Here is a 57,671-nt window from a genome sequence, read left to right as displayed (position 1 = left end):
GGAACAGCCAAGCAAGGACGAAACAGAAAATACCAAGCCATCCTTCCTCTTAGAGGTAAGATTTTAAACGTGGAGAAAGCAATGCCTCATAAGATTTTTGAAAATGAGGAAATCAAAACTATGTTTACGGCGCTTGGAGTTTCAATTGGAACCGAGGAAGATAGCAAAGCCTTAAACATAAATAAACTTAGATACCACAAAATCATCATCATGACGGATGCCGATGTGGACGGTAGTCATATCGCCACATTAATCCTAACATTCTTTTTCCGTTACATGAAAGAATTAATCGAAAAAGGCTATGTTTATATTGCTACTCCCCCTTTATACTTAGTTAGAAAAGGCAAGGAAGAACATTATGCTTGGGATGATGACCAACGCGATTTATTCGTTTCCAAAATGGCCACCGACGGGAAAGACAAAGGGGTTCATATCCAACGCTATAAAGGTCTTGGAGAAATGAACGCAGAGCAATTATGGTATACCACCATGGATCCGGAAGGAAGGACACTCAGAAGAGTTGAAATTGAAAATGAACCTGAAGCAGATCACGTATTCTCTATGTTAATGGGAGATGAAGTTCCTCCTCGTAGAGAATTCATTGAACAGAATGCGAAATATGCAAATATCGATGTATAAGGTATTTGTATCTTAATTAAACTCAATATATATTCCAAAAAACACCCGGCAAACGTCGGGTGTTTTTTTTATTTAGCTTAACAAATATTAACGGCATAACAGGCATTTGCTGAAGTAAATTTCCTATTTTTGAAAATTGATGAGATTATTTTTTTGTACCACCACTTTTACAATAATTAAAAAACCCAAAATGATCAGAAACACGAATCTACTAATCGCAATCATACTATTATTCAACATTCCCATATTTGCGCAGACCGACATTGAAGACGAAGTTCAGCAAAAAATATTCGACAATAAAAAGAATAAGATTTTAAGCAATGTGATTATCTCTTCTTTAGAAAGAGCACATTATTCTCCTAAAGAACTTAACGACAGCTTGTCTTTTGAGTTTTTCGAAGAATACGTGAAGAATATCGATAGAAGCAAAAACTTCTTATTACAGGAAGACATAGACATGTTGTCAGAGTATAAATACGAATTAGACAATCAACTTACAGCGGACAAGTTAGACTTTTTCAACATTTCTATTTCTACCCTAAACAAAAGAACACTCCAAATACAAGAGCTTTATAAAGAAATACTTGCAGAACCCTTCAATTATGAAATTGATGAATCTATTGAAATGGATCCTGACAAAGTTTCTTATTGTAAAAATATGAATGAGTTAAAAGAACGTTGGAGAAAAGCATTAAAATACCAAACCATTACGAACATCAGCACCAAACTAAAGGAACAAACCGATGCTTCAGAAAAAAGTGATACTGTAACTATTAAAACTTTTCCAGAACTAGAAGCAGACGCTAGAAAAAAAATTCTCAAACGACAGGACGACTGGTTCCATAGAATGATAGATCAGGTAAATAATACCGATAGAATATCTGTTTATGAAAATTCATTAGCTGCCGTCTTCGATCCCCACACTAATTACTTCCCTCCAAAATTGAAAGAAGATTTCGATATCCGATTCTCAGGACAACTAGAAGGAATCGGAGCCACACTATCACCAAAAGATGGTTATATCAGAGTAGTAGAAGTATTGCCGGGCAGTCCATCATGGAAAACTGGCCTTGTAAAAGAAGAAGACCTTATTATGAAGGTTGGACAAGCTGATGAGGAGCCTGTAGACGTTTATGACATGAGACTTGACGAGGCCGTAAAGTTGATTAGAGGAGCCAAAGGAACAGAGGTTAGACTAACTATTAAAAAACCCGATGGTACAATTATGGTAGTTCCGATTATTCGTGACATAGTTATTCGAGAAGAAACCTATGCGAAATCTGCGGTTATTAGCCCAAAAAATGAGAAAGGACTTGAAGTAGGATATATTTATCTTCCAAGTTTCTATACCAACTTCAACGATCCTAAAGGCAGAAGTTGTGGTGCTGATATGAAAAAAGAATTAGAAAAAATCACTAGCGAAGGTATTGACAATGTCATTATTGACCTTCGAGGTAACGGTGGTGGTTCTTTACGTGACGCAGTAGAAATAGCAGGTCTATTTATCGATCAAGGTCCAGTAGTACAAAGAAGAAGCAGTATTGGCCAACAAAGCGTATTAAGAGACCATGATAACATACTAAACTACGATGGCAACCTTGTTGTTTTAGTCAGTGAGACCAGCGCTTCTGCTTCAGAAATTCTTGCGGCAGCCCTACAAGATTACCAAAGAGCAGTTATTGTTGGCTCTAATTCCACATTCGGCAAAGGAACCGTTCAGCAGTTTGTTGATTTAGACAGACTACTTCCATCAAAGTTCAATGACTATAAAAGTTTTGGTTCATTAAAAATCACGATGGAAAAATTCTATAGAATCAATGGTGGAGCCACCCAATTAAAAGGAGTTGTTCCCGATGTTATTTTACCCACGAACTATTCCTATATAGATTTCGGCGAAAAAGAAATGGATTTTGCTCTTCCCTGGGACGAAATCGCAGCTGTTGAATACCAAAAACTTGACAACTACATCCCAAACTATCAATACATTAAAGAAAATAGCAGCAAAAGAACAAAAGCAAACTCAAGCTTTAATGAAATTGAAAAATATGCCAAATGGGTGAAGAAAAGAAGAGAAGAAACTGTTGAACCCCTAAAATTTGATAAGTACGAAATTGATAAAAAAGCCCGAAAAGATTTTATTAAACAATTCGAGCACATTGGGGAGGACACTTTAGCGATTTCTGTTAGAGATTTAAAATTTGATACCCCAAAAATAAACGCAGATAGTACAAAACGAGTAACAACAGATGAGTGGCACGACGAGATTACTAAAGACAATTATATCTTAGAATCTATTTACATCCTTGAAGATTTAAAAGCCATTAGAAAGAAATAAAAGATTTAATACCCTAAAAAAGCGGCATTGTTATTAACGATGCCGCTTTTATTTTGGCCACTCTTATTACAAACGAAAAAGAATAACTCAACATTCATTTACAAAACCAATGCCATGAATTGATTATCATTCCAGACAAATATAGGATCAACGTGTTTTTCTGGGGGATGGACAATCTAGTCATTTTTTCTCTTGTTAATTTAGGAAGCTATTATTAATAAATATATTACCCAAATGGTTCATTTAATCTGAAAAAGCATGATAATATATTTCTCTTCAACACTTTTTGAAAAAGTGTTACAAAATCTACCTGGCTTTCGCAGTTAGACAGGCCTCCGCTGTATATCAAAGACTACTCCACAAATGCCTTTCCGGAAAAACAATAAATGTTGACGATTACATGTCAGCATAAACTCCTCCCTATAGTGACATTCTACGAATGATCACTAACGAGGGTCAAACAGTATTGTTTTTTATTCCTTCACGCCATTTGCTCCGACTTCCTGAAGTAAGTCAGGCTTAACGACTTTGATATAAGGCGGCTTAGACATTCCTGCGGAAGTCTTTATAAACTTTGCATAGCATCAGGTAATTAGCTCAAATGAGACAGCATTCAATATACACATCTGAAATTCTAATTATACAGTAGGTTCATACTAATCTCTGTGGAATATTTGTATTAACCATGAGGAAAGTATTAGCTCGAACAAATAAGCAAAAAAAAAGCCGGCTCTAATTAAGAAACGGCTCTAAAATTTTATTTTACACCAATACTTTATTCATAATACATGCCACCTATTTTTGATAGGTCACGCATTGACTTGGTCAGATTAACCATATTCACCATTAATGACTTAGTCTCAGCCAATACATCTAAGAATAACTTTGTATTCTTAGCGCCTGTTTTATTCTTCTTCAAACGCTTAATCTGGGCCATAGTATAGCCATCCATATTACTCAATATACCCTCACTCTGTTTTAATAGGTCAGGAAGTCTTTGATATGAACTTTCAGTGATGATCTGAACAGCAGCATTCACAAACGATTCAATATCTTTGTTTAAGACAGATAAATCTTCTGTCTGCTTTGGACCTATAGGTTTATGATTATTATCAACATGCTCCAATGAAGGCTCTGTAATAAACATCAAATTGCGACCAATCTCTCTCATATAATCGAGAACCAGCGTGTAATACTGGGCAGAGTTTAAAGCATCATCATCAAGGCGCAAAATGACATTCTTAATATCACCTTTTGCTCGTTTTACTTTCTTATTATAAGATTTTGCTTTCTTGAAAGTATGACTTAATTCCTTTCTATTCTCACTTGCCAAGCCATCTACCATACCCCCAAACACGTCAGCTACTAAATGGAAAGAATCTGAGGCAGAAGATTTACATTCTAGATGAATATCTGAAACACTCACCGATTCTGCTAATTCGCTTACTTGTTTTTCTTCTTCTTGTGCATCCTCTGATTTTTTACCTTTAATATGAGATCTAATCACACTATAAGCAGCAATTAAAATAAACAACCCAATTACAATAAAACCACCTAGTTGTGATAAAAATGCCACCACAAAAGCAACAGTAAAAGCCGCCATAGCTGTAAAGAACCAACCCATTATTACAGAAATAACACCTGTAATTCTATAAACAGCACTTTCTCTGCCCCATGCATTATCAGCTAACGAAGTCCCCATAGCCACCATAAAAGTAACATAAGTTGTGGATAGAGGAAGTTTTAAAGAAGTTGCAAAGGATATCAATATACTAGCCACTACTAAGTTTACAGAAGCTCTAATCATATCAAATGCAGGTCTTTCCTCTCCTTCCAAAACCTCTTCAGCTCTAGAAGCATCAAACTGCTGCCTGATAAAGTCATTGGTTCTCTGAGGCAGAATACTGGAAACACGTTTATTAACACGAATTGCCGAACGAACTAATACTTTTGAAAACATTGTAGACCCAAATCGTTCAGTACCTTCATCTTGACGGCTTAAATCAACAGAAGTTTTAATAACTCTTTTAGCCTTTTTATTAAAATAAAGTGTAACTACCATCACTGCACCGGCCAAAATCAGAAATATAAATGGTGTTTCAACTTTGCCACCCAATCCAGTCATTAAGAAAGCATTTGGATCTGCTCCAGGGTTAGCGGCAAACTGCATATATGATTCGTAACCCGCCAAAGGAACTCCAATAAAATTTACTAAATCGTTTCCTGCAAAAGCCATTGCCAAAGCAAATGTACCTACCAGCACAATCACCTTAGAAATATTTATCTTAAACAGCCAAGTTATCATCTGTAGCAAGACCGTCCAAGCAGCAAAGCTAAAACCTATAATTAAAACAGCATTTACCTGAACCCACTCCTTAAGCAGCACTCCATCTGCCATTTCATAACTAGCATAAGGAGATCCCTTGAGCCCTTTTATTAAAATGAAGTATGTAATAGCTGCAATAGAGAGCCCTCCCCAAATAGAGCCATATAATTTCATTTTCTTTTTAAATCGGAAGGAGAAAATCAATCTGCTAATATATTGTATAATCGCTCCACTTAAAAAAGCGACCACAACAGATAACAATATCCCTGAAATAATAGCCAAAGCTTTACTACTATTAATGTAGTCAGAGACTGACAATCCACTATCGCCCATTACCTTCAATAAGGCAATAGCTACAGCCGCCCCTAATAACTCGAAAACAATTGAAACAGTTGTAGAAGTTGGCATACCAAAAGTATTGAAAGTATCCAAGAGAATGACATCAGTAATCATCACGGCAAAGAATATCACCATAATCTCTGAAAAATAAAACATTTGAGGATGGAAAATTCCTTTTCTGGCCACCTCCATCATACCCGTTGAAAATGTAGCCCCAACTACCACTCCCAGGGCCGCGACGAACATAATCACTTTAAAACTTGCCGCTTTAGAACCAACCGCAGAATTTAGGAAGTTTACAGCATCATTACTGACCCCCACTACCAAGTCGGATATTGCTAAGATAAATAGCACTCCAACAATTACAATATAAATACTCTCCATTTAAATATGTTTTTTTTGCAAAATAAACCATATTTAACTCAAGGAGAGAAGAACAAATATTATGATTGTATTAATTCAATATTAACTTAATGTTAACAGATTAAAGAAAAACTAAACTACTGCCCATTAGTGAGAGACTTCAAGGTAGAAATACTTATTCGCTTCCCATCTTTAAAAGCGACTACAAAAGCATCAATAAATCCTTTAGATCTGGCATAGTCTTGATAATCAAGAGCATTTTCATAATCATCGAAGCCAACGGCTATTAATTTATGCCATGGTGATTTTATATTAACCAAGATATTTTTCTCTATTCCATAGATCCCACTAAATACACCTAAAGGATAATGATCGTTTCGAACAGAAAGTATCTGCACTCCAATAAGTATACCTTCCGATGGAATACTTTGATCTAATCTTATTAAAGGGTAAACTTTCTCTAAATCTTCTTCACTAACTTGCTGCTCTTCCTTAACAAGTACTACAGACTGAGTTCTTGCAGCATAATTTAATGCCTCTTCTAAACTTATCCTTTCATTATCGCGATAAACGACAATAAAAGCATCTTCAATCCCATTAGTACTTCTTATGGTATTCCTTAACTCTTTAGCTCTCCACATTTTATCGTAATGACCAACTGAATATCTATACCACTCACCATCAAACCTCTCAAACACCCTGGACTTAATACCAAACTGTTCTTTCAACTCTTCAGGGCTTCTAGGATTTTTCGTTGCAGCTACTTGTACAGAGAAATTAATACCTGGCCAAACATCATCACCTTTCGAAGCCCAAGTCTCCTTCTCCATTGCCTCTTTCTCAAGCTCATGATTAATCTGGTATTCATGAGTTTTTTCAACTGCTTCATATTCTTCTACCAACTGCTTCTCACCATTACCACCTTCACCTGCTTGCCCATTCTCAACAGCAAGGTCTTGATTCTTACTAACAGACTCAGCTGATTCATTCTGACCTTCAGGAACAGCAACAACAGCACCTCCCACAATTGGAAGTTCCTTTTCTGTAGGCTCATAAATACTAGCATCGAGTCGATATTTGATGTTTTTTCGAGAAGCTTTTCTTTTAGAATCAAATCGATATACCAAACCTATGCTATTATAATTAATCATATCCATTTTTATTCCACCTGGCTTAGCATCAATCTCATCTGAAGACACCACATACAACATTCCAGATATACCAACCGAAATATTTTTTGTGATGAGATACTCTATACTTAAAGCACCCGGAAAACTCAAGGCACCATTAGAGTTTTCATCAACCAAATAAGTACCGTCGGGAAAAGGATTATCTGAATACAATTTTGAGTCCCAATTTATATAACCAACACCAAGGCTTGCTAAAATATTAATACGACTATCACCATACCGATGCTTAGTCAAAAGGTATATAAGATTAAAATCTACTAATGCATGCGCACCAAAAACAGTCCCTTCAAAATTACACTTGGCCGACTTCTTGTGACCACTAAGCTTGCCATATAAAAACTGACCTCTAACACCAAAAACAGGCGAAAACTCCTTACCCACATTAAGACTAAACATGGGCTGAATCTCACTGGGGGATTCAAAGTCCGGCACATAATCATACCTTTTGATATCACCAAAAAACACAGAAACACCACCTTCTCCAGAAACAAACCACCTATTTGGTTTTATTCTTTGACCATAGGTATCAACTGCAATCAGCATCGAAAAGACAACAAGTGATAGGCAACTCAGAAATAATTTATAATTCATAACTTTTTTCAAATACACGAGCATTATACGATTATCAATAATAAATTATTGATGCGAATATACTAAATTGGGTGATAAGCATAACATAAACAACTTACATTTTGACGAAAACAAAGATATACATTCTGAGTATATTATCTCTCGAGAACATCATTTTTTTTAACAACTTATTATAAATTGAAATTACAAATTATTAATTGTGGCGCAAAGCGATTTCTAAGCAAATATTAACAAACAAAACTTAATAAATATTATAGAGTATGTTCTCACAAAATTCACTGAAGAATATCTTTGTAAAAAAAAGATGAGATTTTTTAGCGTCATTCTATATATACTAATTCTATCTAGTATTGCTACTGCACAGATCGAGAATAAAAAGGTCAAAGCACAGCCTGGAGATGGAATACACACCCTACTCGAACGAAACGGAATTGACAGCCCAGAAATGCAAAAAGCCTTCATAAAGCTCAACGAAAAAAAGCTTAAGGACAACAACTATCTAATTATAGGTAAGGAATACCTGCTCCCCAATGCGAAACAATTAAGTTCTTCTAGAAGCTTTGATATTTTCGGGAGCAAATATGCACAAGTTAAATCCAAAAGTCAAGATTTAAAAGGAGCCGTTTTTTATGTAGTCGCAGGCCACGGCGGGCCGGACCCTGGAGCACAGGGAAAAAGAGATGGTCATACTTTAAGTGAGGATGAATACGCATATGATATCAGTCTTAGACTAGTCAGAGAATTAATTAGCCATGGAGCAACGGCATATATGATTACACGTGATAAAGACGATGGGATACGCGATCTGGCCTATCTACCTAATGATAAAGAAGAAACCATTTGGAAAAATCAGAAAATCCCATACGGCTCCAATAAGAAGCTTAGACAGAGAGCAAGAGCAGTTAACAAACTATATAAAACCAATAAAGGTAAATACCAACGAATGATGGTCATCCATATTGATTCGAGATATAAAAATCAAAGGGTTGATATTTTTGGTTACTATAGTTCAAAAAGTAAATCGGGAAAGAAATTCACCTCCAATTTAATTAATACTGTTGAAAAAAAATACAAACAACACCAACCCACAAGAGGATTTAGTGGAGTAGCCAAATCAAGAGACAATCTATACATGATCAAATACACAGACCCAGTAACCAGCTTTTTAGAACTAGGGAATATTCAAAACAGCCAAGACCAAATACGTTTTATTAAATACCAAAACAGACAAGCTATAGCCGACTGGCTAACAGCGGGATGCATTCTTGATTATAAAAATAGCAAACAAAACTAGCACATAAAATCAAGCTCAAAATAATCAAATTATAATTCCTAAATATCAATAGTAAAAAACTAAAAAAAGTGATTAATTTCGTAGGCGCTTAATGTTTTGATAATCACCTAAACAAAGCTTAAAAGTTTTTGCAAAAATATTTTGTCAATCAAAAACTTAATTGTATTTTTGCAGCCCGAATTTAGAAAATAAAGAATCAATAATATGTATTTAACAGCAGACATTAAAAAAGAGTTTTTCTCTGAGCATGGTAATAATGACATCGATACTGGAAGCCCAGAAGGTCAAGTAGCTTTATTCACTTTCAGAATCAAACATCTAACCGAGCATTTGAAATCTAACAAAAAAGACAAAGTAACTCAAAGATCTTTGGTTATTTTAGTAGGTAAGAGAAGAAAAATGTTAGATTATCTTAAGTCTAAGGACATTGAGCGTTATCGTAGTATTATTAAGACTTTAGGATTAAGAAAGTAATCTTTTATTCTAGATATCGCTACAATAATAACATAAAACGAAACCTTAAAGGCAATTCTTCAGATTGCCTTTTTTGGTATTTATCCTTATAAAGGAATTAATAATCATAAGAAAAGAAATTATGTCACAAATTGGGATCACGAAAAACATGACAATGGCAGATGGTACTACCATTTCCATTGAGACTGGCAAACTAGCCAAACAGGCTGACGGGTCGGTTGTTGTGAGACAAGGAAACACTATGCTTTTAGCAACTGTGGTTTCCAGCAAAGAGGCAAAAGATAACGTGGACTTTATGCCCCTATCAGTAGATTATAGAGAAATGTACGCCTCAACAGGTAAGTTTCCTGGTGGATTCTTCAAAAGAGAAGCTCGCCCTTCGGAACATGAAATACTAATTTCTCGTTTAATTGACAGAGCTCTTCGTCCACTATTCCCAGATGATTATCATGCCGAGACTCAGGTTCAGGTATTTCTAATCTCTTCGGATAAAACAGTGATGCCCGATAGTTTAGCTGCTTTAGCTGCATCTGCTGCTTTAGCTGTTTCTGATATTCCATTCCATGGCCCAATATCAGAAGTTAGAGTAGCTAAAATTGATGGCGAATATGTTGTAAACCCGATGTTCGATCAGGTTGAGAATGCTACAATGGATTTAATGGTGGCTGCAACAATGGATAACATCATGATGGTTGAAGGTGAGATGAAAGAGGTTTCGGAAGCAGAAATGCTAGAAGCCATGAAAATCGCTCACGACGCTATTAAAATTCACTGCCAAGGTCAAATAGAACTAGCTGGGGAAATTGAAAAAGCGCAGACAAAAAGAGAATATTGTCACGAAACAAGTGATGAAGATTTAGCTAAAGATATTGAAGAGAAGCTTTACGACAAAGTATATGCTGTTGCTGCTAAAGCATCCGCAAAACATGATCGTTCGGCTGCTTTCAAAGCTATAATTGATGAATATAAAGAAACTCTTTCTGAAGAAATTCTTGAGGAAAATGGTCCTTTAATTGGTAAATACTACCATGACGTTGAGAAAAAAGCGATTCGTCGTTTTATGCTTGATGAAAGATCTCGCTTAGATGGAAGAAACTTAGATGAAATCAGACCAATCTGGTGTGAAGTTGATTACCTTCCCATGACTCATGGTTCTGCTATATTTACAAGAGGAGAAACTCAATCATTAGTAACCGTTACTCTTGGAAACAAGATGGATGAACAAATGATTGATGGCGCTATCCTGGATGGAAAAAATAATTTCCTGTTACACTATAACTTCCCATCGTTTAGTGTTGGTGAAGCAAGATTTAAAGGCGGTACAAGCCGTAGAGAAGTTGGACATGGTAATTTAGCTTTAAGAGCCCTAAAACATGTTATTCCTCCAAAAGCAGAGGTACCTTATACCATTAGAATTGTTTCCGATATTTTAGAATCTAATGGTTCTTCTTCAATGGCAACAGTTTGTGGTGGTACTTTAGCATTGATGGATGCAGGTGTTGCTATCCCTAAACCAGTCTCAGGCATTGCAATGGGATTAATCTCTGATACTGAAACAGACAAGTATGCTATTCTTTCTGATATACTAGGTGATGAAGATCACTTAGGAGATATGGACTTCAAAGTAACAGGTACTAGAGATGGAATCACTGCTTGTCAAATGGACATTAAAGTAGATGGTTTGTCTTACCAAATTTTAGAGGAAGCTTTAGAGCAAGCGCGCGTTGGTAGACTTCATATTTTAGGTGAAATGGAAAAGACTATTTCTGAACCTAGAGAAGATTACAAACCACACGTTCCTAGAATTGAGAAAATCTTCATTCCTAAAGAATTTATTGGTGCTGTTATTGGACCTGGTGGAAAAATCATTCAAGAGATTCAAGCTGAAACAAAAACGGTTATTGTATTAGAAGAAGTAGGTGACCAAGGTGTAATTGATATTTCATCTAGTGATAAGGCTTCAATTGATGCAGCTATAGCATGGATTAAAGGCATTACAGCACAACCAGAAGAAGGAGAAACTTACGAAGGCAAGATTAAGTCTATCACAAGCTTTGGTGCTTTTGTTGAAATCATGCCTGGTAAAGAAGGATTATTACATATCTCCGAAATCAACTACGATAGAGTTGAAAATGTCGAGGATGTTTTATCTGCTGGCGATATGATTAAAGTAAAATTATTAGAAGTTAATAATGTTACTGGTAAATTAAAGCTATCAGCTAAGGCACTTCTACCAAAACCAGAAGGTTATGTAGAAAGACCTCCTAGACAAGATAGAGACAGAAAAAGCAACGACCGTGGAAGAGGAAACGGTGGTGGACGAGACAGAGATAGTAGAGACAGGGATAGAGGTTCACGCGATCGCAGAAGATAACGCAACCTATTTATGCTTATTTCGTATAATATAAGTTGATTAATTGAAATAAATAATTTGCTATGAGGCAACTAAAAATTACCAAGCAGGTAACCAATCGTGAGACTGCGTCATTAGATAAATACCTACAAGAAATTGGTAAAGTTGAGCTGATCACAGCAGACGAAGAAGTAGAGTTGGCAAAAAGAATCAAGCAAGGCGACAAGATAGCCCTTGAAAAACTAACAAAAGCCAACCTTCGTTTTGTAGTATCAGTATCTAAACAATATCAAAATCAGGGACTCAGTTTACCGGATTTAATTAATGAGGGTAACATGGGATTAATTAAAGCAGCTCAACGTTTTGATGAAACCAGAGGATTTAAATTTATTTCTTATGCTGTTTGGTGGATTCGTCAATCTATTCTTCAGGCATTAGCGGAACAATCTAGAATCGTTCGCTTGCCATTGAATAAAATTGGATCTATCAATAAAATAAATAAAGCTTATGCGCATCTTGAACAAGAATTGGAGCGCGAGCCAAAAGCATTAGAAATAGCCAAGTATTTAGAAATCACAATTGAAGAAGTAAAAGAATCACTAAAAAACAATGGACGTCATGTTTCAATGGATGCTCCTCTTCTATCTGACGAGGAAACCAATATGTACGACGTATTGAAAAATGATGAAGGCGTTACTCCTGAAACTGAATTACTTTATGATAGTTTACGTAAAGAAATTGACCGTGCAGTATCTACTTTAACTCCTCGCGAGGCTGATGTCATCCGCTTATATTTTGGACTTGGCGGAAGCCATCCAATGACTCTTGAAGAGATTGGTGAAAAGTTTGACTTAACTCGTGAACGCGTGCGACAAATCAAGGAAAAAGCAATCCGCAGATTAAAACATGCTTCTAGAAGTAAGATTTTAAAGACGTATTTAGGATAATTGCTACCTGCAATTGATTAAAAAACCAGAGTTAATAGCTCTGGTTTTTTTGTTTCTACACCATAATATAATATTTTTATCATCAAATTTGATCATAAAATATTCATAATCACTTAAAAAAAGGAATTGAATAACTATATTTGCTATCATATGAACATTTATTAATGAACAAACTTGACCTAAAATACCAAGCTCTTCAGGAAAAAATAGACAAGCTGACTGCAGAAAACAAAAGGCTTAGGCTACGTCCATCACTGCACAGTACCGAGGCTAATATATTTGAATTTATGAATATTAAAAGCGAGATGGCTAAAGCTATGTTAAAAGCAAAATCGGTGCAACATGTTTTTGAGATCAGCATTTTATACTTAACTAAAATTACTAATATTCATTCGATTGCATTTTTCCAAAGGAAGAATGAAAACCAAGATTTTCATATTCCAGAACAAAAATCCTGTCCTAAAAAGTTTTTGACTGAATTATCTGCTCAAAAAAAACCCTTGGAATACAGTTCATATTTTTTTCCTGAGAAGAATAAATATTACTACTCTAAATCAAATACCAAGCAACACGAAACAAATCCTTTTCATAGATATCTGGCTATTTATCAAACCAGAGTAATCCTTCCGATAATAAAGGATAAATCTTCTCAAATCTCCCTCCTCCTGCTATCCAAAAAAGAATTCACACATAGTCAATACTTCAAAATCGTAATAGAAAACATACAAGCCCAACTAAAAAGCTCTTTTAGTAGAATTATTAACCAAGAAAAATTACTTAATCAAGCTGAACATATAGAAGATTCAATAAAAGAAAGAGTGACAGATTATCAACGAATGAACAAGGAATTCATGAATCAAATTCACCAATCAAAAAAACAGGTGATGATGCTTACTGAAAAACTAAATTTATATCAGGGCATTGTTGAAAAACAAAAAGATATCATTCTTAGAATAAACAAAGAAGGTTCTATATTATTTCATAATCCAGCTTTAAAAAAAATAAATTTCATAGCAGGTGCAGATAAAAATAATATAATCAGCTACTTTGGGGAAGGTGATTTTCCAGGGTTAGCCCAAATTATTCATGATTTTGAGGAAGGTATCCAGCAAATCAATTGCGAAATCCAAGTTCAAATGGAACAAGCTGTTTGGTTTAATTTCTTCTTTACTCCAATAAAAAACAAAAGAGGACTTATTATTGAAATACAAGTTTCAGCAAGAAATATTAATCTCATAAAAACTCTTGAAGAAAAACTTAGAACCCAAAAGGCTATAGCCTTAAAAATGCTCAATAATACAAATGACATCCATTTTACCATAACCAAAAAAGGTGATTTTATTTTTCTCTCTGACAATTGGGAGAAAACTCTAGGTTATTCTCAAAATGGTTGTCTAAACAAGAACATCAGTGCATTTGTTCCAAAAAAAATAAATACCAATATTAAAAACGATATTCAAAGCATACTCTTAAAATATCAAGAAAACTATTCCTACAGATTAAAACTCAAAGATAGTACTGGACAAAAACTACCATTTAAACTAACACTATCCCCTATTTCTTCTTCTCGAGATTTAGTTAATTTCATATGTGGTGTTCTCACTCCTGAGTAGCAATACCTATGGCTAATCATCATGATTTTTATTTCCCTTCTGCCTTTAAATTACTTATCGTATACGAAAGTTACTCGCAAATAGCTTAAGGTTTTTCATTGCATCATGGGCACAATTATATCATAACAACTGATAACTTAGATTGGCTCATATTATTAGAAATAAAAAAGTCGAATAGAACTGAAGCCCTACCCGACCGAGAAATATTTCATCAGAAATATTATATTTTGACTCCTCTAGAACCAACCAAACATGATAGCGATATTTACAGAAAAGTTATCCAATGCTGAAGGAGATACAGTGATAGAATTTTTGGCATCTTGTCCATCTACAGCATATTCATATACAAGGTTAACATCATTAGTAAATTTATAAGAAGCCCCAACTGCCATTCTTAAATATCGTAACATATTAAATTCAACCTCTACACCTGGCTCAAATACCAAATAAAAATCCGAGTCATAGGAATAATTATAGTCATAATCGTAATCCCAATGGTATTTTTTGTTTTCTCTTGGGTTTAAATAAACACCTCCTGCTCCTAAAATAATTGGGAAACTAACATGAACAGGTGATTTAGGAAACAAAATGGGTTGAAAGAAAAGACCTCCATAACCACCAGCTAGAAAATAATCAGAATCCAATGCTGGAGTAGGCTTATCTAAATTATTAAAGAACCCTTTTCCAGCAAATCCAAATGCAAACTGATGATTAATAACCCATGCAGCACGTCCTCCTATCTCTAGAGCTGGTCTTGCGTCAATATCCGTATACCCAATGGTCAAGCCTAAATAACCTCCATGCTCAGTACGCCCATCTTTATTTGAAAATAAGGTTTTATACTCTTGTTCACTCTTTTCGTCTTGAGCATATACATTAACATTTATTCCAATAATTAATGCGATAACTACTAATTTAAAAAATACTTTTGCTTTCATAATTATTTATATTTAACATTTTAATTATCTATTGTTTAATTACACTTCCAGAACCGATAATCTCTGAATTTACAAGTGGATTTCCTCTATAATATATAGAACCACTGCCAAATATCTGAGCATCTAGGCCATCGCTAACTTGAACATAAATATTCCCAGAACCATCGGATTTAGCAGCACAATACTTCTGCTCAAAATCTACATATTTAATATTACCAGAGCCAAATATGCCCATAGTACTGTGGGTTCCTTGTCCATATAGTGTAATACTACCTGAGCCGTGAATTTCAGCATCTAGATTCTCTGTGAAAAGGTTTGCTATTAAATTTCCTGAACCATTTATTCGTAAATAAGTTTCAGAACAACTGGCAGTGGCTGTTATATCGCCAGACCCATCTACAACAGCAGAAAAAGAATCAGATTCAAATGCCTCGCTAAAGATACTGCCACTTCCTTTCAACTCCATTGCTTCCATTTCAGGAGTATATACGGTCAACTTCATAGAACGACGAGGGCTTATAGTCTCTCTACTATCAATGATTAGAGCTCCGTTTTTGATACTAGTTTCAATATAAGGAATAATATTTGATTCAGCCTCTATCACAACATAAGATATGGTATCTTTTATTATTGTAACTTCAAAACTTCCATTGTTGGCTAACTTTGAGAATCCTGACAACTCTCTTGTTTCTGTGCTAACATTATTGTTTCCTCTAATGAAGATCCCTTTTCTACAAGAAGTAGTTCCTAAACTAATAAGAATAGCTAAAATGATTATTAATTTTGTTTTCATGATATAATTATTTTTGTTTTTCAATTGCTAGTTTGATTTCTATATGTAAGTACAAATCAATATTTCAAGGGTTGCAATTTATTTCACATTTATAAATATATTTCCTTCTTCTGCCTGTATATTAAGGGGTACCACTTTACCAGAGCCATCCCCTCCCCATTCTATTTTAACACTTTTCAATCCTTTTTCTTCATCAATAATCTCTTCTGATTTTAAATATTCGCCAGTTGGATACTGGATAATTGGCGGATTAATAGCCCGAAAATCTAAGGCATAGGCCTGCTCATAAGATAGGCTTAAATGGATATCAGACTTATAAGTATTTAGGTAAAAACGATCCACCTCAGAATCGATATGACGAAAATGTAATGAGCCATACTTTTGCTTAATATCAACCTGATGATTGAGTTGTTTTATCTTTAAGAAAGTAAAATTCCCATTGCCATGAATAGAATTTAAACTCCCAATGTGATATTTATCATGAGAAGAGGCTAAGCTCAACTCATCCACTTCGTCTAAATAAATTTTTGAGGAGCGAGTATTGGTTTCTAAGAATTTACACTCTTCTATTTCTATCTCTGCATTTGCAGATTCTAATAATAATTGATCCACCCTATTGACATAGATATTCCCGAAAGATGATTTAAGTTTAGTTTTTCCAGTGAGTACATGAGCTTTGAAATCTCCATTGGAAACATCAACACTCAGTTCCCCCTCATAATCACCCATATAAACATTTCCATATTTATTCTTCACAATTAAATGGGCATAAGATGGAATATAGACTACATAGTTAATTCGAGAAGTAGTACTAGAGTTGAAAATCATCTTGGTTTTATCGGAGATATCTGTCCATAGGCTACTTTTACCTACTAAACTTGTTTCAACTACTATATAAAAGAAATTGCTTTTGAAATCCACATGAATAGCTGCAAATAGCTTCTCTGCCTTAGTCTCTTTGTTTGAGTTCACTTCTATGTCAACTTCAACTTTAACCGAATCCTGATCCCAATGAACAATTTGAACATCCCCATACTTGTTGATGATGGAAACTTCTATTTTCTCACTAAGAGGAAATACTTCCTTATACTTTGCGGTTTTCTGAAAATTCTGAGCAGACAGATTTCCTGCCATAGAAATCAGCATAACAATAACAGATTTAAATATCAGTTGTCTCATATCTATCCTCCTCATTATAGTTTGTACTTGGGTCAAGTTGGCTCTTCATTTCTTCTAACATTTTCAACTTTACTCTATAATTCATAATCATGGCCTCTATCACTTCCTCATCATTGGTTTGATCGTTAAGATCATCTTTGAGTTCTTCAAAAATACTTTTCAAATCCTCTAATTGTAGGTCAATTTCTTCATTAATGACTTCATCACCATCAGATAAAGCCACGATATCGGTTCTAACTAAATCTATCTGTTGTGTATAAAACATTTGCATCTCATAGAAATCATTATAAGAGGAATTCTCCGAATCTTCATAATTACTTTCATTGACTAATCTAGAATCAACAGTTCGATCAAATGAGAACAACTCATTGGCAGCAAAACCTACAGCAAAAATCAACATCGCCGCTATTGCCCTTGTAAAGATGGCCTTTGCTGACATCCGTATGACTTTGGGCTGTCTGGTTTCAATCTTTTCAAATAAATCTTCTCGTGGCACAAGATGATCAAATTCCTCTTTGTGATCTTTCACAAATTGTTCAAATGGATCATGATTCATAATAAACCTCCTCTGTTAATATTTCTTTTATCCGTCTTTTAGCTCTCATAAATTGACTCTTTGAATTAGATTCACTCATGTTTAAAATACTAGATATCTCCCTGTGGTCGTATCCTTCTAATAGATAAAGTGAGAAGATGAGTCTACTACCTTGCGGAAGTTGAAGCATTGCTTTTTTAATCTGCTCCACACTTAGTCCATCCTGATTTTCAGTCTCTGGTTTTGGATGTGGCAATTCTTCGCAGTATTGCAAATCTGGTTTTTTTCGCTTGATTTCGTTGATACAATTATTCACTACTATCCTTTTCAGCCAAGCTCCAAAAGTGCTCTTATAAACAAAGGTATTTAGTTTACGAAATGCATCAGAAAACGACTCCTGTAGCATATCTTCAGCATCCTCTAAATTATTCATCATTCGATAGCAAGTATTGAGCATAGCCTTACTATAAAGCTGATATAGCTCATACTGCGAACGTGAATCCCCTCGCTTACTTTTCTCTATTAAATCTTTATGAATCTGTAGATCCAAATCTCTGAATTTTATATTTCTCTAAAAATACGGAATTTCGTCCTAGGTCATTTAACAACCCTATACAAAAGAACAAAAGAAAATAGAAAGGGTTGCAATGAATTTGAAAAATAATGACAGTAAGAAACCATGGCGGAATGTTACAAGGAGAGAAGAAGATAATTTTCAATTGGGAATGCTAGCATAACTCTTCCATTCAATCATTTAAACCACTACTCATGCCATCATTTATTCTTCAGCCTAAAAGCAAAAGGTATGGCAATAAGAGCGAAAATAGGGGAAAGCATAAAACTTTTTTCTAGCCCAATAAAATCAGCCAATACTCCAATAAATAGGGTTGCAAAAGCCCCAAAAGCAAAGCTGATGGTCATAAAGACACCATTGGTGAAGCTGGGTCTTTCTGAACTCATATCTTGAACCAAAGCCAATAATACGGGCCCCGAACCAAACATAAAGAAACCAATCAGCACCAAGACGATCATATTCATCCAACCGCTTGTCAACACGAACAATAGCATCAAAACAGGAGTCATTAAAGCAATAATAATAAGTGTTTTTCTACGCCCTATTTTATCAGAGTAGCCACCCGCTAGCAAACTACCCAGAGCACCCGAAAACTGGAGGATGGATAAAGTATAGGCTGCAAACCAAAGACTTTCACCTTGGCTCACATAATAAGTGGGCAAAAAAGTGATCAGTAAAGCCTTGAGGAGTCCACGAGCAAAAGTATAACCCGTTATATTTAAATAAAAACCTTTGAGTTCAATCAAAATCTCTTTAACACTAATCTCTATTTTCTTGGTTTTGACTTCAATATGCTTCAATTTCCTAAGGCGGAAAAACAAGATAAATGAAGCTACCAAACCTGCAGGAATTAAACGATAAGTTCCTTCTATCCCCCACCAAGAAACGGCGGCTACAATAATAATTGGACCTAATGAACGGGCCAACTCTCCTGCCACCATATAAAAACTCATTCCCAAACCTACTCTATCACCACTCATCCGTTTGATTAACACTGGGCCTGGTACATGAAAAAAGGCAGCACTCCATCCCATCACAAACAAAAGAAAGGCTAATTGATACACATTCTGAGCCAGTCCAATCAGACTCATACAAATTGCTGTAATAGCAGGAGTAAATATAATAAAGTAGCGTAGGTCTTTTCGGTCTACCATTAATCCGATGATTGGATTAAACAAGGAGGCAATTCTTTGAATAACAGATAAGCCTCCAATCATAAAATAACTGAGGCCCAATCGTTCAATTAAAATAGGGAACAAAGGTGCCAGAAAAGCACTATAAATATCATGTAGCATATGAGCAGCACTAATATCAAGTACTTTTGCCCATCTGAATTTTTGCTTTTCTGGCATTTAAGATTATTGTTTTGGAGCTTTAATAACATGTCCCTTCCATCCATACCATGCTAAGTAAACATAACTTAATAATGGAACAAAGAAAGACAATTGAACACCAATATAATCGGCTAGTAAACCTTGGATTGGAGGAAGAATAGCTCCACCAACAATAAACATCACTAAAACACTAGAACCCTGGCTGGTATTATTGCCAAGCCCTTTAATAGCGAGCGTGAAGATATTAGACCACATAATTGAATTAAAAATTCCAATACCTAAAATAGCCCACATGGCTATACTTCCTTCTGTAAACATCCCCACCATCAATAATACAATTGGGAAAATAGCAAATACAGTTAAGGTCCTTGCCGCCATTGATTTTCCAAATATAAAACCAAAATAGTTTAGTACTAAGAAGCCTAGGTAAGGTGCTATATCAAGAAAGTTAATACTATTTCTGGCATCAACCACAAAGAAGATGACTGCAAAAGCAATTAAAGAAACAACAAACATTAATGGGAATTTCTTTTTAGATTCCATTTCACTTAATGAAATAGCGCCTAAGAAACGGCCAATCATGGCTCCTCCCCAATAAAAGGCAATAAAGGCAGAGGCTGCAGATTCAGACATCCCAGCGATATTATCGAGGCCAATAAAGCTCACTAAAATACTACCAATAGCAACTTCAGCTCCCACATAGAGAAAAATAGCGATGGCACCATACTTTAGGTGTGGGTATGCCAATGCCCCTTTTCCTGTACTTTCTTTACTCACCTCCTGTTGAATTCTTGGCAATGGTATCATTTTAATAATCACCAACAGAATTAATAGCATTGCAGTTAACATTAAATAGGGCTTGATTACAGAATCAGCACCTTCTTGTCCTACATTGAAATATTCGAAAATTAAGAATCCTCCAATTACCGGTCCGATAGTAGTACCAAATGAATTAAAACCTTGAGAAAGATTTAATCGAGCAGAGGCTTGTTTTTCAGGTCCTAAAATAGCCACATAAGGATTAGCTGCAATTTGCAAAACAGCAAAACCAAGGCCAAGCACGAATAATGCAGAAAGAAAAAAACCATACATATGAAATTGTGCAGCAGGGTAGAATAATGCCGTTCCAATAGCCGATACTAATAAACCCAAGAGAATTCCATTTTTGTATCCTATTTTATTGATAGGGTCCCCGGATGTTTTTGAAATAATAAAATAGAGGAAGCCTCCAATAAAATAAGCACTAAAAAATGAAAACTGGATCAACATAGCTTGGAAATAAGTTAAGTCAAATACATTTTTCAAGTGAGGAATAAGAATATCATTTAAAACAGTGATAAACCCCCACATAAAGAAAAGGGACGTGAGTACAGATAGTGAGAAACCGTAGTTTGTTTTAGTTTGTTCCATAATTATTAATTTTCAGAATGAATATGATTGTTGTTGTCTAGTTTTTCAGGTTCGGACTTAGACTTGGGGGCGGTGTAAATTTTCCAAATTAGATACCCTGCTCCAAATACAAAATGGGCTATGACAATGCCCACGATTAAATATACAAATGACTTATCGCTCATTTTTGATTTTCAGGTGGTAAAAATAATCAAATACATGAAATAGGAAGGAAACATTTGAAATAAAAAACACAAATTCGCCTAAAACACATCCACCTACAGATTGAAAAGACCTATTTACGTATTAGGCATTGCAATGGAGAGTATTTCCTATTATTTTTGAATGATAATAAGGCAACGATATTAAGAATTAGTGAGTGTTTATAGTTTATGCGCGAGGCAGTTATTGAGAGTAACTGCCTTTTTTATTTTCAGAAATATGAGTTTAATCGTTGGTTCTCCAACAACAGGTTCAAGCACCCAAAGAAAGATATTGACTTGGATTTTTTGTTTCAACATCGTTTAATTCAAGTGGCTTATCTTTAAAGATATAAGGAACACTCACATAAAAAATAGTTCCTTTTCCCTCTTGAGATTGTACTTGAATAATACCTCCCAATAAATCCACGAAGTTTTTTGCTGATGACAATCCTATTCCTAGACCTTCATATAGTACTTCGCCATTCTTCTTCCAAACCTTACTGAAATTATTATAAATAGTGCTCAATCTATCAGAAGCAATACCAATACCTGTATCACTAACCACATACTCCAAGTAATTATCGTAAAATTCGATATTTAACTCTATGCTACCTTCTTTGGTAAACTTAAAAGCATTGTCGATTAAATTCTCAAGAACTTTATGAAGCATTCGAGGATTGGAGATAAATTCTTTACTCAATAAATCCTTATTGGTTTTGATTCGCATCTCAATTTCACCTTTATATAAGGCTTGTTTTTTATACTGATACTCCTCAAAAATTTCGAATAACAACTGATACGGATCAATAACCTCTTTAACAGATTGAGATTTTTTATTGAATTGCAAATTAGCTACTTCAATAACATCCTCTATCAATTCAGTTAAATGATTGGAAGCCTGGGTGATTTCATCAATAAATTCATTTTTTTCTTCCGGACTAAAGCCTGGATCCTTTAACAAACTTGAAAAACCAACAATGGCATTCATTGGCGTACGAATCTCATGAGATACATTTGCTAAAAATGCTCCCTTGAGGCCATCTACCTCTTTATCCTTAAATTTTAATTCTTCCTCGAGGTCCAAAATTCGTTTCTCGAGTGTTTTTACATAGTTTTCATTAATCATAGTTAATTCCCCCTAACTATTAATATCGTTTCCACACAAAACGTAACCCAAAAGTCCACATTTTTTTTGCTTTCTCTATATTAGGTCCTATTAGTTATCAACAATAGAATCCTAATAACTATTAACAAATGAGGCACTTGTTAACAAAGCATATTTAAATATTTGCATCTGATAATGTGGTCTGTTTCTTCCACTTCTGAGAAATATGCTAAACCTCATCTACAAACATTGAAATCGCTAATCATTTAGCTTAATTTTATACATTAATAACATATGGATAAAAATAACAGCTCTTTTCTTATTTTTTAACTGGAATCCAAAGCATTGTATTCGTGCAACTTAAGCAAGAGAAACAATCTTTTACAAAAAATAATTCCTTTTTTAGGGTTACGTTTTTCCATTTTTAGGTATTAATAAGTGATAGGAGAAGTAAAAAAGAATAAGCATTATGAAAAACACCAAACTATTTTTAGCATTTTTTAGTCTAATATTGACAACGTTATTTTCAATAAATAGCTATGCGCAAACGGATAATTACTCATGTAATGTTATTTGTTTGAATCAACCTGACCACATTATGGGTGGAGTTGAAGTTGATTTATTCGATAGTAATAACGAATTTATCGCAACCACCTATACTAATTCCGATGGATATTTTTTCTTTGAAGATTTGATGATTGGGGAATCATATACAGCAAAATTTGAATATGATGCAGAAAACACATATGTAGATTTAGCTGATGCTTTTACTGTTCTAAGTTATCTTTATGGATATATTGAGTTTGATGAAATTCAAATGATAGCTGCAGATGTAACTGGGGATGGACAAGTCACAAGTAGTGACTTCTGGACCTTACTATTCAATTACTATATTATGGGGCAACCTTTACCAGTTGGCGATTGGTACTTACCTGATTGGAATTTTGAGATCAATGAATTAAAGGCAACCGGGGGTCCAGCAGGAACAGTGGCTAATGGCACATTAAATACTGAAAACGGAGATGATAAATCTGTATTCAATGCTATGATGACCTACACATCTATCACTGAACTTAGCAATGAAGAATTACTAGTTCCCATATATTTTACAGAAACCATCAATACAAATGGAATAGGAATCGTTTTAAATTATAATGATGAACTCATAGATGTTCTAGCTATAGAATCAAGTATAGAAGGTTTAGAATATAATATTGTAAATGATGAAATTAGAATTGGATGGACTGGACAAGAAACCTACAAATTTGACTCCGAAACAGCTGTTCTAAATATAAGAATTAAACAAAAGACTGATATTAGCGTGGAGCAAATAGAGCATTTTGAAATCGTAGAAGGCACACATATATTAGACAATAAAGGTCAAATACTACCTTATGTTAACTTTTCTTCCGTTCAATTCAAAACAACAAATCAAAACATGATGAGTAAGCTTGCTACAGCTTATCCAAATCCATGTAACGAATCATTCAGTATTCATTTAAATACCGATAGTAAAGTTGAAGTTAAAATATACAATACAGTTGGTCAAATGGTTGAAACCTATTATTCAACAGTAAGTAACCAAGAACTTCAAATCAATACAAGAAATTTACGAGGAGGTTTATACTTCTATCAAATAAATTATCAATCAAAATCAGTTCAAGGATCTATAACGGTCCGTAAATAGTCGCGTGTGTACTTTGCACTTGTACAATTTTTACACTATCTCAAAAAGGGACATATTCTATAGTCCCTTTTTTTCTATTTTAGCAAAAAATATTCTATGAGGTATTTCATTGTATTGATTTTTATTCACTTAGTTTTCTTCAACGTTTTTGGGCAATTATCTCCTAAACAAAGAAACTCGAAAAACAATCCTTTGACCAATAATATTGATGAACTTCATTTACATTTGGCCGACTCCATTATCCTTAACAATGCCAATTATAAAAGCAATATTATCAACTACCTTAATTCTATTGACAAATACAATGTGAACGATTACCGTACTCACATTGAAACCATATATAATAGGTTTGCAATAAGCAACCATAGCGATAGGCATCTATTAACCAAAGCAACGCAATTAAAAGCCTTGTTGAGTTATTACGACCGGAATTACATACAGGCTATTTCTGAATTCAAAGACTACTTTCATCTATACAAGGAATATTATAAGAACGATACTTCTTTTGCTTATGAATATTCAAAATACACAAACTGCTATCGTAAGACAAATAGAATGAAAGCATACTTTGCTTACATTGATACCGGACTTCAAATAGCCAATAAAAAGAAATACCCAGGATCTGACCAAGCCCAATTCTATTATATGTTGTCCATTCATTATTCTTCTAATAGAATCAATGATTCTTCAAGGTTTTATCTTAAAAAAGCCATTCGAGGATTCGATGATTCTAAAAAAGATGACTATAGAATAAAGTATATGGTTTACAAACAAATAGCATATGCGGAATTATATAGTGACAATTTAGACCTAGCAGAAAGCTACTTTAACATTGCTGAGGAATTTCTATTAAAATTCGACCATAAGGAGACTGAGTTAGCTCTGCTACTTCGAGACAAATCTTCTACTTTAATGCTAAGTAACCAATACACTCAGGCTATTAAACAACTAAAAATGGCCTTACACATCTACAGCTCAGATTCCCATTCGAGCAGGGCCACAAAAGCCAATATCAATAGATATATTGGATTATCATATAAAGGTCTTGGTAAGATGAAAATAGCCATTCAATATTATAAAGAATCGCTAAGCCTCTATCCTGAAAGCAAGAACATGGCTTACAGAGATTTAGCTGATGTTTTTTTTTCCTTAGAACAGAATCACATTGCAGACTCTCTATATCAAATATCTTTAGATTATTATCTGAGTTTAAACGATCCTCAAGCATTCCAACTTTCTCAGACCTATTATGTTTATGGTCAATTTCTTATTGAGCAGAAAGAGGATGTTTCAAGGGGAGAAGAATATTTAAAAAATGCCATTACCAATTGGTATCAACAATATAATGGTCCCTCATTTTATTTAAGTGCTCCTCTCAATATACTTGGAGCTCATTATTTAGAAATAGGGGAAATAAATCAAGGTCTTGATAGCTTACAGTCTTCACTTTGCAGCTCCTCCGATAGGTTCAGTAATTATGATATTTATGTGAATCCAAGAGCAGATGAAATCCCAAACACCCCCGATTTTAATAACGCCTTGGCTTGGAAGGCATATGGCCTCTATTTATTATATCTAAAGACCAATGATATAACAGATTTAGAAATGTCATTCGACACCTACAAACTCTACATATACTGCGTCAACGAATTAAGAAGAAATTATGATCAGATTGAAAGTTTACAATCTAGCAAACAAAATCACTATGTTTATAACCAAGCTATAGATGTGGGATATATTCTGTATTCTAAAACTAATGACGCAAATGTAATATCTGAGATTTTCAATTTCATTGAAGGAAAGAAATCCTTTACACTTTATCAATCATTAAATATTCTCGAAAAGAAAAAGCTATTAAAGGTTCCCAAGCGTTTAATTAAAAAAGAATTGGATTTAAAGTCTCAAATGGGAAGGATTGAGGAAGAAATAAAAGTAGAAATCAGTTTAAACAATGAGCCTAAAACCATCAAAGAACTAGATCAGAAAGCCTACCAAATTAGCTTGAGTTTAGATAGCATCCAAAAAGAGTATAAAGAAAACTATTCCAGTTTTTATAATCTAAAATATGGTTTTAAGGAATTAAGCATGTGTGATATTCAGAAAAAAGCACCAGCAAATACTGCTTTTATTAATTATTCTATTAGTGACAGCTTACTGAATATCATCACCCTAAGTCATGAAGAAGTTAAGCTTTACACTGAGCGCATTGATTCAAGTTTTTTTCAAAACATAGAAAACGTTGTCAAACTGCTAAAAAAAGTAGATACGGATAATAGCTACGAGGAATTTGTTACTTTTACTAAAAGCAGTCGATCACTCTATCAAAAACTCATTAAACCTATTGAAAAGCAGATCGAAAATAAAGATCTTATTTTTATTCCAGATGGACAATTAAGCTATATTTCCTTTGATGTATTGCTCACTGAGGATGTTAAAACGGAAAGACCCGACTACAGAACCCTACCTTATCTCATCAAAAAGCATAAATCAAATGTGGCTAACTCCATGCAGATCTACTTTAATATGAGGTCAAGGGAAACAAAACCAAACGATAAGGTTTACGCATTTGCACCTTTATATCAAAACAATAAAAAACAAGATTCCGTCCCTGAAGAATATAACTTTTTACGCCCTTTAGATTATGCTAAAATGGAAGTAGAAAGCATAGAAAGAAATCTAAAAACTAAAACTTTTATTGGTTCAGAAGCTTCGGAAGAGATTTTTAAAACAGAAGCAAAAAATGCAGGAATCCTTCATTTAGCTATGCACACCCAAATCAATGATGAGGATCCTCTTTATTCGAAACTACTATTCACCTATAACCAAGAAACCAATTCGGGTCTGGTGAATACCTACGAACTATTAGGACTCGATTTAAATGCAGAATTAGCTGTTTTAAGTGGATGTAGCACTGGCGATGGAGCCTTGCAAAAGGGTGAAGGAGTTATGAGTTTAAGTTCTGGTTTCCAGTTTGCTGGCGTACCAGCTATCATTATGAGTCTTTGGGAAGTGAACGATAGGTTTGGCGCTCTGGTGATAGACAAGTTTTATCAATATTTGGCAAATGGTGACAAAAAAAGCCAAGCCCTTTACAGAGCCAAGGTAGAAGTATTGGCACAGGGTAATGCGTTATACGCTCATCCATATTATTGGGCTGGATTAACCCTGATGGGTGATGATGCCAAATTACAATTTGTACAAAGGAAAAGATGGGATATGATAATTCTTGGTAGCACCATATTATTAGCCCTTGGAGTTTTCATATTTCAAAGAAGAAAAAAATGGGCGGCCTAAAACAAATCAAAACCTTATTGGATTCAAAATATGAAGCCTATTGTAATGAGGAATTTATTGCATTAGATCCTATTCAAATTCCTCATTATTTTTCAAAAAAAGAAGATATAGAAATAGCTGGATTTTTAGCCTCTTCCATAGCTTGGGGTCAAAGGCCAACTATTCTAAAGAATGCTAAAAAGCTAATGCAGCTGATGGAATTTGAACCTCATTATTTTATTATGAATCACAGCCCTGCAGATAGGATCGGATTTAGCGATTTCCGGCACAGAACTATGTTACCCGAAGATATTCTCTTTTTTATTGAAAGCCTTCAAAACATCTACCAAAATCATAATGGATTGGAGACTGTCATCAATAATGGATATAAAACCGGAGGAATTAAAAGAGGATTATCTGAGCTTCATGAGGTTTTCTTTTCTATTGATCATCCCCTAAGAACACGAAAACACATTTCTAATCCTGAGAAAAACTCGGCTTCGAAGCGATTAAACATGTTCCTGAGGTGGATGGTCCGAAAAGACCAATCTGGAATTGATTTTGGAATATGGAAACAGATCTCTATGGCAGACCTTTTGCTTCCTTTAGATGTGCATACCGCTCGTAATGCTCGTGAGCTCGGTTTACTCCTGAGAAAATCAAATGATTGGAAAGCTGTTGAAGAAGTGAGCCAGAATTTAAAGAAATTAGATCCACAAGATCCAATAAAATACGACTTTGCTCTTTTTGGGATGGGTGTTTTTGAAAAAGATCTGTGAATTTTACTACATTTGCTCTAATATGACCAAAACTAAAATACTTTCAATATTCTTTATTTTACTCTTGGGTCTTTCATTTTTCAATTGTAAAAGTGATAAACTCAAAGAAAATATAGACCCCAATGAAGTCAATTTCTTGGTTACCCAGCCATCCATTGCCACTGCTACTTTTGTGGCCAAATGCACCAATTACGATATTGTTTTAGATTCGGTCACTATACTTTCTCCTAACAGCGCAGTATACTTTCAGGATTTTAATTCCAGGTTACTATCTCAAAACGAAGAACAATTGATTGGAGGCTATGAAAGTTTCGACGGTTTGTGGATCATTAGGTTTAATGGCAAAGTACAAAATAGTGAAAGATCCTACAGCGTGAGCATTCCTTATGAAATGAATATTGAAGAAGATGATGATGAATAAATCAAAAGAAAGTATAAAACATAAGCTTCATACCATTATTCAGGAAGCAGATACTCCCATGGGAAAGGCTTTTGACATTTTGCTTCTCATCGCTATTCTTCTCAGCGTTATTATTGTCATGCTCGACAGTGTGCATTCTATCAATGAAAAGTTTTCTAAATTATTCTTCGTCTTAGAATGGACCTTTACTATATTCTTTACCATAGAATACTTCCTTAGAATTTACATCACTAAAAATCCTTTCAAAAATTATATTTTTAGTTTTTATGGAATTATTGACTTTCTAGCCATTCTCCCTACTTATTTAAGTATGGTACTTACTGGGTCCCACTTTATGATGGTGATTAGAATATTCAGACTCATCAGAGTTTTTAGAATTCTGAAATTGGGTAGATACGTTGGCGCTTCTCAAGTATTACGTGATAGTCTTTATAATAGCCGTCATAAAATCACTGTTTTTCTAGAAATCATTATGACCATAGTCGTCTTGATGGGCTCTATTATGTATATTGTAGAAGGACCAGAAAATGGTTTTACCAGTATTCCCCGAGGCATCTATTGGGCAATAGTAACATTAACTACAGTAGGCTATGGAGATATTGCGCCAACTACAGTTTTTGGACAGTTCTTAGCATCCATTATTATGATTATGGGTTATGCCATTATTGCCGTACCGACAGGTATCGTTTCTTCCGAAATGATTAAATCTGAAAATAAAAGAAAAATAAATCTAAACACTCTAGTTTGTGAAAATTGCCATTGTGACAAACATGAGGATGGAGCTAGATTCTGTAAAATTTGCGGTGCTGCCCTTCTTGCTCCTGAGGAAGAAAATAACATCTAATTTATTTGCCACTAGCAAGTTTTAATTTACCTTTGCCGAATATTTATTTGTATGATAAAAGATTTAAACTTCACGAACTTCAATACTGAACTTGCCAAAGGCTGGGTTTTAGTAGACTATTGGGCCTTTTGGTGCATTCCTTGCCTCACTCAAGATCCAATAGTTCAAGAATTAGCGGAGCAATTGAAAGGTATTTTAAATGTTGCAAAAGTCGATATCAATGAGAATAAATATATTGCTAATGAGCGAAAAATCAGAAATATTCCTATGCTAGTTCTTTACCATAATGGAGAAGAAATAGAAAGGTTTGCTGGCTTACAATCAAAAGAAACTATTCTCAATAATAAGCACATAAAAAACTTAATATGATTATACTTGAAACCAATTGGAACCTATTAACCCCTGTTTTATTATTAGCAGCAATCGTATTATTCCTTATCGTTAGAATGTATAAAATACGTCGTGTACTCATAGGCGGAGGAGGTCCAGAGACAAGTGAAAACACCATAGACTTAACAGATCAGACATTCGAAAAAGTAATTGGTAAGGGTGTGAGTTTGGTCGATTTCTGGGCACCATGGTGTGCTCCTTGCCGCATGCAAGGCCCCATTGTTAACGAGCTAGCAGACGAGATTGCTGGAAAAGCCAATATCTGTAAAATGGATGTGGATAAAAATAAAAAGATGGCCGCTAAATATGGTATCAGAAGTATACCAACCATTATGGTATTTAAAAATGGGGTAATGGTGAAACAATTTGTGGGCATCAAACCCAAAGCTACTTTGCTAAAAGAAATTGAAAAGCATCTTTAATACTCAATAACTGCTTCCGCTTTTTTCTGTCTCAAATACCCCCGAATAATGGTGGCCACATCTTTATTCTCTGGATAATATTTGATGAAAGACTTAATGACCTCTATAGATTGATCTAATTCTTCTTCTGCCACAAATCCAAAACCCTGATATACGAAATTCTCAATCAATATGATGGATTTCTCCCCAACTCGTCTACCCGAATCCACTATCAACAAATTACGATTCTGATATTGATAAAGATTGATCAACTGTTCTACTCGCTTATTATATTTATCAGGAAGCTCCTCTCCTACACAAGCTCCAAGGCATTGCTTAATAGAATAATGAAAACAAGCTCCAGAACTTTGATACAAACCATTCATATTTTGGCATAATTGAAACTCCTCTGTTAATCTCTCCAATTCTGATAAAGCCGTTCTCTTGGTTTTATAAACATTGACAGGAATTTCCTTTTCTTCACTGGTTTTAGCTAAGCGCAAGCAGATATAGCCACTTTCATTCAAATACTGATACATACCCCAAACAAAAGCTGTTCGTCGCTGTGCGCGATTATAAACAGGCATGTGGTTCTTAATCTCGTTGGACTCTAATAAAAGAGCCACCAACTCACTTCCACAAATCTCATAATTTACATCTGCTATTCGTTCTCGCATTTCAATGGCTTTCCTTGTGGTGGTATTACTCAAATGAGAAAGCACACGACTGTGAATATTATTGCTTTTACCGATATAAATCAATTGATGAGCTTCATCGAAGAAATAATAGACTCCAGTTTCATGAGGTAAAGAATCGAGGATTTCTTTTTTTAAGTTTGAATGGAGTCCCCTTAGATTCAATTGAGTAATTTCAGGCTGAAGATTTAAAAGCATGATGAATAATTGGGCGGTAGCTGCAGCATCCCCCATGGCTCTATGCCTGTTTTCTATTTTAATGCCCAATTGAGCTGTTAGCTTCCCCAAACTATAGGAGCGGAAACCGGGCATGAGTTTCCGGGCTAGCTTTACGGTATCGAGAACCTTCCTATGATAATCGAATTCATAACGTGCAAATTCAGCCTGAATAAAACGATAATCGAAAGAGGCATTATGTGCTACAAATATGCAATTAGTGGTAAGTTCCACGATTTGCTTTGCTATCTCATAAAAATGTGGTGCCCCTTGAACCATCTGATCATTAATACCCGTCAACTGAGTAATTCTATATGGAATTTTGCGCTCTGGATTAATCAAACTGCTGAACTCATTCACAATTTCACCATCCTCTATAACAACAATCGCAATTTCTGTAAGTCGCTCCGTTTTGTGACTCAACCCAGTAGTTTCTACATCTATTACCGCATATTTTTCCATTGCCACAAAGTTATAAGTATTTGCAAGAACCGAGTTCTACGAGCTCAACGAAGTTAAAATGCCCATCCCTTCCGGTCTAATACTGGACTATTTATTTTCTTACTGACAAAAGTATTTAAAAGCGGAGTCCATTCCTAAAAGTAAATAAAATGATATTGCCACTAAGATACCAAGCTATCAAGAAACACAAAGGGCTTACTATTAATGCTTTAATTTTCATGCATCTTTGTGTCTTTGAGCCATTGTGGCTAAAAAAGGCTTTTCGGAGTGGACTTAAAGCTATAAAAATGTAAAAAAATTCCAAACACTAGATTTTTTCAGTAAGAATATCGTCATTTGAACGACCAATAGGATAAAACAAGAAATAATGAAAAAAATAAACATAATGATTATGGCTTTTGCTTTGATATTTTCGAGCCAAGCCTGCAAAAAAGATGAGGATTCAGATACTCCAGAAGTAGCGGTAAAAATTGGTGCCATTGCCCCAGATTTTAGTGTAGCAGATGAGACAGGAACTTTCTATAAACTGTCAGACCAAAGAGGGAAATATGTAGTAGTGGATTTTTGGGCTGCATGGTGTAGTATATGTAGAACAGAAAACCCCAAAATGCAAGCCTTATACACCAAGTATATGGATAAGAATGTACAGTTCATGGGAGTTTGTTTAGATGAAAATACTGAGAACTGGCAATCAGCTATTGAGGCAGATCAGCTCACCTATCTTCAACTTATTGATGAGGATGCTTTCAGCTCAAAGGTAGCCACCACCTATGGAATAACGAGTGTTCCATTTATGATGTTATTGGATACTGAAGGAAAGATTATCACCTTTACCAGTAGAGTTTCAGAAATTGAATCTTGGTTAAATCAGGAGATTGACTGAGTGGGAAGCATGAAGTCGGAAGGGAGAAGCTGAAGTTGGAAGCGGGAAGTGGGAAGCGCATGAAGTGGTTGGAAAACTTTGATTAAATCTTAACGTCGAATCAAGACTTTAGTATTCTTCACCACATCATCCGTGCGAACTTGAACAATATAATGCCCAGTGGGTAATGAAATGGCTTTTTCAAATTTGAAGAAGTCATTTTCTGTATAGGTCATTACTGCTTTTCCGGCTAGATCGTAGAAAATAATATCGGCTTGTTTGATCATCTTTCGGCTACGGACCACTATACTTTCTGGGTAATAATAAACCTCAATATCTCCTTCCTCCACGGGCTGTAACACCCAATCGGTGAAATATAATTTGAAAGGATAATTTCCATCGCTGGTGAAATAGTCGAAGGTATAAGACTCCTCTAAGAGGTTGATTCTTTTATTCCAAATTAAATCTTCAAGTATGAGATAATCATAGCCCATATTGCTATCTATGCTGATGGTAAAAGTTCCATTTGATTGGCATTTTACTGATAAGTCCATCATGGTGGTATCTGGAAGCTGATTAATGCCCAATTCTTTTTCTCCGCCATAAGTGAATATCTGTGGACGGTTGTTTCGATGAGGCATGATCTTCAGCGCATCTTTATCATATTCAAAATCAGGACTAGAGCTTGGATTGAAACTGATATAGGTATAGTCGGAGCCATTTTTACTATCTACTTTTAGTTTCAAAACATGGTCGCGGATATTTAGGTTTTCTTGAAACCCAGAAGCATGTATTCTATCGGCATTCAGGAAATCCATTTGCTCGTTTTGCTCTGCATATACCCAAAACACATCTAAAGGTTGAATTAGAGGATGGGCATCTCCTAAACCATCGATATAAGTTTCAAATTGATCCTCCTCCATGTTAAATCTATAAAGAGCAGGATGAGAAAGATGAGTGAAATCGAGTTGGGACCAGTTGAAAGAGCTGGGATATGGGTTTGCCAAACTATAGAAGCGATTTTCATGGAAAGTATAATGCATATCTCCCCAATTAGATTCTCCTTTGAAATGGATGACTTGTCCACTATCCAAGTCTAAGATATAAGGATTCATGGCTTGAAATAAATAGGAAGAATCTTCAATAGGAAGAAAATATTCATCATCACCCTCCTCATAGCCAAAGGCTGTAATGCTATCCAAGTGAAACCAAGTACTTTCTTTAATGGGTAATCCCATATAATCTATTTGTGCTTTACTGGATTGGTATTGATAAGTAAATCCACCTTTTTGTTCCTCCCCATTTTCTAGAATAAATGAGGCTTTGTTTTCATCATTGGCTAGTAAGAGAAAATCTCCTTTATCAATAATGCTTTCACATGTCAACTGTCCTTGAGGGCTTAGCGTAAGTTTTGTTTCTGCCATAATTTCCAAACTACCAATATCTACAATAGTATCTATCCAAGGAAATCGGGGAGCACTAGGCGTAATTACTATATTGGCTTTAGATTCTGGTGTTTTACTTCCATACCAGTTACTCTCATTATACCAGACTGTATCTTTTTCTCCTGTCCAATAATATTTATCGTCTTTTTCTTCTGTTCTGATTAAATTTACTCTTGAAATAAAATCAAATGGAGCATTGGTTTCTTCTATATCATCTTCCCAATATTCATAATAAAAAGGTGATTCTTCTAGTATAATGAAAACTTGATCTCCCAAATGAGCATCATATATTCCTATATCCCCTATCTCTGTACCACTTCTTCGTCTGTTCTGTATAAGATAACGATTAGAGAAATCTTCAATTACCGAATTTCTAGTATAATTATTAATCTCAGTGGAAAAAGGTGAAGAATCCAATAAACTATCTTTATGAATATCATAAGCATAAGGTTCCTCCCACGAGATTTTCACTTCATTACTCATAAAATCACCATAGACGAGTCCATTACTGGCACAAAATAAGTTGTTTCGAGGAGTGGCAGGGTTTGAATTTGTTGGAAAAAATCTATTCATATCAAAAATGCGATTGACTTCATTGGTTTCTTTATTCCATGTAAATAGCATACCATAAGTCCAGTCATCAGTGGCAGTACCTCCATCACTACAGCTACCCACATAAACATTGGGTAAATACTCTATCAAATCTCTTACATACTCCAAATCTGGCACTTGAGATTCTATCATTTCATTTTTATAATAATTATATTCATAGAAATTAAAAAAACGATTGAAATAAATATTGCCATTGCTGTTCATCTTAGGTTCAGAGTTTCCAAAATACAATAAATCGATATCATATATCTTCTTTAATCGATTCTGCATATAGTCATACTCGAATACAAAAGCTCCTCTAGAATCTTTAGTTTCTTTTGATGTGCTTACAGTAGAAATCCCGATAATTTTACCACTTCCCACACTAAAACCATTTGCATAAGGATTAATATCAAAGCCAATTTCTGCTAAATCCAGTTTCTTGGTAAACTCATGACTGTTCTGATCAATCTGAAATAATATACCTTTATTTTCTTTGCCTCCATATCCAGTCATCCCATAAATATGTCCATCCTCTCCTTGGCACATCCAATTGGGATTTTGACCTTCGATAGCGCTTTCATTTCTACCAAACATTTTCAAAACATCTATTTCTTTATGAATAGGATCATAATTATAAATCCCTCCCCACTGGTGATTTTGAAACCCCTGAAATAAGCCCAAGAAACGACCTTCGGAAGCATGAATTTTACCATAAGGAATACTCGCATCCAAATCATTAAAATCTACTAATACCTCTAACACTCTAGTTAAAAGATTAAAGCTAAATATCTTTCCTTTACCTTGTTCATCTCTATTCTTCAGCACACCAATTAGTTTATAATCTGTTAATTGGGTGAAATATCCATCAAACTCGTGATTTAAAAATTCCGATGAATAAGCAGAGATATGATATAAGGCTTGAATACTTGATGTTAAAGGGTTAAATTTATAAATAGTTCCCCCAGAATGCTCACCACCATAAGCCGTAACACCATAAAAATTCCCATCACTGGCCTTAAACATTTCTCCTTTGGGTTTTCGTCCAGTTTCATTACTGAATGAAGCTTCAATGATATAACTATCTCCTTTGGGATCTAATTTAAAAACCACGCCATCGCCATTTCCCCCTCCATTAACAGTAGTTCCATAGGTAAAACCATTTGCGTGAACCTTTAAACTTCCTTCTGGATTTTTGGCTTCTCCAAAATCAATGGATTTTCTCGAACTTGCATTCTCCACATCAATCTCAATCAAAGCTCCGCTACCTTCAAGACCACCATATCTCGTCAAAGTATAGAATTTACCATTATCAAGTTTAGTCCAGTATCCTTTATGCTCATATCCTTGGGATTTAGGAATGGCTAGGAGCCACTCTTGCGTGTTATTTTGAATATCATAAGCAAATACATCAACTACAGTATCACCTAATCGGGTAGCATAAATATAATCTTCATCAATGGCTACTAATTTCCCAAAATCTAAGGAATCTAGTAAGACTATTATTTCTTGACTGGATGGATTATATGAATATAATTGCTCCTCAATGGAACCATATAAAAGTCCATTTCCATTTTCAAAAAAAATTGGATTTGTGGGCGCATCATATTCTATGTAACCATGCCCAAAGCGATGGATAGTTTCCACCTCTTTATTTTCAGGGTCTACAGTAAAAATCATCCCTCCTCCTTCGCTTCCGGCAAGAGAATGATAGCCCCAAATTTCTTCTTGAGCATAAGAGAAAATTACAGGAATAAAGAGAATACATATTAAAAACGCAATTCGTTTCATGAGCTTATGTTGTAAGGCTAAAGGTACTCAATAATACTATTTCAATAGAAGAATGGAAGGTCATAAAACCTTAAATAATCCATAAAATAGTTCCATTTATCTCCAATTATTGAAATAGTATATTGCTAATCAAATCAATATCATGTACATCACTGATATCATATTGGAATAGCCCATCTTGCCCTACCAAGAACATTCTGTCTTCTCTAATAATCACATCATAAGCATCAATACCACTGATACCTCCAGCCCAAACTAAAGAATATGGATTGGTATAATCATAGATTTCAACTCCATCTCCACTATTACAAACAAAAACATAGTTTTGGTATAAGCCAAGCCCTTTGGGGCCGCTCAAAACCTGAGAACTTAATAGCTTAGGGTATTCTTTATTCTTAATATCCAAAACATCTAATCTATTAACTCCTGATTGCCAATTACAAGAACTGGTACTGTTTAAGGTCACAAAAGCCAAAGTATCATTAGCCACAACAGGATCGCAACTGGTGATATGTTGGTAGAAAGAAAGGTATTTGATATTTGCAGGATTACTGATGTCATAAATATACATTCCATTGATGGAGCCAATAAAAAGGTGCTCTTCTAAAGTAAAAACGGTTTCTATTCCGAAGTCCACATTCAACTGACTTAAAAATTGGGGTTCAGCTGTATTGGTAAGATCATATACTTTTAAAGAATACTCATTGATTAAAAACAAATGGTCGCCAGAAATACTAAACTTGGCCATGCTTCCGCCTTGTCCTTGAGTATCACCCCCCGTTGGAACACCCGACTCGCTAGAAGTGGAAGAATCCTTAGTACAAGAAGCCATTATGGCTATAGCCAATACAAAAATGATAAACATATTTTTCATGATAATTTCTATTAATTGGTGGTATAACATTTAGGATCTGACACTTCTGTTTGCACCCAATCCATTACAAATCCTTTCGACTCGTCAACACATTCGAAATAAGTACCATAGGGTACATTCGGTGGATATTTAGAATAGTTGGTCTGATAAACATCCTCTATTCTTTTGGTCAGAATTGGATTAGAAATATTGCTGATATCTATGGTCACTAAATCTTCCAAATTATCCGCATAAAGAGAATTTCCTTTAATGGAAATATCATGATTACCCAAAATCTGTAAGAAACCAATTTTTAGAGGGTTTGCGGGATCACTATTGTCAATCACATGAACACCCAGCCCCACATCACCAATAAATATATACTGATCTTTAATATATATTTTTCCTTGATTCTTCATCTCTTGAGCAGGAAGATAAGTTACTGTTTTGGCTTCAGCATAACTAATATAAATAGGTTTATAAGCCAATTCTAAACTGGCATTGCTTCCACTAAAAAACAGTAAAAACAAGAAGGAATAAAGAACTAATCGTTTCATAAATCGGAATTTATATGTTGAATAATTTGTTTTTGATAGCGTAAAACTACAAAATAAAGACAAAAAAAAATCGACAAAGTTGTTTGCCGATTTTTTTCAAATATGTTTTTATAGTTTATACTCTTCCAGGATATACCTTTAAAGCTTCTTCTAATACTATCATACTACTTTTGAGGTCATCTGTATTTAGGACATAAGAGATTCTGATTTCGTCTTTCCCCAATCCTTCAGTACTATAAAATCCACTGGCAGGGGCAAGCATTACAGTTTGGTTTTCATAAGCAAAATCCTCTAACATCCATTGGCAGAATCTATCAGAATTATCAATAGGAAGTTTAGCTACCACATAAAATGCTCCTTTAGGATTAGGACAATAAACGCCATCCATTTTATTCAAAGACTCCACAACCACATTACGTCTGAGAAGATATTCTTCAATAACCTCCTCAAAATAAGACATTGGTGTTTCTAAAGCAGCCTCACTGGCTACCTGACCAAAACTTGGAGGACTCAAACGCGCTTGAGCAAACTTCATAGCCGTTGCCATGACTTCTTTGTTCTTACTAATCATACAACCAATACGAAAACCACAAGCTGAATATCTTTTCGATACAGAATCAATCAAGATACTATGCTGATCTAAACCTTCTAAATTCATCACAGAAAAATGCTCTTCTCCATCGTAAACAAACTCACGATAGACTTCATCGGCGATTAAATAAAGATCATATTTTAAAGCAATTTGCTTCAATACTTCAAGCTCATCTTTGCTGTATAAATAACCAGTTGGGTTATTAGGATTACAAACCATGATGGCTTTAGTTTTATCTGTTACCGCTTTCTCAAACTCACTAATTGGAGGAAGAGAGAAACCATCTTTAATATCACTAAAAATAGGTTTTACTTTTACACCAGCATTAGTGGCAAAACCATTATAATTGGCATAGAAAGGCTCTGGGATAATAATTTCATCACCTTCGTCCATAATACTTTGAATAGCAAATAAAATAGCCTCTGAAGCTCCTGCAGTAACAATAATATCATCTGCATCTACACCAATATTATTCTTTTTATAATAAGCGGCTAATTTTTCGCGATATTGCTGATGACCAGCAGAATGGCTATAAGCAACCACTTTTTCATCATAATTTCTAATGGCATCCAAAGCCACTTCGGGTGTCTTAATATCAGGTTGTCCTATATTTAAATGATAAACCTTTACACCTCTTTTTTTTGCTGCTTCAGCATAAGGTACTAATTTACGGATGGGAGACTCCGGCATCAATTTTCCTTTGTTTGATATTCCTGGCATTTTCAAAGTATTAATTAACAATTATCAAAAAAAAATCCTGACTTAAAAAGTCAGGACAAAGGTCTTATATTTTTTTGGTTTTCAAGTAAGTAAAAAACCTATTATTTATTTACAGGAGACATATCCTTGTCAACATTTTTAGTCGGCATAGCTGTATCTGGCTGCGCTAATACTTTACCTTTAATTTTCAAAACTACAGTTGGAGTTTTAGCATTAGAAGTAATAGTAATTGATTTGTGGAAAGACCCTAATCGCTTAGTATCATATTTCACCTTAATAGTATCCGACTGACCTGGCATTAGAGGCTGACGAGACCATTTAGGAATGGTACATCCACATGAAGATTTTACACGAGATAAAATCAAAGGTTCTTTTCCATCATTTGTATAAACAAATACACAATTTCCATCTGCATTCTGGTAAATCGTACCATAATCATGATCAGTAACATCGAAAGTGATAACTGGTGCATTTGGATTATCAGTAGCCTCAGCAACATCTTGTGCTATGGCTCCTAGTCCAAAAGTCATGATGAGTGCAAAGGATAATAGAAACTTTTTCATTTTTAAAAGTTTTAAGGGTTAAAATAATAGTTAAAGGGCAAAGTTATAAAATTACAAACACAACAAAGCACATGCCAATCTTTTTTTAACATAATTTACACTGCTAAAAACAGCTATTTCTTATTTTGATGCGCTGGAATATGATTGTGTAATAGAATCCGAATAGAATCAATTTCCCTATACAAGATTATACATTGCACTTAGGCTAATAATAGACTATAGATTTGAGTTTATCGAGTTTTTGAGGATTCTTTTACAATGATATTTGTCTTCTGAAATTGAAATCCGTTTAGCAGAATTATTCTATTACACTTTTTAAAAAGTGCAGCAAAACCTCCACTGTATCAGCAAGTCTACTCCACAAATGGCTTTTCGGAAAAACAATAAACTCCTCCTTATAGTGACATTCTGCGAATGCTCACTAACGAGCGTCAAACAATATTGTTTTTATTTCCTACAAGCCATTTGCTCCGCTTAACGACTTCCTGACAAGGCGGATGTAGACTTCCGCTGGAAGTCTTTATAAATTTTGCGTGATTGAATTCAAAATCTTTAACTGATTTCTAGTTCATAACAAAATAGACTCAAATATACTTTCTTCATTATAAAATCAGGTATTAATACTCAAAGCATAATTTGTTCTCGAAGACAGTGGGCAGGCCTTTCCCAAACTGGGGGCGGTTCATGGGGGAATTATTGAATATTTGATTTGTCAGCAAAGGGCCATGGCTTTTAAAGTAATGACATCGAATAAATTTTAAATAGAAACAACTTTTTTTAAATTCAGATAGGAGATTGGATTATAAGGTCATTAGTTTTCTACTTTGGTAGACAAATCAATACTCTATAAGAGGCGGGGAGGCAATTGTTTGGGATGGCTTTTTGCATCCTTTTTTCCACAAAAAAGGATGATAGGATTTTTATACCAAATTAACAATATCACTGGTATATGGGATTATCACATACATTAACAGAAACGACATTGAACCTATCAAAACTTAATATTATGATAAAGTTTCATAAATATTATCATTGTGGAATTTAAATACACTTTTCTTAGCGCATCAAAATAGGATTTAGCCGAAAAATCTTCTATTTTTTTGTAATTTTAAGCCATCATTAAATCATTCAACATGAAAAAACTATACTTATTTAGCCTTATCTTACTACCATTCATCTTATTAGCTCAAAAGAGCACCAATGAATGGACCGTAGTTGCTACCTACGAAATCCCAGGAAAAGCTGGAGGAATCACCTATGATGGTGAATTTTTATACAGCGGATTATATAGTTCTGATGGCGATGACAGCAGGATATTCAAAATCGATCCTGCAGATGGAAGCTACGAGCTACAATGTATTGCTCCCATCGAAGAAGCTTTGGGATTAAGTTTTGATGGAACTCATTTCTGGTCAACAGACCGACAAGGTAGCTATGATCCTGCCTTAGCCGTTGAATTTGATATGGATGGAAACTTCATCAGCAATTTTGAATTGCCAGCCACCTATATTTCGGGAATAGAAAGTATGGAGGATGGCAGCTTTTGGGTGAATGCCTATTACGATCCCAATGGCACTGCTTTTCATGTAGATGATGAAGGAAACGAATTAGGGCAGTTTTCCACACCAAACGACCAACCTTGGGCCATTTGTCAAATGGGTGATGATTTTTGGATTGCAGATTACGATGCTGATATGCTTTATTTAGTAGACGATGCTGGACAAGTGATAGAAAGCCACGAAAGCGTTGGAATTAAGCCCACTGGAGTGGTTTTTGATGGAACATACCTTTGGTATGTCACAGGCCCATCTCAAGCTAACTCTACCCTTTATAAGATAAATCTAAGCGGAGGTGGGAATCCTGTTCTCGACATACAAGCACAGAATATTAATTTGGGAGACCAACTCGTTGACTCCAATACTACATTTGAACTCGAATTTACTAATACTGGCGGAAGTGAAGGTATTTTCACTTTAGGTGATTTGACTGGAATGGGTGGGAATATTATAGAACTAACTGGCTTGCCAGAAACATTAAGTTTAGCACCCTCCTCAAGTGAAACTATTAGTATTTCAGTGGATTTTATTGAAGCTGGAATTATTGATTTGATTCAAGAATTCACGACTAACGATCCCGTAAATCAGGAAATTGAAATTCATATTTTCGGACAATCCACTTACGATGGTCCATTAATAGCTTATGATGATGAAAACTTAGCATTTGATGATGTCAGAAAATTTGCCAGCACCCGTCGCTATATTAAAGTGATGAATACTGGAAATGAAAACCTTGTCATTGACGAAATCTATTTTAATAATGCGGCCTTTTATATAGATGAATACATAACTACGCCTATAGCTATTCCTTCTCTGGATACTTTAGACATTGGAGTTTGGTTTTTCCCTCAAAACGAAGGTGATTTTAGTACCGAATTGTTTATCTCAACAAATACATCTGGGAACCCACCTATCATTGAATTTAGCGCCAATGCTATAAATACTGACAATGGAATAGGAAGCCTTTTATGGAGTCATCAAATAACGGATGGCTACGATCAAAGCCCTAAGGCCATGCTGGGTATAGAAGATGTTTCAGGTGATAATGTGGGGGATGTGATTATTTGTGCAGAAAATAATCAAGTAATATGCCTCAATGGAAATAGTTCTGGTGAGGCAGATGTTATATGGACTACAGAAATCTATTCGGGAAATGTATATCAGCAAAATGGAATCGATTATTTGGATGATGTGGATGAGGATGGTTATAATGATTTTATTATTGGTACAACTGGAGGTGATCGTTCTATCAATTGTATTTCTGCTAAAACAGGAGATCTCTTATGGAAATTCCAAACCAATGTGATTGGTGATGGTGGTTGGGTTTATCAAGTCTACGGTCAAAAAGATGTAAATGGAGACGGTATAAACGACGCTTTAGCTGCAGTTGGAGACGATGCCAACGATGTGGGCCCAAAATGTATTTTCTTGATAGATGGAAGCACAGGTGAGCAAATTTGGAGATGTGCTTTAAATGGGCCTGGCTTTGGTGTGATTGCCGTTGAAGATTTTACTGGTGATGGTCAAGTTGATGTGATTGGTGGCGGAAGTAATAATGCAGAAACCCAAGGAAAAGTATTTGGAATTGATGGCAGCAATGGACAAATAGAATGGGATTTTAATGTAAATGGAACCTCTGTTTGGGCTTTAGCTCCATTAGGAGATTTGAATAATGATAATGTTCCTGATATCATGGCTGGTGATTTTAGCGGACAGTATTATTTCCTTGATGCCACCAATGGTAATGAAATAGAAAATGGTAGCATAGGCAATAATCTCATCCTTCGACTTTTAAACCTTGGAGATATTTCTGAGGATGGCTTCGATGATATATTAATTGCCAGCTCATCAACCAACACCTATCTTATTGATGGATATACTGCTGATGCTGTTTGGTCAGCCAATTTAGATGACAAGTCGTGGAATGTAGCTGTGGCTAATGATTTAAATGAAGATGGATTTAACGATGTGATGGTGGGTTCTTTGTTTAGCAATAATTACTCCTATTTTTTAGATGGTGCCACTGGTGATGAGATGAGTAAAAAAGCTGCCGCCTCTCCTATTGATGCCTTATGCAGCACCGATGACGCTTGTAGAGATTACACCATAGAAATGGTAGTAGGAGATAGAGATGGTTTGGTGAGCTGCTATAGCGGTGGAATTGACGGAACGGTGTCTATTCCAGAAAATGACAATCTGATTTCTGAGGAGTCTAATTCATTTAGCATCAGCCCTAATCCTATCATTAATGATATTCAAATCAATACCACTTGGAATTCAGAAGAACGAGTAGATTTAGTATTGGTGGAAACAGCTTCGGGAAAATCATGGAGCCTCGGAAGTCAAGAAATTTCACAAGGCGATAATGAATTTAACATTTCCATTTCATCATCACTTAAATCACAATTATCCAGTGGTTTATATTTTATAAAACTAAAGGGCAAGGATATGAAGAAAGCAGAAAAAATGATTTATTTAAAAAAATAGGAAGAAATAGTTTTCTTTCCAGAAAAAAATATATCTTTGCACCCGCAAAAAGATGGTCCAGTAGCTCAGCTGGATAGAGCAGCAGCCTTCTAAGCTGCGGGTCACAGGTTCGAGTCCTGTCTGGATCACTTTAAAAGAAAAACCGTTAGATTAATTTCTAGCGGTTTTTTTTGCTTTTAAGAATCGTATAAACCACCAACTCCACCTACATCAGTTATGTATCTGTTATTATTTTGCGTGCCTATTTTTTAATCTTCATTTTTGATCTTTTCTTCCCTTTTTTTTATAACTCTTCCTAATCTTGCTCGTTGACTTGAACTGGAAATCTAAGTCTCGAATCACAAACCAATAATAGCTTTTTGGCTTCTCAAGGTGAACAGTAAAGTATGATTACACTAATTTCCCTAAATTTGCAAAAACAAAAACCATGCATCACTATAAATACATCCCCTTTGGACATTTAGATACAGAAATAAAATTCTCCTTTAGCAGAAGCAGTGGGCCTGGCGGACAAAGTGTAAATAAGCTGAATACTAAGGCCGAACTTCGGTTTTCTATTAGGGAATCAGAATTACTTTTAGAGGAGCATAAACAGATTATTCTGGAGAAACTTTCAAGATTTATCAACCAAGAAGGAGAATTTATTTTAGTTTCACAAGCCAGCAGGAGTCAGTTACAGAACAAGGAAATTGCGATAGAGAAGTTCTACGAGTTGATCAACAAAGTATTGACTCCTCGTAAAAGAAGAGTAAAAACCAGGGCCACCAAAGCCTCAAAGGAAAGGCGCTTACAAGCTAAAAAGCAACAAGGGGAAAAGAAATCTAGACGCAAATGGAATGGCTAAGGAGGAAGTTGGAAGTGGGAAGTGGGAAGTTAGAAGTCAGAAGTTGGAAGTGGGAAACATCTAAACCTGGTGCTTATCTGCTGACAAATAAGATTTTCTCCAACAAAATCCTTATTGAAAGGGAACAAAAACATAGAAAGTAGTTCCTTTGCCTTCTTCAGATTCTAAACGAATTTCCCCACTTAATACTTCCAAATAAGCCTTTACTATGGAAAGCCCTAAACCAGCTCCTTCATACTTACTCGATAAACTTAGATCGGCCTGTACAAATCTATGAAAAACACTTTCTTGCTTGTCTTTGGGAATACCAATTCCAGTGTCTTTCACTTTAAAATAAAATCCATTGGTCTTTTTATCTGCACTAAACTCCACACTTCCGGTTTCGGTAAATTTAATGGCATTTTTAATCAGGTTTGTGATAATGGAATAGAGTTTATCCTCATCCACTCTTATTACAGAGTCCTTATTTTCAAAGCCTTTATTCATGATGAATTTTAAGCCTTTATATTCTGCTTCTAGACCAAACAAGCGATGAATATCATCCATTTGCTCACCAATATTCACGTTTGCTAACTGATTATCCACTTGTCCGGACTCTATTCTGGAGATATCCATAATATCATTGATGGTATTTAATAGTCTTTGACTCGATCTTTCAATCACAGAAGAAAACTCCTTGACCTCCCCTAAACTAATATTCTCATCCATTAAAAGACTCGTAAAACCCATTATGCCATTCATAGGTGTTCTTATTTCGTGGCTCATATTGGCTAAGAAGGAAGATTTCAATCGATCAGACTCCTCCGCTTTTGCTAAAGCTTTTATTAATTGCGCTTCTGTTTCGATTCTATCTGTGATATCTCTATTAATAGAAATACTTGCTGCTACATCTTGAAATTCGATGGGGGTCACAATCATCTCTGTCCAATATTCACTACCATTCTTTCTTCTTTTCTTTTCAATGGTCTTAATGGTATTCCCTTTTAACAGGGATATTTCCATATCTTGCACATTATAATCACAACTACCATCCACATATATATCTTGAGAAATATTCATACTTAAAAGCTCATCGCGAGAATAACCTGTTTGCTGAGATGCTGCCGAATTTGCTTCTAGTATCTGACCACCATGGTTTCCTCCAACCCTGGTCACAAAAATAGCATCTCCCAAATCTTCGAATAACCTTTTAAACCTAGTTTCACTTCTTGCATGCTTCTCTTGTATGTTTTTTCTATTAATGGAGATACTTATTTGTTCGGCAATGAAAGAGAACATTTCCTCATCGGACTTATTAAAAGCATTTTCATTTGTATAACTCTGAACTGCAATAGCTCCTATAGCTTTTCCTTCCACTACCAATGGTGAGCCCAACCAGATTTTGGAAACAGAACCCATATCATTGATAAATCCCTCTTCTTTCAATTTCTGATTCAATACCGCATCAACCATTAAGGTTTGATTGGTTTTAATAATATATTTAGTAAGGGTTTTAGCTGCAGGTACTTTGTGAAATTGGTCTTGTTCATCGGAATAGAAGGGGAAAGTAAAATAATCTTTTTCTTCATCATATAAAGCCACATAAAAATTAGTAGTATCAATTATTTTCTCCAGTTCCTTATGAATGATTCCTATAAATTCAGCTAGGTTATTATTTAAATTGGCAGCATTAGAAATATTAAATAACACCTTTTGTACTTTTTCATACTTCTTTTTCTCAGTAATATCTTCAGCCACTTTTAAAAAGTTAATGATATGACCATTTTCATCTATAATTGGCGATACTGTGGCTTTTTCCCAAAATAATTCCCCATTTTTCTTTTTATTATGAAACTCACCATGCCATTCTTTTCCGGACTTCACCATTTTCCACAAATCTTTAAAAATCTCGGGTTCAAGATCTCCAGTCTTCAATAAGGAAGGTAATTCCCCTATGCATTCTTCCAAAGAATAACCAGTTAATTCAGAAAATTTAGGATTTACATATTCTATTTTCCCTTCAGTATCAGTTATAACTATAATAGAAGGGCTTTGCCTAACAGCTGCATTCAGCTTAGCATTCTCCTTCTCTGCCTTCATCCTTTGACTGATATCTTGAAAAACACCATAAGTTTGTTTAAAACTCCCATCTTTATTATAGGCTACACTTCCTTCTAAAGAAACATCGATAAAGGATTGATCTTTATGTTGTAATTTAAAATGAACACCACTTGCCCAACCTCTACTTTTTAATGCTGAGAAGCTACTTTCAAATGTTTTGCGAGTAATAGGATCTAAAAAGTCTGCATAACTTTTACCTAACACTTCATCGCGGGTATATCCTAAAGTACTTAACCAGGCTGGATTTACATCGCAAAGGGTACCATCCTCATTTAAAGATTGATATGGGAGGGGGGCATAATCATATAGAGAACGATATTTTCTTTCGCTTTCTACCAGCTCAAAAGTACGCTTCTCAATGATTTTTTCTAAATCTTTATTTTTATCTCTTAATCTATCCTCGGCTGCTTTTATTCTAAGCATCACATTCACTTGGGCAGTAAATTCTATGGCATCAATAGGCTTAGACAGAAACGCATCTGCTCCCATATTCAAACCTCTAATCCTACTTTTAGAATCGGTTCGAATAGCAGTAATCATAATCACAGGGATATGTTTAGTTTCTTCAGATCTTTTAAGAATTTCGCAAGTGGCATAACCATCCAATACTGGCATAATGATATCTAGCAATATAACATCGGGTTGGATTTCTTTTGCTAATTCAATTCCGTCATGACCTGACAAAGCAGTGTATACCTCACATCCTGGTATATTATTCACAATTACCGCTTTAATAATCACGAGATTATCATGTTGGTCATCTATGGCTAGAATCTTTTTCATCAGTCTATTTTAATTGAGCGCTCTCAAAAACTACTCTAAATTTTTTTTAATGGTTTTGCACGATGTATAAATATACACATTTTTTTTTTTACCCAAAGAATTATTGATGATAATTCACCCACTTTATATATATTTTTTAATTTCGAGTAGAAGCTTTTCTCCATCAATTGGTTTTGAAACATAGCCGCTACAACCCATCTCTATAAATCGCTCTTTATCTCCTTTCATGGCCATTGCTGTGACTGCAATAATTGGGATATCTATCGTCTTTGCATCAGCTCGAATTTCTGCTAACACCTCCTGACCACTTTTTATGGGCAAAGACATATCTAATAAAACCATATCAGGTTTCAATGATTTTATCATCTCCACTCCTCTAGCTCCATCCACAGCCTCAGAAATATGATATCTGTTTCCAAGAATTGCTTTTATGCTTATCATATTATCTAAGTGATCTTCAATAATCAATACATGAGGCTTCCCATTTGTTTCTACCAACTCATATTTTTGAGTCACTTGACTGTCATGACTCATAGGATATATCATCTTTTTAACTGTTGCTAATAGCCCTTCAATATTAATATCTCCTTTCTGTATAATTTGCGCTACTTGGTGGTCATTAATGATAGCCAAGTCTTCAGGTTTTAAATCCTTGGCAGTTAAAATAATAATAGGGATGCTTTTCGATTTCAGGTTTGCTCTAATCGAACTCATCACCATAAAGCCATCAACCTTGGGCATCATCAAATCTAAAATAATACCATCAGGAGTATTATCTTTTAAAAATTCTATAGCTTCTTGACCACCTACCGCTATTTCTACCTTATAATTTTCTGATTTCAAGACCGTTTTTACTTGAGCAATGGCTTCAATATTATCCTCCACTATCAAAATGCTTTTTTGACTTGTATTTGTTGATGTAGAAATATTGCTTTTTCCTAATTGATTTATAATTCTATTTATTTCAGTTAGTAATTCAGATTGTGAAGCTTCGCCTTTAGTGAAAACCTTCTCAATCTTTCCACTAAGATCAGCTTTGTCTTGAGCCGTTAAATCTTTAGCTGATACAATGATAACAGGGATGTCTTTTGTTTTTTTATTTGCTCTTATCTTATTTAAAACTTCGAAGCCATCCATTTCTGGCATTAACAAATCTAATATAATCACATCAGGACTGCTAAATTCTAAACTTTTTAAGCAGTTAGGACCACTTGATGCCAAGATTGTACTCAAACCTTCCTTCTCAATCATCTTTTTCAATTGCTCTGACTCAAATTCATTATCATCGACAATCATAATGGTTTTAGGATAATGATGAGATTTATAAATCTCAGATATTAGCGCTGCTTTATTAACTGGTTTATTTAAATACCCTATTGCACCCAGAGCAAAACCTGTTTCCTGATCATTAGAGACGGAAGCAATAATAACGGGAATATCTTTTGTTAAAAAATCATTCTTCAATTCTTGTAAGACCTCCCAACCATCCATCTCTGGCATCACTACATCTAGGGTAATGGCGAAAGGCTGATACTCTTTTGCCAAACGAATAGCTTCTTTTCCAGAAGTTGTAGATATGACATCATATCCACTTTGCTGTAAAGAATTTGATATCTCAGCTATTGTTTTAGGTTCATCATCAACCACCAGTATTGTTTTTTTAGCCTCCTCAAATACTTCTAAGTTTAGTTTTTCGACAGGCTGAACCATTTCTATATTATCCCATTTAATAGGTATACAAATGGTAAAGATGGATCCACTACCTAAAACACTTTCTACTTTTATCTCTCCACCTAGAATACCCGTTAATTTTTGAGCAATGGCTAGACCTAAACCAGTACCTTGAAACTGCCGGGATGAAGTTCCATCTGCTTGCCTAAACTCATCAAACACGTGAGGAAGTATTTCCTTTGGTATGCCAACTCCTGTATCACTAACTGCTATACAAGCTCTACCCGATTCTTCAATTACATGAATCCCTATGCTTCCTTCATTTGTAAATTTCACCGCATTTCCGACAATATTAAGTAATACCTGATGTAACCTTGCTTCATCAGTTTCTACCATTGGGAAATTTTCTGAGATGTTCAAAGCAATAGCTATCCCTTTTTCTTCACTCAAGCCTTGAATGTTTTCCACTATCATCTGTATAAGGGTCTTGAGTGAAATAGAGGATACTGCTATATCCATTTTCCCTGATTCTATTTTTGATAAATCGAGGATGTTATTAATTAAATCTAGTAGTCGCTTTCCATTTCGTTCCACTATTTCCAGATAACTATTTTCTTCTGTATTAAGTTTATCTTTTGCCTGCATAATGAGTACGCGAGAGAGTGCCATTATTGAGTTTAGAGGAGTCCTGAGTTCATGACTCATATTTGATAGAAATTCGCTTTTTAACTGATTGGCAGACTCCACTTGTTTCCTTTGCGCTTCGAGTTCTACATTTTGCTCATGTAGCTCTTGGGCTGATCTTTGTAATTCATTAGCATGATCATGAAGCTCCTCTGTCTGGTCTTGTAATTCCTCAGTTTGGGCCTCTAGTTGTTGATTGGTCTTATATAAGCTTTGAGCTAAAACCTGCGTTTTTTGATTGGCCAATAGATTGGAATAAGCTATATTTATACTCTGCCAAGAAGTTTCGAGAATCTCATAAACTACTGGTGTATAAGCATATATGCTTGACAAAGAGATAATCCCTATCACTTCCTTATCAATAATTATAGGAATAGTAATAATTCCTTTTACCTGTGCATGTCCAAAGCTGGTCACATATTTAAAATTTGTTTCTTCAGGAATATTATTGAGATAAACTATACTTTTCTTTTTAATCGCAGAATGAAATTCACCTTCAGCAGCGTCTACTGTAAATGGTTTAAACAATTCTTTTTTAGCACCTATTGATGTAAAATACCTATACTCAAAACTCTCTCTATCAAAAGAATATACTATGCAAATTTGCGATTTTGTGATTTCCAATAATTGTTCCAGCAGTCGTTCAGTAAATTCTTCAAAAGAATTATTTCCGATCATCACTCTTGTTATCTTTGAAATTGCATTTTGAATTGTATTTTTTGAGGCAATCGCATCTGACATTTCATTGATCGCGGTTCCTAAAGCACCAATTTCATCAACTGATGTTATGGTATTTCTAGCTGAATAATCACCGTCCTTTATTTTTTTTGATACATTATACATATTTGAAATGGGCTGAGATATTCTTTTACTCAACCAAAAAACAACAAGAAGAATAGTTAATGCAGAAATAAAGAAAAGAAGAATATAGTTCTGTCCAAGAGTTTTAATAGGCATGTTTAATTCCACCATATCTTGCTTAGAGATAAACCCCCACATTGTCTTTGGAATATAGGTATAAGCTGCAAGTACTTCTTCTCCTCTATAATCTAAAGTCTTGGTAATACCTGTATGACCAGCGGCAGCATTAACAGCAGGTTCTGCATCAATTTTAATTTTCAGAATGGCATCGTTTGCATATTTTAAATCATTGAGCGCAATAACATTCTTATTTACAATTAGCGTCTCCCCTGTTTCACCCATCCCTGTATTGTTTTCTAATAAATGATAAAGGGATTTTTCTAAATCTATTCGGACAACCAATACAGCTAAAACTTGGGTTTTGAATTCTTTATCATAAACGGGTATAGAAATACACATTTGTGGTTTATTCAAATGATCATAATAGTGAATGTCCTTGATAAAGATTCCCTCTGTTTCTAATGGTTTTGTGAAATAACTATTGGTCCTTTTATTAAGGCCTATAAATTGAGGATTCGTTGAAACCTCAATGATACCAGTTTCAGCGTTAATGAGAAATATTTCTTCATAATCCTTAAATGCCACTAAGTATCTTTTCAATATAGAAGATGCATTTTCCATTTTCTCAATATCAGCAAAACTCGTCTCCTTTGCATTAAAAGCTATGCCTAGCCCTCTAATTTCAAAATCCTCAGCAATAATATGGACATCCCCTAACCTTTCATCGAGCCAAGCATTTAATTCACGAACTTTTAAATCGCGAACGGCAGTCAACTTATTGAAAGTCTCTCTTTCAATAGTTTTACTTTGCATATTATAAGCAATTAGAATTCCAACTAGTAATGGAATCAGTGCTAAAAATAGAAACCAAAATGTTAATCTACCACCTATAGTTCTAAATACAATCTTATTCATATATCAGGTTTTTATCATTCCTTAATTCTATAAAAAAGGAACCTTTTTAAATATCTTACAATGACGACCTAGTCTTCTAAACTTATGTTTAAACTCAACAATTGGTAGTTCTGCTTCTCCTAGAATTAAATAACCATTGGGCCTTAAGGAACGATAAAGCTTCTCAAAAATCACATGCTGCTCCTTCTCATTCATGTATATCAAAACATTCCGGCACAAGACGATATCAAAATCACCATAAATACATTCTGGTGGTAGTTTTTGCCTTATATTCAACAGATTATAAGACGAAAACTGAACCATATCTCTTATGATAGGAACTAATCGAAAAGCATTTCCTTTCTCATGAAAATACTTTTTTACTAAACCATGCTTGATCTTTTCTATACTACTTTCAGTATATACAGCTTGCTTTGCAGCTTTTAAAGCATTGGGATCTAGGTCTGTTGCAATAAAATAAATGGAGTTAAATATTTTCTTTCTATCCTGAATTTCGTTTAATAATATGGCCACCGAATAGGCTTCCTCTCCTTTTGCACATCCTGCTGACCAAACACGAATATTCGACTTAGACTCTTCTTGTTTTTGCTCGATAATGGTAGGAAATATTTCTTTTCTTAGTATTTCAAAACTCAATGGATTTCTAAAAAAACTACTCACATTAATGGTGTAGACGTCAATCAATAAGTCAAGCTCTTGAGGGTTTTGAATAAGAAGATTTAAATATTCATGATAATTCTTGCATTTCGTATTGAGTAATCTTTTTTGGGTTCTTCGCTCCAGCATAGCTTCTCGGTATCCCGAAAAATCAATCCCTTTTTCCTGATGTAGAAAATCTACAATTTTCTTTAGTTCTGTATTGAGCATCTAGGCTTTTTCTTGTTCAATTAAAGATACAAAAATATTACAACTAAGCAATCGCGGAAATTAAAAGAAGCATATCATCATAAAATGACAATATGCTTCTGAATAGAATGATGTTCTTATTTTCTCTGAATTACAAACTTCACGACACCAAATTCCTCTTTGTTTTTTACTTTGATGAAATACATGCCGGGTTCAATATCTGAAAGATTGAGTTGAGCTAAATAGTGGTCTCCTTTAAATTTAATACCTAGATCTTTGATTAGTCTTCCTTCCATATCCCAGAGTTCAATGGAATTAATGTCCAACCTAGAAATATTTTCAGACTTTAAGATCTCCAAATAAAATTGCCCAGAATTTGGGTTTGGAAATAATCCGATACTACCAAAACCTAGATCATCTAATTCATCTAATCCTGTTGGAGCCATATATATTCCATGCTCAGGATCAATATAATAGTCCAAGTTGGTAATATTAGTATTTGGAGCAGAAATGCTTACCGTATAAACAGAATCTATATTTAAACCTGGAATATCGAGACTGATTTTAAAAGTCCCCTCCCCCAGCTTGTCAAACTCCCAATGTCCTAATTCATCGGTAGGCTTATAGCCAACCACTTCATCACCTTTGTCATCGGCAGCATCAAATTCCAATACCACATCCACATTTTTAACGGGTTCGCCTTTTCCTCCGGTATAATATACTCCTCCGCCAATTCCTGAAGTTCCTTCTGGAGGCAGTGGTACTTGATACAAATTGATATCAATATTATCCACTAATATATCATCCCAATTTGGAGAAACAGGAATTGCATCCAGCCAAAAATAAGCATCAATATGCCAACGAGGCATTACATCTGGATACTCAGATCTATTAGCATACGCACGGAATATATAATCAACACAAGTGGCCATTTCATCACAAGCAAAACTTCCATCATCTGCGATTCCAACCGAATCAACTTGTGTTGAAATAATGCCATCAGAAAGAAGATAAACCAAGACATATCCATCAGTAATATCTGTTCCATCACTTGAATAAACATGCCCCCTTATTGTTGAAGTGGAGAAAGGCTCAATAAGTTGTACAATAGAATCTAAACAACCTTGTTCATCTCCAACAATTAACTTAATATTAAAGGAAGATTTATTACTGACAAATTGATGCAATGGATTTTGAATATCAGAAACATCAGAACCTTCACTATCTGGGTCATCAAAATCCCAGCTCCAATTAATAATATCACCATTCGTTGAAGTAGACTGATCAACAAAGATGGCATCCTCAACACATCCTCCTAGTGAATAATCGAAAGAAGCAATTGGACCATCTACAATATTTGTAAATTCTTCCACATAGCTAATACATCCATTTTCATTTTCAAAATGATAACTAATACCGAATGGCCCACCTGAACCTAAAATAGAGGGGTTGAAAGAGGCAGTTCCATCACCATAATCGATAATTCCTTCGCCAGTAAAATATCCACTTGGCGCCTGGCTTCCTGTTAAAATAAATTCAGTATTAACCTTACAATAGGTTTCATCAAGCCCAGTAAAACTTACAGCTGTTGAACTAAAAACAGTCACTTCTTGCTCATAAATATTCTCACATACTCCTGTTTGATACTCATAAGTAATGATATATGGCCCTCCTATTCCTGCTACTTGAGGATCGAATATAGCAGTACCATCTTCATTATCAATAATTCCTTGTCCTATAAATGTTCCTAATGGAGCCATATTGCCAGTAATAATTGATGCGGGATTGGTAAAACAATAATCTGATTCCAACCCATCGAAACTCAATTCTTGCAACCCTTCCACATTAACTTGTTGAAGATCCTCTGCATAACACCCCTCACTTGAGGTGACACTATAAATAATTTCATGGTTTTCACCTGCTCCAGCATCTGAAGGATTAAATATTGCCGTACCATCTTCATTATCTAATATCCCAGGTCCAGAATAAATTCCATCTGGCTGATCTCCAGTTATTGTAATGGGATCAGAATCAATACAATAAACGCTCCCTAATCCAGTAAAACTAATCTGAGGAGTCAAGTCAACAATAGTTGATTCCGTTGTTTCTGAATAGCAGTTATTTTCATTTGTATAGAAATACATAATATCATAAGGCCCTCCTGCCCCTGCTAGCAAAGGACTAAAATTAGCGGTTCCATCACCATTATCTATTATACCAGAACCAGTAAATGATCCAAAAGGGGCCATATTTCCAATGAGTTCAGCAAGAGGATCCTGTGAACAATAATTGACATTGAGCCCTATGATTTCTAATACATCTATATCAAATACTTCTACATTCTGTATCTCTTCACCATAACAGCCCTGTGGACTGGAGTATTCATATTTGATTTCATAGACTCCACCTACTCCTGCTATAGCAGGATCAAAAACAGCAGTACCATCTCCATTATCAAGAATACCTGGACCAGAGAATTCCCCATCAGGAGCAAAATTCCCTACTAAATCAACCATTGTATTATTAATACAATAGGAAGATTCTAAACCACTAAAAGTAACAACAGGAAGCTCAACAACATTTGTTTCTTGTTCATCAATGGCCGAACAACCATTACTGTTCTGGTAGATATATGTAATATGATAAGGTCCTCCAACTCCTGCAAGAACAGGATAGAAGTAGGCTGTCCCATCATTTTGGTCAACTATACCAGGACCATTAAATTCACCATTTGGGGCTTGGTTCCCAGTAATTAATATTTCAGAAGCTCCCTCGCAATAATCAGATGCTAAACCCGTAAAGCTTACGTTTGGAATATTATAAACCGTAGTAGACTGGCTTGAAGAGTTAGAACACCCTACTGCATCAGAGTATTCATAAAATATAGTGTATGGACCACCTAACCCAACAATATTGGGATCGAATGTAGCGGTCCCATCTCCATTATCAACTATTCCTGGACCGGTAAACATTCCACCTGGCGCCTGATTTCCAGTTAAAACTTGAGGAGGGTCACCTATACAATTGGCATCTTCGAGTCCTGTAAAATAGACTGCAGGAAGAGGATTAACGATAGTTTGGTGAGTTGTTTGAGAGGAACAAGAACTTACACTATTAAACTCATAAAGGATATCAAACGGACCGCCTTCTCCTGCAGCAAAAGGATTAAAAGTAGCAGTACCATTTCCATTATCGGTAATTCCTGGACCAGAGAAACTTCCTTCTGGAGCCTCACTACCAATTAAAACAGAAACCGAAGCATCAATACAATATTCTGCACTGAGCCCTGTAAAATCAACTGTCAATACTTCGTTTACCAAAGTAAATTGACTTTCAGAGTTCAAGCAACCTGAAGCATCGGAATAAGAATAAATAATTTCAAACGGTCCCCCAACTCCAGCTTCAGACGGATTAAACACTGCTGTTCCATTACCTAAATCAGTAATACCTAGCCCTTCAAATTCACCAACAGGAGCTTGGTTTCCTGTTAAAATAACTTCTACTATATCTTCACAATATTCAGCATCTAAACCAGTAAAAAACACTTCTGGTAAAGATGAAGGCTGACTAATAAAAACATCATAAGATTGCTGACACAGGTTTGCATCTCTAACCATTACATTATAATTCCCTTGTTCTAAGTTATCAAAAACAGATGAACCTTGCCAAATTGTTCCATTATCAATACTGTATTCATAGGGAATAACTCCACCATTAGCTATCATTTCTATCTCACCATCATCGCCTCCAAAACACTGAACATTGGTACTATTAACAACCAATGTCAAGGCATTTTCAGGCTCAAAAACACTAACAACATGAGTACTAACACATAAGTTAACATCTCTTACTGCCATTTGATATTCGCCTACAGCTAAATCTCCAAAGTAAGAAGAAAACTGCCAAGGTGCCGACCCTGTCAAACTGTATTTGTAAGGACTAAGCCCTCCACTTGCTATTAATTGAATTGAACCAGTAGATTCACCAAAACAGGATACGTCTGTTACTATCTCTGTGAAATCAACTCCACTTTCTGGCTCAGTAATCGTTACTTCATGTTGGTTGGTGCAATTATTCGCATCGCGTATGACTACAACATATTCTCCTGCTGATAAACCATTAAATTCATTAAAACTTTGGAAATTTTCACCATCATCTATGGAGTATTGATAATCGGGCGTTCCTCCAGTTCCGGTTATCACTATTGCTCCATTATTATCTCCAAAACATAGAATATTTGTGACATCCTCTGTAAAATCTACTCCTGAACTGGGCTCACTAACCGTAACTAATTCAGTAAGTTCACAATTATTGGCATCACGGACCTTGACTTGATAATCTCCTGCTAAGAGATCATTAAATAGATTATCTGCAAACCAAGTATCCCCATTATCAATACTATACTCATATGGACCTACTCCGCCATCTGGGATAAACTCCATACTTCCGCTGGCTTCTCCAAAACAGGTGGCATCCATAGTATTTGTAGTGAATGAAAAGGCTAATGGTTCTGTTATGGTGACCATATGTGAATTGCTACAAGCATTCGCATCGCGTATGACTACAACATATTCTCCTGCTAATAAACCATTAAATTCATTAAAACTTTGGAAATTTTCACCATCATCTATGGAGTATTGATAATCGGGCGTTCCTCCAGTTCCAGTTATCACTATTGCTCCATTATTATCTCCAAAACACAGAATATTTGTGACATCCTCTGTAAAATCCACTCCTAAACTAGGCTCACTAACCGTAACTAATTCAGTAAGTTCACAATTATTGGCATCACGGACCTTGACTTGATAATCTCCTGCTAAGAGATCATTAAATAGATTATCTGTAAACCAAGTATCTCCATTATCAATACTATACTCATATGGACCTACTCCGCCATCTGGGATAAACTCCATACTTCCGCTGGCTTCTCCAAAACAGGTGGCATCCATAGTATTTGTAGTGAATGAAAAGGCTAATGGTTCTGTTATGGTGACCATATGTGAATTGCTACAAGCATTCGCATCGCGTATGACTACAACATATTCTCCTGCTAATAAACCATTAAATTCATTAAAACTTTGGAAATTTTCACCATCATCTATGGAGTATTGATAATCGGGCGTTCCTCCAGTTCCAGTTATCACTATTGCTCCATTATTATCTCCAAAACACAGAATATTTGTGACATCCTCTGTAAAATCCACTCCT

37 protein-coding genes and 1 tRNA gene (1 of these 38 running past the window's edge) are annotated in these 57,671 nt (G+C 35.0%); 18 read left to right on the top strand and 20 right to left on the bottom strand.

What is annotated here, in order from left to right:
* Together gyrB and HNS40_RS10155 are read left to right on the top strand one after the other, a co-directional pair.
* Positions 1-639, top strand: partial view of a DNA topoisomerase (ATP-hydrolyzing) subunit B gene (gene gyrB, locus HNS40_RS10160; RefSeq protein WP_172280386.1) — the final stretch only. 1,320 nt of this gene lie to the left of the window's left edge; only the last 639 of its 1,959 coding nucleotides appear in the window; the start codon falls outside the window, past its left edge; its stop codon occupies positions 637-639.
* A gap of 190 nt (positions 640-829) precedes the next feature.
* The gene (locus HNS40_RS10155) at positions 830-2,974 is read left to right on the top strand and encodes a carboxy terminal-processing peptidase (RefSeq protein WP_172280383.1); all 2,145 of its coding nucleotides are present in this window, start codon (positions 830-832) and stop codon (positions 2,972-2,974) included.
* A gap of 775 nt (positions 2,975-3,749) precedes the next feature.
* Here the strand turns inward: HNS40_RS10155 and HNS40_RS10150 are convergent.
* Both HNS40_RS10150 and HNS40_RS10145 read right to left on the bottom strand, forming a co-directional pair.
* Positions 3,750-6,023, bottom strand: a complete 2,274-nt coding sequence (locus HNS40_RS10150) for an inorganic phosphate transporter (RefSeq protein ID WP_172280381.1) — start codon at positions 6,021-6,023, stop codon at positions 3,750-3,752.
* 116 nt (positions 6,024-6,139) lie between these two features.
* Positions 6,140-7,783: an SPOR domain-containing protein gene (locus tag HNS40_RS10145; RefSeq protein ID WP_172280379.1), complete on the bottom strand. Its 1,644-nt coding sequence runs from the start codon at positions 7,781-7,783 to the stop codon at positions 6,140-6,142.
* Between the two features lie 304 nt (positions 7,784-8,087).
* On the opposite strand from HNS40_RS10145, the gene HNS40_RS10140 reads away from it, so the two are divergent.
* From HNS40_RS10140 to HNS40_RS10120, 5 genes are all read left to right on the top strand, one after another.
* Positions 8,088-9,077, top strand: coding sequence for an N-acetylmuramoyl-L-alanine amidase (locus HNS40_RS10140; protein ID WP_172280377.1), 990 nt, complete (start codon positions 8,088-8,090; stop codon positions 9,075-9,077).
* Between the two features lie 204 nt (positions 9,078-9,281).
* On the top strand, positions 9,282-9,551 hold the full coding sequence (rpsO, locus tag HNS40_RS10135) for a 30S ribosomal protein S15 (RefSeq protein WP_172280374.1): 270 nt from the start codon (positions 9,282-9,284) through the stop codon (positions 9,549-9,551).
* 121 nt (positions 9,552-9,672) lie between these two features.
* Positions 9,673-11,925, top strand: a complete 2,253-nt coding sequence (pnp, locus tag HNS40_RS10130) for a polyribonucleotide nucleotidyltransferase (RefSeq protein ID WP_172280372.1) — start codon at positions 9,673-9,675, stop codon at positions 11,923-11,925.
* Positions 11,926-11,987: 62 nt separating this feature from the next.
* A complete protein-coding gene (locus HNS40_RS10125) occupies positions 11,988-12,851 on the top strand; it encodes an RNA polymerase sigma factor RpoD/SigA (RefSeq protein WP_172280370.1) in 864 nt (287 codons plus the stop codon).
* Between the two features lie 164 nt (positions 12,852-13,015).
* Complete coding sequence (locus HNS40_RS10120; RefSeq protein ID WP_172280368.1) at positions 13,016-14,464, top strand: PAS domain S-box protein; 1,449 nt, start codon at positions 13,016-13,018, stop codon at positions 14,462-14,464.
* 236 nt (positions 14,465-14,700) lie between these two features.
* On the opposite strand, the gene HNS40_RS10115 is transcribed toward HNS40_RS10120, so the two are convergent.
* From HNS40_RS10115 to HNS40_RS10080, 8 genes are all read right to left on the bottom strand, one after another.
* Positions 14,701-15,402, bottom strand: coding sequence for a hypothetical protein (locus HNS40_RS10115; protein ID WP_172280366.1), 702 nt, complete (start codon positions 15,400-15,402; stop codon positions 14,701-14,703).
* Positions 15,403-15,430: 28 nt separating this feature from the next.
* Positions 15,431-16,195 carry a head GIN domain-containing protein gene (locus HNS40_RS10110; protein WP_172280364.1) on the bottom strand — a complete coding sequence of 255 codons (765 nt, stop codon included), beginning with the start codon at positions 16,193-16,195 and terminating at the stop codon, positions 15,431-15,433.
* A gap of 78 nt (positions 16,196-16,273) precedes the next feature.
* A complete protein-coding gene (locus HNS40_RS10105; protein WP_172280362.1) occupies positions 16,274-17,374 on the bottom strand; it encodes a hypothetical protein in 1,101 nt (366 codons plus the stop codon).
* Positions 17,355-17,930 carry a hypothetical protein gene (locus HNS40_RS10100; RefSeq protein WP_172280359.1) on the bottom strand — a complete coding sequence of 192 codons (576 nt, stop codon included), beginning with the start codon at positions 17,928-17,930 and terminating at the stop codon, positions 17,355-17,357. Before HNS40_RS10100 ends, HNS40_RS10105 begins: the two co-directional genes overlap by 20 nt.
* Positions 17,920-18,459: an RNA polymerase sigma factor gene (locus tag HNS40_RS10095; protein ID WP_216663734.1), complete on the bottom strand. Its 540-nt coding sequence runs from the start codon at positions 18,457-18,459 to the stop codon at positions 17,920-17,922. The genes HNS40_RS10100 and HNS40_RS10095 overlap by 11 nt, the downstream gene beginning before the upstream one ends.
* Before the next feature lie 224 nt (positions 18,460-18,683).
* Positions 18,684-19,835 carry an MFS transporter gene (locus HNS40_RS10090; protein WP_172280357.1) on the bottom strand — a complete coding sequence of 384 codons (1,152 nt, stop codon included), beginning with the start codon at positions 19,833-19,835 and terminating at the stop codon, positions 18,684-18,686.
* Between the two features lie 6 nt (positions 19,836-19,841).
* Positions 19,842-21,227, bottom strand: a complete 1,386-nt coding sequence (locus HNS40_RS10085) for a sugar MFS transporter (protein WP_172280354.1) — start codon at positions 21,225-21,227, stop codon at positions 19,842-19,844.
* A 453-nt stretch (positions 21,228-21,680) separates the two neighbouring features.
* Positions 21,681-22,535, bottom strand: coding sequence for a sensor histidine kinase KdpD (locus tag HNS40_RS10080; protein WP_172280352.1), 855 nt, complete (start codon positions 22,533-22,535; stop codon positions 21,681-21,683).
* A gap of 448 nt (positions 22,536-22,983) precedes the next feature.
* On the opposite strand from HNS40_RS10080, the gene HNS40_RS10075 reads away from it, so the two are divergent.
* From HNS40_RS10075 to trxA, 7 genes are all read left to right on the top strand, one after another.
* Positions 22,984-24,201 (top strand): T9SS type A sorting domain-containing protein, encoded by a 1,218-nt coding sequence (locus tag HNS40_RS10075; protein WP_172280350.1) that lies wholly within the window; start codon positions 22,984-22,986, stop codon positions 24,199-24,201.
* A gap of 96 nt (positions 24,202-24,297) precedes the next feature.
* The gene (locus HNS40_RS10070; protein ID WP_172280348.1) at positions 24,298-27,495 is read left to right on the top strand and encodes a CHAT domain-containing protein; all 3,198 of its coding nucleotides are present in this window, start codon (positions 24,298-24,300) and stop codon (positions 27,493-27,495) included.
* A complete protein-coding gene (locus HNS40_RS10065) occupies positions 27,483-28,253 on the top strand; it encodes a TIGR02757 family protein (RefSeq protein ID WP_172280345.1) in 771 nt (256 codons plus the stop codon). Before HNS40_RS10070 ends, HNS40_RS10065 begins: the two co-directional genes overlap by 13 nt.
* A 22-nt stretch (positions 28,254-28,275) precedes the next feature.
* Positions 28,276-28,674: a hypothetical protein gene (locus HNS40_RS10060; RefSeq protein ID WP_172280343.1), complete on the top strand. Its 399-nt coding sequence runs from the start codon at positions 28,276-28,278 to the stop codon at positions 28,672-28,674.
* Complete coding sequence (locus HNS40_RS10055) at positions 28,667-29,518, top strand: ion transporter (RefSeq protein WP_172280341.1); 852 nt, start codon at positions 28,667-28,669, stop codon at positions 29,516-29,518. Before HNS40_RS10060 ends, HNS40_RS10055 begins: the two co-directional genes overlap by 8 nt.
* Before the next feature lie 51 nt (positions 29,519-29,569).
* Complete coding sequence (locus tag HNS40_RS10050) at positions 29,570-29,887, top strand: co-chaperone YbbN (protein WP_172280339.1); 318 nt, start codon at positions 29,570-29,572, stop codon at positions 29,885-29,887.
* Positions 29,884-30,330, top strand: a complete 447-nt coding sequence (trxA, locus tag HNS40_RS10045) for a thioredoxin (RefSeq protein ID WP_253916310.1) — start codon at positions 29,884-29,886, stop codon at positions 30,328-30,330. Before HNS40_RS10050 ends, trxA begins: the two co-directional genes overlap by 4 nt.
* On the opposite strand, the gene HNS40_RS10040 is transcribed toward trxA, so the two are convergent.
* Positions 30,327-31,682, bottom strand: a complete 1,356-nt coding sequence (locus HNS40_RS10040) for an exonuclease domain-containing protein (RefSeq protein WP_172280337.1) — start codon at positions 31,680-31,682, stop codon at positions 30,327-30,329. The two genes, trxA and HNS40_RS10040, sit on opposite strands and share 4 nt — an antisense overlap.
* Positions 31,683-32,049: 367 nt before the next feature.
* Here HNS40_RS10040 and HNS40_RS10035 point away from each other — a divergent pair, with 367 nt between their 5' ends.
* Positions 32,050-32,565 carry a peroxiredoxin gene (locus HNS40_RS10035; protein WP_172280335.1) on the top strand — a complete coding sequence of 172 codons (516 nt, stop codon included), beginning with the start codon at positions 32,050-32,052 and terminating at the stop codon, positions 32,563-32,565.
* An 89-nt stretch (positions 32,566-32,654) separates the two neighbouring features.
* On the opposite strand, the gene HNS40_RS10030 is transcribed toward HNS40_RS10035, so the two are convergent.
* The 5 genes from HNS40_RS10030 to HNS40_RS10010 all read right to left on the bottom strand — a co-directional run bounded on the left by HNS40_RS10030 (position 32,655) and on the right by HNS40_RS10010 (position 39,656).
* Complete coding sequence (locus tag HNS40_RS10030) at positions 32,655-36,371, bottom strand: choice-of-anchor tandem repeat GloVer-containing protein (protein ID WP_172280333.1); 3,717 nt, start codon at positions 36,369-36,371, stop codon at positions 32,655-32,657.
* A 106-nt stretch (positions 36,372-36,477) separates the two neighbouring features.
* Positions 36,478-37,245: an LVIVD repeat-containing protein gene (locus HNS40_RS10025; protein ID WP_172280331.1), complete on the bottom strand. Its 768-nt coding sequence runs from the start codon at positions 37,243-37,245 to the stop codon at positions 36,478-36,480.
* Between the two features lie 11 nt (positions 37,246-37,256).
* Positions 37,257-37,781: a hypothetical protein gene (locus tag HNS40_RS10020; RefSeq protein ID WP_172280329.1), complete on the bottom strand. Its 525-nt coding sequence runs from the start codon at positions 37,779-37,781 to the stop codon at positions 37,257-37,259.
* A 115-nt stretch (positions 37,782-37,896) separates the two neighbouring features.
* Positions 37,897-39,093 carry a pyridoxal phosphate-dependent aminotransferase gene (locus tag HNS40_RS10015; protein ID WP_172280327.1) on the bottom strand — a complete coding sequence of 399 codons (1,197 nt, stop codon included), beginning with the start codon at positions 39,091-39,093 and terminating at the stop codon, positions 37,897-37,899.
* A gap of 101 nt (positions 39,094-39,194) precedes the next feature.
* The gene (locus tag HNS40_RS10010) at positions 39,195-39,656 is read right to left on the bottom strand and encodes a DUF1573 domain-containing protein (protein ID WP_172280325.1); all 462 of its coding nucleotides are present in this window, start codon (positions 39,654-39,656) and stop codon (positions 39,195-39,197) included.
* A 1,133-nt stretch (positions 39,657-40,789) separates the two neighbouring features.
* Here HNS40_RS10010 and HNS40_RS10005 point away from each other — a divergent pair.
* The 3 genes from HNS40_RS10005 (at position 40,790) to arfB (ending at position 44,543) form a co-directional block, all read left to right on the top strand.
* The gene (locus HNS40_RS10005; RefSeq protein WP_172280322.1) at positions 40,790-43,699 is read left to right on the top strand and encodes a PQQ-binding-like beta-propeller repeat protein; all 2,910 of its coding nucleotides are present in this window, start codon (positions 40,790-40,792) and stop codon (positions 43,697-43,699) included.
* Positions 43,700-43,753: 54 nt separating this feature from the next.
* Positions 43,754-43,827: transfer RNA gene (locus HNS40_RS10000), tRNA-Arg, on the top strand.
* A gap of 299 nt (positions 43,828-44,126) precedes the next feature.
* A complete protein-coding gene (gene arfB / locus HNS40_RS09995; protein ID WP_172280320.1) occupies positions 44,127-44,543 on the top strand; it encodes an alternative ribosome rescue aminoacyl-tRNA hydrolase ArfB in 417 nt (138 codons plus the stop codon).
* Between the two features lie 111 nt (positions 44,544-44,654).
* Here the strand turns inward: arfB and HNS40_RS09990 are convergent, their stop codons facing one another.
* The 4 genes from HNS40_RS09990 to HNS40_RS09975 all read right to left on the bottom strand — a co-directional run.
* The gene (locus HNS40_RS09990) at positions 44,655-47,426 is read right to left on the bottom strand and encodes a PAS domain S-box protein (RefSeq protein WP_172280318.1); all 2,772 of its coding nucleotides are present in this window, start codon (positions 47,424-47,426) and stop codon (positions 44,655-44,657) included.
* Positions 47,427-47,549: 123 nt separating this feature from the next.
* Positions 47,550-51,617: a response regulator gene (locus HNS40_RS09985; RefSeq protein ID WP_172280316.1), complete on the bottom strand. Its 4,068-nt coding sequence runs from the start codon at positions 51,615-51,617 to the stop codon at positions 47,550-47,552.
* Between the two features lie 27 nt (positions 51,618-51,644).
* Positions 51,645-52,484 (bottom strand): protein-glutamate O-methyltransferase CheR, encoded by an 840-nt coding sequence (locus tag HNS40_RS09980; RefSeq protein WP_172280314.1) that lies wholly within the window; start codon positions 52,482-52,484, stop codon positions 51,645-51,647.
* 116 nt (positions 52,485-52,600) lie between these two features.
* On the bottom strand, positions 52,601-57,671 hold a 5,071-nt coding region (locus tag HNS40_RS09975; RefSeq protein ID WP_172280311.1), incomplete at its 5' end, for a T9SS type A sorting domain-containing protein.

The organism is Lentimicrobium sp. S6, from assembly GCF_013166635.1.
Lineage (GTDB): Bacteria > Bacteroidota > Bacteroidia > Bacteroidales > UBA12170 > UBA12170.
The sequence above is the reverse complement of the archived record's forward strand: the minus strand, read 5'-3'. Positions and strand labels throughout refer to the sequence as shown.

Excerpts from the sequence above, each read along its gene's own strand:
- HNS40_RS10090 (WP_172280357.1), bottom strand. The coding sequence starts at position 19,835 with ATGCCAGAAAAGCAAAAATTCAGATGGGCAAAAGTACTTGATATTAGT.
- HNS40_RS10115 (WP_172280366.1), bottom strand. The coding sequence starts at position 15,402 with ATGAAAGCAAAAGTATTTTTTAAATTAGTAGTTATCGCATTAATTATT.
- arfB (WP_172280320.1), top strand. The coding sequence starts at position 44,127 with ATGCATCACTATAAATACATCCCCTTTGGACATTTAGATACAGAAATA.
- trxA (WP_253916310.1), top strand. The coding sequence starts at position 29,884 with ATGATTATACTTGAAACCAATTGGAACCTATTAACCCCTGTTTTATTA.
- HNS40_RS09980 (WP_172280314.1), bottom strand. The coding sequence starts at position 52,484 with ATGCTCAATACAGAACTAAAGAAAATTGTAGATTTTCTACATCAGGAA.
- HNS40_RS10085 (WP_172280354.1), bottom strand. The coding sequence starts at position 21,227 with ATGGAACAAACTAAAACAAACTACGGTTTCTCACTATCTGTACTCACG.
- HNS40_RS10035 (WP_172280335.1), top strand. The coding sequence starts at position 32,050 with ATGAAAAAAATAAACATAATGATTATGGCTTTTGCTTTGATATTTTCG.
- HNS40_RS09985 (WP_172280316.1), bottom strand. The coding sequence starts at position 51,617 with ATGAATAAGATTGTATTTAGAACTATAGGTGGTAGATTAACATTTTGG.
- HNS40_RS10050 (WP_172280339.1), top strand. The coding sequence starts at position 29,570 with ATGATAAAAGATTTAAACTTCACGAACTTCAATACTGAACTTGCCAAA.
- HNS40_RS10075 (WP_172280350.1), top strand. The coding sequence starts at position 22,984 with ATGAAAAACACCAAACTATTTTTAGCATTTTTTAGTCTAATATTGACA.
- HNS40_RS10010 (WP_172280325.1), bottom strand. The coding sequence starts at position 39,656 with ATGAAAAAGTTTCTATTATCCTTTGCACTCATCATGACTTTTGGACTA.
- HNS40_RS10040 (WP_172280337.1), bottom strand. The coding sequence starts at position 31,682 with ATGGAAAAATATGCGGTAATAGATGTAGAAACTACTGGGTTGAGTCAC.
- HNS40_RS10070 (WP_172280348.1), top strand. The coding sequence starts at position 24,298 with ATGAGGTATTTCATTGTATTGATTTTTATTCACTTAGTTTTCTTCAAC.
- HNS40_RS10065 (WP_172280345.1), top strand. The coding sequence starts at position 27,483 with ATGGGCGGCCTAAAACAAATCAAAACCTTATTGGATTCAAAATATGAA.
- HNS40_RS10145 (WP_172280379.1), bottom strand. The coding sequence starts at position 7,783 with ATGAATTATAAATTATTTCTGAGTTGCCTATCACTTGTTGTCTTTTCG.
- HNS40_RS09990 (WP_172280318.1), bottom strand. The coding sequence starts at position 47,426 with ATGAAAAAGATTCTAGCCATAGATGACCAACATGATAATCTCGTGATT.
- rpsO (WP_172280374.1), top strand. The coding sequence starts at position 9,282 with ATGTATTTAACAGCAGACATTAAAAAAGAGTTTTTCTCTGAGCATGGT.
- HNS40_RS10025 (WP_172280331.1), bottom strand. The coding sequence starts at position 37,245 with ATGAAAAATATGTTTATCATTTTTGTATTGGCTATAGCCATAATGGCT.
- HNS40_RS10155 (WP_172280383.1), top strand. The coding sequence starts at position 830 with ATGATCAGAAACACGAATCTACTAATCGCAATCATACTATTATTCAAC.
- HNS40_RS10125 (WP_172280370.1), top strand. The coding sequence starts at position 11,988 with ATGAGGCAACTAAAAATTACCAAGCAGGTAACCAATCGTGAGACTGCG.
- HNS40_RS10030 (WP_172280333.1), bottom strand. The coding sequence starts at position 36,371 with ATGAAACGAATTGCGTTTTTAATATGTATTCTCTTTATTCCTGTAATT.
- HNS40_RS10080 (WP_172280352.1), bottom strand. The coding sequence starts at position 22,535 with ATGATTAATGAAAACTATGTAAAAACACTCGAGAAACGAATTTTGGAC.
- HNS40_RS10015 (WP_172280327.1), bottom strand. The coding sequence starts at position 39,093 with ATGCCAGGAATATCAAACAAAGGAAAATTGATGCCGGAGTCTCCCATC.
- HNS40_RS10100 (WP_172280359.1), bottom strand. The coding sequence starts at position 17,930 with ATGAATCATGATCCATTTGAACAATTTGTGAAAGATCACAAAGAGGAA.
- HNS40_RS10005 (WP_172280322.1), top strand. The coding sequence starts at position 40,790 with ATGAAAAAACTATACTTATTTAGCCTTATCTTACTACCATTCATCTTA.
- HNS40_RS10105 (WP_172280362.1), bottom strand. The coding sequence starts at position 17,374 with ATGAGACAACTGATATTTAAATCTGTTATTGTTATGCTGATTTCTATG.
- HNS40_RS10110 (WP_172280364.1), bottom strand. The coding sequence starts at position 16,195 with ATGAAAACAAAATTAATAATCATTTTAGCTATTCTTATTAGTTTAGGA.
- HNS40_RS10150 (WP_172280381.1), bottom strand. The coding sequence starts at position 6,023 with ATGGAGAGTATTTATATTGTAATTGTTGGAGTGCTATTTATCTTAGCA.
- HNS40_RS10140 (WP_172280377.1), top strand. The coding sequence starts at position 8,088 with ATGAGATTTTTTAGCGTCATTCTATATATACTAATTCTATCTAGTATT.
- HNS40_RS10020 (WP_172280329.1), bottom strand. The coding sequence starts at position 37,781 with ATGAAACGATTAGTTCTTTATTCCTTCTTGTTTTTACTGTTTTTTAGT.
- HNS40_RS10060 (WP_172280343.1), top strand. The coding sequence starts at position 28,276 with ATGACCAAAACTAAAATACTTTCAATATTCTTTATTTTACTCTTGGGT.
- HNS40_RS10120 (WP_172280368.1), top strand. The coding sequence starts at position 13,016 with ATGAACAAACTTGACCTAAAATACCAAGCTCTTCAGGAAAAAATAGAC.
- HNS40_RS10055 (WP_172280341.1), top strand. The coding sequence starts at position 28,667 with ATGAATAAATCAAAAGAAAGTATAAAACATAAGCTTCATACCATTATT.
- pnp (WP_172280372.1), top strand. The coding sequence starts at position 9,673 with ATGTCACAAATTGGGATCACGAAAAACATGACAATGGCAGATGGTACT.